Raw genomic sequence first — 54,114 nt, forward strand, 5'->3', positions numbered from 1 at the left:
GTGAATGCGACTAGACTGAAGACAGGTTTTTATTTCACCACCAGCTAAGAAGGTACTGATGACATCGGGTTCGCTGGAGCGCTATGAAACTGAATTGACCAACCCAAACTTGGTCATTTTGGAAATGGTAGCCGACTCGAAAGAGGACGCAGCCGCCCAATTGGCCGCGAAGCTCTTCGAGCACGGGCGCATCTCCGATCTTGACGGTTTCCTGCGCGACGTCAACGCCCGTGAACACCAGATGGCCACGGGACTGCCCGGCGGGATCGGCCTGCCGCACGCGCGCAGCGAGTTCGTCAACGAAATCTCCATCGCCGTGGGCATCACCAAGTTTGACCACAGCCTCGATTTTGGGGCGGTTGACGGGCCCGCCACGGTGATCTTGCTCATTGCCACGCCCGCCAGCTCCTTTTCGGCGCACCTGGAAGTGCTGGCCACACTGGCCCGGTCTTTGTTCAAGGAAAACTTCCGTGAATCCCTGCGGCGGGCCCACGACCCCGAGGTTATTGCCGAACTCATCAACTCCTCGTTGGTGTTCTTCGACCACTAGTACCCAGCTGCTCCCAGGTGATTCCCAGCGGGCGCATTCGTTGTTCTACACGGTGACGAAGTAACGTTGAAGGGTGTTGAAAACTGCCGTTAAGCCCAAATGGATAGCCGCGCTGGTTTTTGCGCTGGCTGTTTCCGCCGTCTTGGTCCTGCTGAGCCAGTGGCAATTCTCCCGCTCGCTGGAAAAAGATGTGGCCCCTCCCACGGTGACCGAGAAAGTCCAGCCACTGCTGAACATCATGGCGCCGGGCCAGACTATGACCGGAAATATTGAGGGTCAGCTGGTGAGCGCCAGCGGCCGCTTTGACAACGCAAAGCAAGTTCTAGTCCCCGAGCGCGTGCAGGACGGCAACGTTGGCTACTGGGTTGTCACGGCCTTTGTGGTGGACGGGGCACCCACGCTGACCGGTGTGGCGGCAACCAAGGAAGTTGTCATTCCTGTGGCCCGCGGCTGGGTTTCAACCCCAGAGAACCCGCCCAGCGCACCCAGCGGAACCATCCAGCTTGAAGGCAGGCTGCTGAACTCCGAAGGACCGGTGCTGGCGCCGGATCTCCCCGCCGGCCAAATCAGTGCACTCTCCAGCGCCGAGCTGACAAACATCTGGGACGTGACCACCTACGCCGCATTTGTCGTTTCCCACCAAGAAATGGCCAACGGTGCAGACGTTGGCGCTTCGGCACAGTCCTCGGAGCTGCTGCCAATTACTGTCACGGCAACGGACCAAAATGACAAGGTCAACTGGCTGAATATTTTCTACGCCATTGAATGGGTAGTGTTCGCCGGCTTTGCCTTGTTCCTGTGGTGGCGTTTGGTGGCCGATGACTACCGCCGCGACCAAGACGCCCTCTTCGATCTGGAATACCCGGACGATGAAACCCCCGATGAAGATACGACCAAAGAGGTAACAAAGTGACCGAGCCCAAATCGAGCGGCGCACCGGCGGCATCCACCAGTGCCGAAACCCCGAAACGACGTTTTGGCGGCACCCCAGCCCAGATCATGACGGCCCTGAAGTTCTACAAGGTGCTGGCCTACGCAACGGGCATCATGCTACTGCTGCTGGTGCTCGAACTAGTGCTGCGTTACGCCTTCAGCAGCGTACTGGTTGCCGGGGGCGCCAACTCGGTCACGGGGGAGTCCCACGGCTTCGGCCTGGTGAACATTGACGGTGGCGCCATGGCGGTCACCGGCGGCGTGAATCTGTCCACCATGGTGCTGATCATTCACGGTTGGATGTACGTTGTGTACTTGATTGCCGACTTCCGTTTGTGGACCCTCATGCGCTGGCCGTTTGGCAAACTGGTCCTCATTGCCCTGGGCGGCGTGGTGCCGTTCCTGTCCTTCATTGTTGAAACCAAGGTTCACAAGGAAGTGCTGGCAGAGGTTGCCGCCAACCCGAAGGCCGGAAAGCGCTACTAAAGCCACCCGCCGTCGAACACCACGACACACGCACTCGCAGCAATGGTCAATTTTTTCGGAACGCTCTCGCAGTTCACTGCGAGAGCGTTCCGGATTTAAGCACCAAAGCTGTGAGAGCGTTGGGAAATGTGAGGTGCTCATCACTCAAACTGCGGGTGCGCAGCGAGCTGGCTGCGCCGTGGGTTAAGATTGAGGGGTGACTAATCCCGCTACGGCCCAGACTTCCCAGAAGCCCGTCCTGGTTGTGGACTACGGTGCCCAGTATGCCCAGTTGATTGCGCGCCGCGTGCGTGAGGCCAATGTGTACTCGGAAATCGTGCCGCATACCTATACAACTGCGCAGTTGCTGGCTAAAAACCCAGCTGCCATTATTCTCTCCGGTGGACCCTCAAGTGTCTACGCAGAGGGCGCACCCAGCGTTGGTGCTGACCTGTTCGAGGCCGGCATCCCGGTCCTGGGTATTTGCTACGGCTTCCAAGCCATGGCTGCTGCCTTGGGCGGCACCGTCGCCGAAACCGGTTTGCGCGAATACGGTGCAACAGACGTTTCACTTGTTGGCGAAAGCCGCTCCATCCTCAGCTCAACCGGTGACGTGCAAAGCACCTGGATGAGCCACGGTGACAGCGTTCAGCAGGCACCCGAGGGCTTCGACGTCCTCGCGTCCTCAGCTGGCGCACCCGTTGCCGCCTTTGCCAATGAGGAAAAGTGCCTCTTCGGTGTCCAGTGGCACCCCGAGGTCAAGCACTCCGAGTTCGGCCAGACCGTGTTGGAGAACTTCCTGTTCAACGGCGCCAAACTGGAAAAGAACTGGACTGCCAACAGCATCCTGGACGAGCAGGTTGACCGCATCCGCGAGCAGATTGGCAGCGCAAAGGTCATTTGCGGCCTTTCCGGTGGCGTTGACTCTGCCGTAGCCGCTGCCCTGGTGCAGCGCGCTGTGGGCGACCAGCTCACCTGCGTGTTCGTCAACCACGGCCTGCTCCGTCAGGGTGAAGCCGAGCAGGTGGAGCTCGACTTTGTGGCCTCCACCGGCGCCAAGCTGTACGTTGCCAACGAGCAGGACCGCTTCCTGAACGCCCTTGCCGGTGTTTCCGATCCGGAGACCAAGCGCAAGATCATTGGCCGCGAATTCATCCGCGCCTTCGAGGAAGCCGAACGCGCCATCATGGCCGAGGCCGCCTCCGAGGGTGAAGAGATCAAGTTCCTGGTTCAGGGCACCCTGTACCCCGACGTTGTTGAATCCGGTGGTGGTGAAGGCGCAGCCAACATCAAGAGCCACCACAACGTTGGCGGTCTGCCCGAGGACCTGCGCTTTGAGCTCGTTGAGCCGTTGCGTGCCTTGTTCAAGGACGAGGTCCGTGCCGTGGGTGCCGAATTGGGCCTGCCGGCCGAAATCGTTGGCCGCCAGCCGTTCCCCGGCCCCGGCCTGGGAATCCGCATTGTTGGTGAAATCACCGGCGAACGACTGGAACTGCTGCGCAAGGCTGACGCCATTGCCCGCGCCGAGCTCACAGCAGCCGGCCTGGACAATGAAGTGTGGCAGATGCCGGTCGTGCTGCTCGCCGATGTGCGCAGCGTGGGCGTCATGGGTGACGGCCGTACCTACGGCCACCCCATTGTGCTCCGTCCGGTGTCCTCCGAGGACGCCATGACGGCCGACTGGTCACGCCTGCCGTACGATCTGCTGGCCAAGATCTCCAACCGGATCACCAATGAGGTGGAAGGTGTAAACCGCGTAGTTCTGGACGTCACGTCCAAGCCGCCGGGAACCATAGAGTGGGAGTAAATCCCGCATGACCACTGGGGAGTACCGAAAAAGCCGCTTTTCTGGCTTTATTTGGTGCTCCCCAGTGTGCCGAACAGGCATTAAAAGGCTAGGGGCGATAGCCTAAATTGCATGTCAGTATGGTCAAGACCGTTCCGCTCAAGTGCAGAGAAGAAGGCACCCGTGTCCGAAGTTGCAAGCCTCAATGCGAGTTCACGTGAACTCCAATCCTGGCTTGCTGGATTGGATTCCTATTCCGGAGCCGACACTGCCCTTGCCTTCGTAAAAACCGAGCATGGCAGCATCAGCCTCACGCACGCCCACCCCTCGGGCCTGGCGCAGCTCCTGGCTGGCCGCAAGACCCGGCTCTCCACACTGATTCGTGAACCCGAACACTACGCAGCCGCCAAGCGCGCCGCCGCCGCCTTGCGGGCCAAAATCTTTGAGCTGAGCACCGACCGCGGGATCGACGTCGGATACCTCGCCGCCGGGATGGCCCGGTGGTCCGCTCTGGGGGACCACAACGAGCCCGTCAACGCACCCGTGCTGCTGGCCGCCGTGGCACTGACAGTGCGTCCGGGCCAGGACGACTACGAACTCCAGCTGATGGAGCAGGCTCAGATCAATCCCGCGCTGGTCAAGCACTTGGGCGAACACACCAACATTCAGCTGGATTCCGCGGCGTTGGGCCGGCTCGCCTACAGCACTGCACGCTTTGATCCCACCCCCGTGCTGGACCGCGTCCGGAACATGCTGGCACCCATTTCAGGATCAACCGTGGAGCACGAACTGGTGGTCTCCAGTTTCGGTTTCCTCAATGGCAACCTAAGCGACCCCGCCCTGATGGCGGGCAGTGAACTGCTGGAGCTGTTGCAGCGCCACAGCGAGGACGACGTTCTCCCGGTAGAACTGGAGCCGGACTTTTCCCGGTTCACACCCTTGGATGACCGCCACCCGGACGATGAAATCCTGGTGCGCGACGCCGATCCGCAACAGCAATACGTGCTGGATATGATCCGTGCCGGCGATTCAGTACTGGTCTCCACCCCTCCAGGTACCGGGCAAACCCAAACCGCTATCAACGCCATTGCCCAGCTGGTCCATGACGGCAAGAGCGTTTTGGTGGTGGGGGAACGCCGCGGCACCCTGAATGAGTTGGCCCAGATCCTCACCGAGCATGACCTGGACTCCCTGATGCTCCAGCTCAGTGCCCAAAGCGGGCCACAACAAATCAAGTCCCAGCTGATTCGCGCCATCACCCGCAACGAAAAAGCTGTTGAACCCAGACTGACCAATCTTCACGAAACCTTGGTTGACCACCGGCACCAGCTGGTGGACCATGTGGCGAGCCTGCACAATGTCCGCGAACGGTGGGGCTGCTCTCCGTACCAGGCCATGCAGTCGCTGGCTGAGCTGACCTCCATCCACCCGGCACCGGCCACCACTGTGCGGCTCAAGCGCAGCGTCCTGGACAGCATCCGCGACCGCAAGGAGCTGACGGGGCGGTTGCGCCGTGCCGCCGCCTTGGGTGCGTTTAGCCAAGTCGCCGTGAGCAGTGCCTGGCATGGTGCCCGCATGGTCACCCGCAAGGAAACCGAAGTGGCCTACTCACTGGCCGAGCAGCTCTATGAGCAGGTGCCGCTCTTTGCCGCCAAGATGCGTGAAGTAGCTGACTTTGGGCAGATCGCCCAGGGTGCCACATTTACCGAGTGGGGCCTTCAGCTGAACATGCTGGTGGCCATCCGCGAGAGCCTGGACAAGTTCAACGCCGACATTTTTGACTGGTCCACGGAAGACATGATCGCGGCCACCGCCACGGCTGCCTGGCGGCGTGAGCGCGGCATCGAAATGCCCGCCCTGCAGCGTGCACGCTTCCGCCGCAATGCCAAGGACCTGGTGCGCCCTGGCGTTCACATTGCCGATCTGCATGAGTCGTTGGTGCTGGTGAATGAGCAGAGCGCCCTGTGGGCTGAAGCCGCCACCAGCAAGCGCCACCCCACGGTGCCCTCCGGCCTGGCAGAGCTGAACCGGAGCTACGCCGCCCTGCGTGAGAAACTGCTGACCCTGGGCGCCGTTTTGGAGCGCACAGTGGATGGCGGGGACCTGCTGAACTTCAACGCCGGCGAGCTGGTTGGGCGTTTGGAGGCTCTCGTGGCGTCGAAGGAAACGCTGGAGACGCTGCCCGAGCGCACCCTTCTGCTGGACGGTCTGCGTGAGCAGGGACTGGGCGAATTGCTGGCTGACCTGGCCCACCGCGAGGTTCCGGCCGAGCAGACAGGCTCAGAGCTTGAGCTGGCGTGGTGGCAGTCCGCCCTTGAGGCAATGATCAGCGGGGATGAGTACCTTGCCATGTCCGACGGCGCCAACCTGCGCCGCTTGGAGGCCGAGTTCCGCTTGGCCGACCAAACCCATGTTGCCTCCGGTCCGGGTCGCATCCGCTGGCGTTTGGCTCAGCAGTGGACTGAAATCCTGGCTGGCCGTAACCGCCAGGGCGAAATGCTCCGCAATGTTTTGAAGGATGGCCGGGTTTCGCTGGCCGCGCTGAGCGCCCAAGCCCCGGACTTGTTGCGTAACTTGGCTCCCGTGTTTGTGCTGAGCCCCTTGGTGGTGCCCACGGCCATCCCGGCGGACTACCGCTTTGACGCCGTGATCATCCTGGATGCCGAGTCAACCTCTTTGCAATCGGCCCTGCCAGCGTTGGCCCGTGCCGGGCAGGTGGTTGCCTTTGGGGATGAGCAAACAGCATGCCCCAAGAGTTTCACCGTGGCCGTCAGCGCGCCCTCGCAGCGCGGCAGCGAGCAGCACCCCCTGGAAAGCGTCTTTGGCGCACTCTCGCGTGTGCTGCCGCGCCACCGACTGACGGTTTCCTACCGTGCCGTGGATGAGGAGCTGGTCCGCCAGCTCAGTAACGGGTTCTACGACGCCCAGCTGGAACGCCTGCCCGACGGCCGCGCCGTAACCGGCCTTGAACGCTCACTCACCGTGGACTACCTCCCTGACGGCAAGGGTCTGCCAGGTGCTGGCGACGGTGGCGTTGAGTCGGTGGTGGCCGAGGTCAACCGCGTTGTTGACCTGGTGTTTGAACACGCCCGAGTGCGTCCGCGCGAGTCACTGGCAGTCATTACCGCCAGTGACCGCCATGCGGTGCGTGTTGCACAGGCCATCCGGATTCACATGGCCAACCATCCCTTGCTGGGAGAGTTCTTTGCCTCCGGGCCCGAGTCATTCCGCGTGGTCACCGTGGACAGGGCCGCCGGCCTTGTCAGGGACAGGGTCATTTTCTCCCTAGGCTATGGCCGGACACCCCATGGCCGCGCCCTTCACGGTTTTGGCCCGCTGTCCGAACCAGACGGCCGCGCCAAGTTTGCCTTGGCCATGACACGCGCCCGGAACCACATCCACATCCTCACCTGCTTCCGTCCGGAGGATCTGGACGAGCAGCGCCTGAGCTACGGGGCAGTGGACTTCTTTGAGCTGCTGGACCGTGAACTGGCCGGGAATTCGTTGTTGGGCACACCGGCATCGCGCGCCCAGGACAGCGAACGCATCACCGGTGAGGACCCTCTTGTGGCCGATCTTGCCGACAGGCTCCGTGCCCGGGGTGCCCGCGTATGGCACCACTACGACGGCGCCCTGGACATGGCAGCAGCCCCGGACCCCATCCAATTGCTGGGCCGAGCCGAGCATGAGATCCCCGTCCCTGTGGCAGTTGAATCCGACGGCACAGCCAAGTACCAGAGCATGAGTGTGCGCGAGCGGAGCCGCCTGCGGCCCGAGATGCTGGAACGGCTGGGCTGGCGTTACGTTCCGCTGTGGACCATTGAAGTCTTCACGGATCCCTCGAGCTGCGCCGACCAAATTGGCCGTTTTCTGGGACTGTCGTCCACCGCCGGCGACGCCGATCTGGCCTCACTAATGGGAACGTCCTTGGATACGTCCATGACGGCCGTGATTGATTCGCCGCGTTCGCGGCGGCGCAGCGGCACAGCCGCCGGGACAATCACCGACGTGGCAGGCGTGCCCCGGGAATCCCCGAGCACGGACGTGGCGCCGGAGTTGGAAGAAGAGTTAGTGAGTGCTGAAAGTGAGCAGGCAGTGAACGAGCAAGCCGAAAACATGAGCGACACCGGGTCAGCTGCTGAAACCGCTGCCGAGCCATCGGCCGAGCCAGGGGTTGAACCAACCCCGGAGGACGCCGACAAGCTGGTGGCACCGTCAGCGGATTCGTCCGTCCTGCCCAAGGTGGCTCCGCACGACGCCGACCACACCTGGGGCGACGCAACCACAGCCAAGGGCCATGATGACTGGCTGCGCGAGAACAAACCCCCGCACTGGGGCTAAAGACTAGAGGATCACCATGGCTACTCCGCCAAAAATTCCAGGACTGGGCGCATTTGTGGACAAGAACCCCGGCGCGCCCATGCCGGAAACTTCAGGGCTCGTTAAAGCTGCAGCAAGACTCCTGGGTCTCTGTGCCGCAGTGCAGATAGTTGCGAGCATTTTTGGCCTGATCTATGCATCCTCTCCTGAACGGCTGGCCGCCATCCAAGCGCAGATCGATGCCATGAGCGGGGACGTGCCCAGTCTGGAACTGCTGCGCAACATGGGCTTGCTGACGGTGATCATGGCTGGTGTGGTGACTGTGGGGGCGTACCTCTTCATCGCCTTCTTCCTCCTGCAGGGCCGGTCCTGGGCGCGGTCAACGGCTGCAGTCCTGGTGGCGCTGACGTTGATCCAGTTGCTTGGCATCAGCTTCCCGGGAGGCCTGGCAACCGTGGCACAACTTGTCTTGGGCGGCGTTGCCGTGGGTCTTTGCTACCTGCCCGCCAGCACCAGGTACTTTGCCGCAGCGAAGGCTGCGCGGGGCCAGTAGCCCCGAATCTGGGGGAGCGTCAGTTCAGCAGGATCAAGAACACCTTTCCCCTGTTGATGGCGCCCGCCAACGGCACCGCCTGATCAGCGGAGGCGGCAACAACCACAACCCCCTCATTCTCCTGCGCGGGAAACAGGCCGCCACTGGTGGGGGTCAGCCCTGGTGTCCACAGAACCGGGACACTGCTGGCCAGCACTTCATTGGTGACCGGCCCGTCGAGGCCTGCGCTGCTACTCAAAACCACTGTCACCAGCTGCCCCTGGTGCAGTAGCGACAGGGTGGTGGGGTCGCTCAACCGCACAGGCACCGCCTGACTGCCCGGTGGTGAACCCACCAGCAGTTCGTTGCCCAGCAATGAGGCGTCGGTGAGGACTTCGCCGCGGCGCACGGGGCCCGAAATTTGCCTGCCCGCCCACGACGCAGGAGCGCTACCTGCTGGTTGCACGGCTGGAACTGGCAGCAAGGCGCCGTCGGGCACCATGGCCGGGCTGACGGGGGCTGGGCCAAGATCGGAGGGGCTGAGAATGTGCCCTGCAGGAAGGTCTCTGGCGGCAAGCAGCACGGTAATTGTGGGAGGGCTGGCAGGGGTTAGCTGCTCAACGGCAAGGGCAGCGGCCGTACACAACAGCAGAGCCGCCACCAGTCGACGGCGGCGCATCACTAGGCGAAACGACTTCCCCCATGCTGTTTGCGGAGACGCCCGGCCCGACCAGTGGCGGGACCGCCACGCAGGTCCCGGGTACGTGGGCGGAGGGGAGGGCGCACGATTTGCTTTCATGCACCCACGCTAGGCGTGTGCCACCACCTGCAAAAGAAGCTCCCGCCCCATTGTGGACAACACATGGCGCAGCTGACCCTGTGGAGGAATCAGAGGAAGGAAAGGGCGCCCAGTGCGGGCCCCAACCTAGGTGCGTTTAGGCGGCACCAACGGTGGCGGCCTTGGCCGGCGCCGCGCTGCCGGACGACGTGCTGGAGGACGCACTGCCGGAGCTTGCGCTGCTGCCGGCGGAATTGCTTGCCGCGGCCGGCTCTGAGCTGGTGCTGGCCGTCGCTGCCACCGAGCTGGAGGTTGAGCGGGAATCGGTGCGGTAGAAACCGGAACCCTTGAAAACCACGCCAACAGAGTTGAACTTCTTGCGGAGGTTTCCGCGGCATTCCGGGCACACAGTCAAGGAGTCATCGCTGAATGACTGCTGAATGTCAAAGGCGTGGCCGCAATCTTTGCAGGCGTAGGCATACGTGGGCACTAAATTTCCTCCTGGATACATGCGTTGGGACCTGGTTACCACCAGTCGCGTGGCTGGCAGTCCATGGTCCCACGCGCCAATTCTACCATCGCAAGCTAAAACGCCTCAGGGCTCCTGCGCATTCCCGCCGGCCAGGGACGGGCTGCAGCGCTGGTGGCCCGCCGGAGTGAGCGCATGCGTGACGCGGGCATCGAGGGAATCGTGGGGGAGTAAACCCGGCGATACCAGTTCGTGTGCATAGACCACGGCGGCCACGGGCAGCGGGGCAATGGAGGACAAGAACCTGTCGTAGTAGCCGCCACCCTGGCCCAAGCGCACGCCAGCCGTATCCACGGCCAGGGCGGGGATCAGAATCGCCGCCACCGAACCCAGCGCGGCAAAGGAGAACCGTGGCCCCACCGGTTCCGCCACCGGTGCCAGGACGCTTGTGGCCATCTGGATGCCCGGGTGCCAGCGGGTCCAGCTCAGCTGGAATTCGGGCTCGCACACGGGAACGTAAACCGTGTGCCCGGCCGCCACGCACGCTTCCAGGAGTGGACCCGTTGCTGGTTCACGGCCCATGGAGACGTAAGCGCATACGGGCATACCGACGCTGGGGGTGTCCGAGGAGTTCAAGGAGTCCAGCCAGTCAAGCGCCACACTGGCCAGTTCAGCTCCGGCCGCTGGTGCCATGGCCTTGCGCTGGTCGCGGATCCGGGCCCGCCACGCAGCTTTGCTCATTGTCATCTCTGTCCGCTCGACGGTTGGGAATAGTAGCCTAATCAACACTATCCATGAATTCGCCTCGACTTCCGCTAACCTTGGGGCATGACTTCTGCACAGCGCGTACGTAAAGCGGTAATCCCCGCAGCCGGTTTGGGCACTCGATTCCTGCCAGCAACCAAGGCCATGCCCAAAGAAATGCTGCCTGTTGTTGACAAACCAGCTATCCAATATGTTGTCCAGGAAGCCGTCAGCGCCGGACTAACAGACGTTTTGATGATCACAGGCCGCAACAAGCGAGCCTTGGAAGACCACTTTGACCGGGTGCCCGTCACCGAACAGCTGCTTCAGGACAAGGGCGACGTCGACCGTCTCGCCGCCGTGCAGCACGCCACAGATCTGGGCGAGATCCACTATGTGCGCCAGGGCGACCCCAAGGGTTTGGGACACGCAGTGTTGCGCGCCAAGACCCACGTGGGCAATGAGCCGTTTGCTGTGTTGCTCGGCGATGACCTGATCGACGAACGCGATGAACTGCTCACAGCCATGATTGAGGTGCAGGAACGCACCGGCGGTTCGGTAGTGGCCCTGATCGAGGTTCCGCAGAACAAGATCTCCTCCTACGGTTGCGCCGACATGAGCGTCATTGAGGGCGAAGACTACGTCCGGGTCAACCATTTGGTGGAGAAGCCTGCCATTGAAGATGCGCCGTCCAACCTGGCCGTTATTGGCCGCTACGTGCTCCACCCGGCAGTGTTCGAAGTTCTTGAAAACACGCCCCCGGGCCGTGGCGACGAAATCCAGCTCACGGATGCCCTGCAGACGCTGGCCACCATGGACGGTGAAGGTGGCGGCGTGTACGGCGTGGTGTTCCGCGGCCGTCGCTATGACACGGGCGACAAGCTGAGCTACCTCAAGGCAGTGGTGACACTGGCTTGCGAGAATGAGGAGCTGGGCTTGGACCTGCGCGAATGGCTGGGCGAGTTCACAGCTGACCTCAAGGTCTAATTTCATGTGGGGGCAGGCCATCTGGCCGGTGACCTTGGAATGCGGCGATTTGGTCCTGCGCCCCATCAAGCTTCGTGACAAGGCCGAGTGGAGCAGGGTGCGCTCACGCAATGCTGCCTGGCTTCAGCCGTGGGAGGCCAGCAACCCTGCCAATCAGGGCCAGCTGCCCACCTTTGGTGGGATGGTGCGGGTTTTGAACCAGCAGGCGCGTGAGGCGGCAGCCCTTCCGTTCATCATCACAGAACGTGTCCCGGGAAAGCCCAAGCCGGCCATCGTGGGGCAACTGACAGTGTCCTCCATCATGTGGGGATCAGCCATGACTGCCACCTTGGGGTATTGGGTGGACCAGGACCGTGCCGGTCGGGGCATTGTTCCCACGGCCGTAGCCATGGCCACGGACCATTGCTTTCGGCAGCTGGGCCTGCACCGTATGGAGATTAACATCCGCCCGGAGAACGTGGCAAGTTTGCGCGTGGTGGAGAAGTTGGGTTTTAGGGATGAGGGCCTGCGCCCGCGATACCTGCACATCAATGGCCAGTGGGCTGATCACAGGAGTTTTGCTCTCACCGAAGAGGAAGTTCCCGAGGGGATCCTGAGCAGGTGGCTGGCCAGTCGGTAGCGGTCAGCACTGGTGGGACGTTGGTTGTATAAAGAGTCAGTTTTATTCCCTTAGCTTGCGACACACCGCCAGTAATGCCGGTGGCGGCATGTTTGACCTCTAGGGTTGAAATGTGGCCGGACACGTGTTGCGAGCCCACCCAATCCAGCAGTTGCAGGAGACGTCAATGGAAAGCATTACTTCCGACGCCCACACCCACGTGGAGCCGGGACCTTCAACGGCCGTGCCCTCGGCAACTGACAAACCTTTGAAAATCCGCTGGGGCAGAACGCTCGTTGCCTGTGTGGGCCTCGTTGCTTTACTGGTAGCGGGTATTTCCGGCGCGCTGAGCATGCTGTCCCTGACCACTTCCGGGACGAGCTGGGCATCCCTTGCGGTGTTTGGCCTGGTGATTGCAGGGCTGCGCACGCTTGCTGTGCGGGACCAAAGCATTCGCCGCGCTGCCCGGCAGGCGGCGAACGATGCCGCCCAGACCACTTCAACGCAGGCATCAATGCCCGCACCGGAACTGCGCGAGACGGCACTTTTTGACGGTTCCGAAGGAGCTCCGCCAGCTCCGATGCAGAAACCGCTCACGGCTGAGGAACTGCGCACCGCCGCGTTGCGGGTGGCTGCCAAGGGCACGGCCGATGCCAAGCTGGCACACACCCAAACCCTCGCCGAGGGTGAGCTGGAAACTGAAACTTGGGAGCCAGTAGAGGTTCCTGTTCCTGGCTACGTGACTGCCGCCCGTGCGGCGTCGAAGGCGCAGCCTCTGGCCATTCCCGTTGCGCCCAAATCTGCCGGCACCTCCATCAAGGCTGACCAGGCCGGCGTGGGAGTGACTGGGGACCATGAGGGGATCGTGGCCGTTCCCGACGTTCCCGGTCATGTTGCTCCGATTGTTGTTGTGCCGGCTGCAATTGCTCCGTCCGAGCGTGGCAGCTATGCGTTGAACAACTTGGATGACGTCCTCCAACGCCGCCGGGCCTAACCCTTCTAGCCCCCCGAACGTACAGAAGATGCCGATGTTTTCCACAAACATCGGCATCTTCTGTACGCTCGGGAGCGGTTTTTGCCCGTCCGGGCGTATTGTGTGATCCATGGTTTTGATTGCTGTTGCAGGCGGGACGGGACTGGCTGGCCGGGCCGTTGTTGAAGAGGTCGTTGCCCGAGGGCAGCAGGTGCGCTCATTGAGCAGGCGACCACCTTCTGCCGAGGCGCGGGTGGCGGGAGCTGAGTACGTCCACGGCGACTTCCGCACGGGTCAGGGAGTTGCGGCGGGGCTGGTCGGTGCTGATGCGCTGATTGAGACCTTGGATGCCCGGCAGGGTGCCGGGTTGCGGGCGCTGCCGGTCACCTCGGTGGCAGCCCTGAAGGCGGCCGCCGACGCCGGTGTCCGGCGATGCGTTCTGCTCACCATAGTGCGGGCAGGGGAGTGCTCCATGGGCTACTACCAGGCGCAGGCAGCGCGGGCCCTGAGCTACGAGCATTCCGGCCTGCCGACAAGCGTTGTGTACGCCACCCAGTTTCATAATCTCGTGGCGGGCATTTTTTCTGCAGGCGCCAAGGTTGGCGTCATCCCCGCCTTCCACGGTGTCTCGTTCCAGCCAATCGCGACGGCGGACGTGGCCCGTGTGCTTGTTGGCGAGGCGCTGGTTGAGGGTCCCGGCCATCGGGCAGTTCCTGCTGGCGGGCCGGCGGTTCTGACCATGAGGGAGCTGGCGCAGGAATGGAGGTTTGTCACCGGCAGCAAGGCACGCGTGACAACAATGCCGCTGCCGGGTTCCTTTGGCACGTTCCTGCGGCTCGGCAAGAACCTGGTGCCGGAGCATGCTGTGGGACAGATCAGTTTTGGGCAGTGGCTGCGGGCGAATGGCCAGGGCAGCTGACGGCATCTTTTGCTTCCGCCGCGTCCAGACCTTGGAATCTGTTGGACTGCGGGACTAGTCTTTGACAATGGCAGCGCACGCACTGTCTGGGGCTATGGCGCAGTTGGTAGCGCGCTTCGTTCGCATCGAAGAGGCCAGGGGTTCGAATCCCCTTAGCTCCACCATGGACGTTTTAGTCGAACCATTGACCAAGAAAAGACGACCAAATTGAATATCATCTGACGCCTCCGCATTGCGGGGGCGTCTTTTGATTGGCACCAAGGACTTTGCGCCGCCCAGATCGGTCCGTGCGGCCGCCCAGGTGGTTTCTGCGGCGTAGATCCCGGAGAACGGTTCGGCCAGATCAGTGGTCACGTCGCCGATTTCATCAACGTAGATTTTCTCGAAAAAGGACTGATTCATCAGGCGGCGGACAGCGTCGGTGGCTGAACAATAGAGCCCGGCTGGATCTTCGATGAGCTGGAGCGCTTTCTTCAAGACTGCTCCACCAACAGTCAGTTCGGCAGAAATATTCGCCAGCGAGTCTTGAGCCTTGCTCTTCTGGGTGTGGATCTCGTGAAGCTTCATACGGATCTTGTGCTGCGGCAGCGTGCCATCAGCGGCGAGATCTATCAGGCGTTCTTCTTTCACCTCAAGCTCTTTGAGCTGTCTGGTGACTTTTGCGTGAACGTCACGGACACTGCCCTGTTCGTCGGCGAGTGCCTGATCGATTCGATTGTGGATATCTGCCAGATAGTTGGCGGGTAGATTGAGCGATCCGTAGTGGAGCTCAATGGCCTCTTCAATGCGGTAGACCGGTAGATACGGAAGGTCACAAGTACCCTCTTTTCGCTGCCGACAGACATAGTACTGGTACGTTCCGCCGCGCCCGATGGCTTCGGTAAAAATCATGCGGCTCGTCTGGCCGCGATCATGGCACCGTCGGCAAAACAGCATTCCTTTGGCGAAATGGTGATGGACCCGGTCGCGCTGTCCACGGCGGCTTCGGAGATCCATGACTTCCTGCACTCGTTCAAAGAGCTCTTGGCCGATGATCGGCTCGTGCCGTCCGGGGAAGATGTCGCCCTTGTATGTGACGTAGCCGCAGCAATACGGGTCTTTGAGCATCTGGTGGAGCTTGCTTTGCGCGATTGGCTTTTCTGGCGCCCGGGCTGAGGCCCGAGAAGTCAGTCCCATGTCGCCCATCACGGCTTCGAGCCGCTCAAGAGTATAGTCACCAGTTGCATAGAGTTCCCATGTCTTGAGAATGAGGGGCGCGCGCTTCAGATCAAGTTCTACGGTGTTGATCTGTCGTCCGTCGATGTCCTTTCGAACGTTGAGGTATCCCAGTTTGGCTCGGCCGATTGTTCCGCCGTTGATGGCCTTATTGCGCATCTTGATGCGGATGTCTTCGCCGCTGAGCTGGTTTTGCACCTGATTCATGATGTCGGTGACGGCTTCCATAGCTTCGGCGTAGGTGCCTTCGCCGAAGTCTTCCCGTGCAGATAGAAGCCGGACGCCAAGCTTGTCGAGATGTCGCTTGGTAATGGCCGCGTCAACGAAGTTGCGGAAGGCTCGGGATCGGGCATAGACGACGACGTAGTCGACGTCGCGGTTGTCTTGAAGATAGCTCAGCATGGACTGGAAGACGGGGCGCTTTTCGATCGTTTGGGCGGACACGCCGGGTTCGACAAACTCATGGACAATCTCCGCACCAAGCGCCCCAGCTTTCTGCTCGCAGATGTCGCGCTGGGTGGCGATGGAGTTGCCGTCTTTGTCGATGTCGATGGCGGTCTCGGTCTGTTTTTTGCTGGAGACGCGCAGGTAAAGAACGGCCTTTCGCGGGCGCATGGCCTCGATGTCGTCGATGGTCATGATCAAACTCCTTGTATCGGGGTGAGGTTGTTCATGCGGTACTGCCATGAACGCGAAAATGGAGTGCTGGCTGGTTGGCAGCGTGGCGCTGGTTCGGTGATGCCGGTCTGGCGCAGTCGGACAAGAATGGCGACTTCGGATACCTGGAAATGGTTGGCCAGGTCGGATGGACGTTGCATGCCGCTGTAGTAGGCCCGTTTGAGGAGCAGCTTTGGGACGAGTAGGCATCCGGCGAAGTAGTCGGCGGCTTGTTCGGCCTGGTCGGCGGCGCTGAGGTCTTTGGTGCCCAGGTAGAGCTGGTCGGCTCGGTTGTGGTCGATGATGTGCTTGTATTCGTGCGCCAAGGTGAAGCGTTGGCGGCGGTAGTTTTCGTGTTTGTTCAGTTGGATGATCCAGACATTGCCGTTCCAGAAACTTGCTCCGGAGACGGGCGCTTCGACGAGTTCAATTTCGATCTTGGGTAGTTCGGCGATGAACTCGACTGGGACAGCTCCGGCGTCAATATTGTGTAGCTGGAGTAATTTGATGGCTTGGTGTTCGGCGACTTGTTTTGCCTCAGCCAGGGAGTGGACCTCGCGGTTGGGGATGAGAGATCGGAGGGTCGACAGGACACTTCGATCAAATGGAGTTGGGTTGATGGTGTTAGTCATGGCTTTCTCCTTTCTCTGAGAAATAGGTGGGTTATTCGTCCTCGCCGGGTGCGGGACCGGTTGGGATGTTGATGCCGTGCCGGGCGGCGACGCCTCGGAAGTGCTCCTCGATTTCGCGGACGGCATCCTCGGGCATGTCCTTGAACTTCGTGCGCAGATAGGGCTGCAGGGTGGGAAGGTCTGAGCTGCGGAGGACGCGGGATTCGGCTAGGAGATTGGTCAGCGGGATCTGGAGTACATCGGCGATGGAGCGGAGGTTGTCCATGCGGGGACTGCCGATTTGGCCAAGTTCCAGGCGGGTGATCGTGCCTTTGGCAACGTCTGCTCGCCGGGCAACTTCGCTGGCGGATAGGCCAAGTTCTTGTCGCCGTTCCCGGATGGCGTCCGCCAATTGTTGTATGTCGTGGTCTTGCATTTCGTTGATCTCCAATTTCTGTTCGTAGTATGAACCGATCGTTCATTTCGTTCAACGATTTAAGCGAATTCCACAACAGAAATTTCGTCAAGGCAGGAAGTCCTGCCTTATTCTTCGGACATTGTCAGAATCGGCTGTTGAATACGTAGATACCCGAGTCAGACTCGATGCTGTAAATCTCGCCGTCGAGGCGCATGTCTTCAGCCATGGCCTCGGCGTCGATCGTGACGTAGGGCTGGAGCGACTCCGGTAAGAGTTTTTCGACCTCGTCACGCCAGCCGAGGTCGTCGATGATCTGTTCGGCGTAGGCGGCCAGAGTGTCGTATTCGCCCAGATAGGCTACTTCGAAGTGGTGCCAGTCTTCGGGATCGAGGCCGGAGTAGTCGACCCAGGCGGCGAAGGCCTCGCCGTACTTTTCGATTCCTTCAGCCAGTGTGGCAACGTCTTCGATGCGTTCGTATTCACTGAGTCGTTTGTTGCCGAAGCCTTCGTAGTCGTGGATGGCCCATTCCTCTGGGGCTGGTTCTTTGGATTGGGCCAAGATGGCGGTGATCTTTTCATGAATAGCTTCGGCTCCGATGGTGGCGTCGATCCAGTCACCGAGCAGCCGGCCGTTATTGTAGTCGGCCAGTGAGGCGACGTAGATTGCCGGTGTGGTGCGTTGCTTCTCGTGTTCCGGATCTGTCCCGGGTAGGTGTTCGTGGTTCATGTGTTTCCTCCTTTCGCTTGGGGTTGTGTGTTTGCGGCAGGAGCAGCGGAGGGAGTCCGATCGAACTCCACTCACGCTGACCCCTGCCGGGATGGCTCGAACTAGCGTCCACGCGCCGTGCGGGGCTTCACCTCTGCCTGGTCGTTGCCGAACAAGCTGGTGATGGCCTCGCGGCGGGCTGCCGCCTCCCGCTCGATGTCGGCCATGGCAGATTCGGCTTGGGAGACCAGATCGGTGTTGTTCTTGACGAGCGCAATGTGCGCCGCCAAGGCCTGCCTAATCTCCTCGGTGATGGTGCTGCCGCGCAGCTGGGCGATGAGCACCAGCTGGGTGTGGATGTCCGGTTCGAGCCGGACGGCCAGCGTTTTCACGCTGCCCTGGGTGTGACGGTCGATGCCGTCACCCGGTGGTGTCGTCATGACAACTCCTCGGTGCTTGCGGTCGGCGAGGTTTCGGGGTGAAACCTGACTCACCTGGCCGCATGACACCGACGAGCTGTCGACGGTTCAGGCTAGGGGTGATGCCCGGGCCGTTTCGATTCGGGTGATGGCTTCGTGGGCGAAGTCGCTGTTGAGCTCGATGCCGATCCACTGCCGTTGCAAGCGTTCGGCAACGACGGCTGTCGTGCCCGAGCCCATAAATGGGTCAAGGACAACACCGGGCTCCATCCCGTTTTGGTGCCCGCAGCTTGGGGCGAGGGCAAGCCGGGTAGCTGCCTCTCCCAGTCGTCGCAGTGCACGGATATACGGCTTACGACAGATGGTGCAGCGTCCTTCGGGCGTCCCCGCTTGGATGCAGCGGCTAGCCAAGGACTCCGGGAAGCTGGCGTGGTGGCTGCCCTTCCCGGCTGCCGTGGCGAGCGTCCAGAGGTCACCTGGATTCTTGCCGAGCGGGTGCCCAACAACGCCCCGGGCCTTCATAGCCGCCAAGCCGGTGGTGGAGTCAGCATTGGGGCCACGCCATGGCTCGGTGGAGGGTCGGCGCGAGCGCTTGCTGGGTGGTGATCCTGGTTTGGAGAGATGGGGAATGCGAATACTGTCGAGGTCGAAAAAGTAGCATGGCTGTTTGGCGAAAAGGTAGATCACCTCGTGGGTAGCTGTCAGCCGGTCACGGACGCTGGTTGGCATCGGGTTTGGTTTGGCCCAGATGATCTTGTTGCGCAGAATCCAGCCGTCTTCTTGCAACAGCCGGGCGAGCCGTTCCGGTGCCAGTGCCAGGCTTTTGGGTGGGGCGCCCTGGCGGGCATGCGTGGTGTAGGTGTCGCCCAGATTGAGCCAAAACGTCCCGGTGGGCACGAGGACGCGGCGGATTTCGCGGCAGACTTCTCCGAGATTGGCCGCCCATGTATCGACCGATGTTTCCAGCCCGAGCTGGCCGGGTGCGTCGTAGTCGCGCAGCCGGAAATATGGTGGGCTGGTCAAGCACATGTCGACGGTTTCGGCCGGCAGGGTGCGCAGTGTTTCCAAGGCGTCACCGATGTGGAGATTGCTGGTCAGGCTAGTCATGGCGTACCCCCTGTACTACGGCTTCGGCGGCGTCCGCGAGTGCGTATATCCGGTAAAGGCCAGGGCTGGGGCGGCTATTCCGTTCGAGGGCGTCTTGGAGTGACTTTCGACGCCGAACGGCAGTGGTTTCACGGTAGGCGTCCATGGCCCAAATGACATTCGGAAAGCCGCCGAACTGGTGTTGTTCGATCCCCGTACTGCGGTAGTCCTCGTAGGCCGTGCATTTCCCCAGCAGGGTGGGCAGGCTTTCATGCCCCAGGTCGACTTCGATGAAGAACGCACATACTTCCTCGTCATCGGCGGAGGCTGCCAGTTCGACGTAAAGATCGGGCCGCAGCACTTGGGCGACGCTGTAGTTGTCTGCGTACGTGCGGGTGGCTGCATGTTCGGGATCGATTCTGACCACCTCAGCCCCGTGGGCCATGGCTGCCTCGCGGATACCTGCAGCCATGTCACCGATCGCCAAGGTGTGGTCGAGGAAGCGGGCCGATGGCTCATCGAACCGCTTACGAGCCCGGACCGACGCCGTTCCGCGCTGGAGGCGGTCACCCGCCGTGTCCGCGTAGTAGACCAGCCCCTCGGAACCTGCTCGGATGCCGCCGATACGCCGGTCCAAGACGCCCAAGATCCGGAGGGAGCGCAGCCGAGACAGGACCAGGCGGCAAGTTCGTGAAGCCGAGCTCTCCGATCCATGGTCCGTGAAGTGCAGCGCCTGGATGTGCTTGGCGGTTAGGAAGCGGTAGCGATCGACGGATGCCAGGATGTCTTGGTCGCGTCGGCTGAGGTGTGACTGGATCTCCCGGAGTCGTCGGCTACTGATGCGCGGCCCCGCGTGGACTCCGGTGCTGGAAGAACCACCGGTATTCGGCGCCCCTGTTGTCCCCTTTTCGCCGCTGGCCTGCATGGATGCGTGTGGTCGGCTCGACGCGGTCGGGTAGCCGGTCGGAAGGATCGTTTTGTCGCTCATGGTGTGCTCCTGCGACGGCGTCCGCCCGAGTCACCCTGCTCCTGCGCGGGTGTAAGGATGTCTAGGAATCCTTGTTCAATGGCGTCGATGGGCTGGCCGTATTGTTCACGGCTGCGAGTCCGAATGTCAGCCACGTTGGCCGTTGTCTTCGGTGTCGTGAGTGTCTTGCCCGATGCCCAGTCGGTGACGGTGCCCTGGTGGACGAGCTGGGCATAGACGTGGCGAGCCGGCAGCGAGGTGAAGTCCTCAGGGTCAAGCCCCGGGGCCATCACGGACGCAGCACGGGCATCCTTGGCGGCCAGCTGGAAGAAGATGCGGGAACGGCAGTTCGCTTCGAAGGCTGAGCGCATCGCCACCGGCAACTGATCAAGGTATTGGTGGGCGACGTGGAAGGCGGCACCAAGGCTTCGCGCGGTGGCCAGGGCGTCTCCGATATCCGTGGGTAGGCGGAGGTAGTCCTGCACTTCGTCGAGGTAGACCGTTACCGTGTGACGGTTTTTGGGGTCGACTGTTGCGCGTTCCTGGATGGCTTGCCAGAGTTCAGCGACAACCAGGGCACCGAGAAGTTCGGCGGCTTCCGGACCGAGTTTGCCTTTTTGCAATGGCACCAGCAGAATCTTGCCTTCGGTCAGGACCTGCCGAATGTTGAAGCGCGGGTTGCGCTGGGCCAAGACGTGGCGCAGGTGGGGATCCAATAGCGGGCGCAGCTTGTTCATTAGTGGTGACGTCACCTGGGCGCTGGCCTCCGGCGATAGCTGGTCGAACCAGTGCCAGAATGGTCCTGCCGAAAATGGGTCGCTGCGGGCAATGCGTTGGGTGATCGAGCGGCGGAAACCGGCATTGGTCAGCAGCACCGGCAACATGGCCAAGCTGGCGTCACCGCGACTGGTCAGTGCCAGCAGACTGTGCCGGAGGATATCCGAGGAGCGTGGCCCCAATCCGTCTGCCCCGTAGAGCGCTTTGAAGGTGCCGAAGATTTGGTCGGCCACAAGTGCCGGGGAGCGTCCGTGCAGATCCAGTGGATTAATGCCGACCGGTGCGCTGTTGAGCGGATCGAGCAAGACGATGTCATCGCGGCGAGATGATGGTATGACGGCCAGGACATCGCGGATCAGGTCCTTGGGCTCGATGACGACCAGTCCCCGTCCGGCCAGCATGTCATCGTGGATCAGGTTCAGCAGCAGCGAGCTCTTGCCGACGCCGGTTGGCCCGAGCAGCCAGAGGTGTCGCCGGCTGTCATCAGCAGTGATCCCAAGGGTCGTGTCGGTGGCGCCTGGCGCTGTGGCCTGGGCAATGACCCGATGTTTGTCCCCACTGGTGAATGAGGGACGAATCTGGCGCGGATGGATGGGTGGCAGCCCAGGGTACGGGATATCGACAGCGCCCACCGGCCAGCCGCTGAGCAGGCCAACTTCAGCAACCGACAACTGCTGCGCCGGGGTGAAGAATGCCCACTCCGAGGCGGGAGCATTCAGTTTCTGTGCCCTGTCCCCGTGCTCGCGCAGCCGCAACCCAGGAGACAGCAGCGTTCCGAAGGAGCTGACAACACGCTTGATGAGTGCCGACCGGCGGGATTCGTTGGTGGCGTACACGCCGATCCGGATGACGGCGGCAAATCCGTGGTCGGACTGCTTGAACTGGATTTGCCTCACAACCTGTGGGCGGCGCTCCGGCTGAATGCCGGTCAAGACAAGCGATGCGATTCCCTGGCCTGCACGTGGCAGGTGTTCAGGCACCAACTGGGGTGCCAGTCGTGGACCGAGCACGATCTGCACGACCAGCAACTCTTTGCCGTGAAGACCACTCAGACTAGCCAAAATGGACCGGGTGCTCCCCTCGCTGTCGTGTGACTCCAGCGGGCGGATTGGCTGGTTGATAGTGATGCGGCGGGCAACGGCAGCTGCACCTCTACCAGTAGTGTCGGCGGCGACAATCGTGCCAGGTACCATTTGTTCGATGTCTCGGCGGACGGCGCTTTCATGGCGTCGCTGGGAGGCGACGAGGTAGCGGATACCGTCTTTTGTGGCGCGGGCTTCCAAAATGATCTGCGGCGCGTGGAGCTGGGTGGCCCATTGGCGCAGCAGGTTTGCTGTCCGTGTAGCGTCCAGTGGGTACGGCCAATAGATTTCCTGCCAGACCAGCTGGCGAAGGTGGGTTTCTTGGCTAGTCATGGCGCTCTCCTCGGGGACGTCGATTCGTCTCGTGTTGCGCCTGGGCTTCCCGTTCGGCTTCGGCCTGGGCCATGGCGATGACGGCGCGGCTGAGCTTGCGCAGGTCCGGTTTGTCGCGTTGGACGCCGTAGACCGTGATGTGGCGCTCCTGGCGTGGATTGGCGGCACGGCTGCGGCGTGGTTTCTTATGTGTAGGCATAGTGGTTTCCCTCCTTTCAGTCGGTGTTGTGGTTGGCGATGCAGACGATCGTTCAACGTATTGAACGTGGTCTGTGAAGTAGTATGCGTTCAATTCGTTGAACGTTCAACCACTTTGGCGTAAACCACAACACCGACTGGAACAAGCCAAACTACGGATGTAGCGGCGATGGATTCTTGGCCTAGTAGCGTCGGGCGAGCCACATGCGGATCGCCACGATGGCGGTCCACAGCAGCGCGATGACACCGGTAACGATGACCAGGACGGGCCAGATTGACTCGATGATCTTGGCGGCGCAGTAGATGGCAATAGATGCCAGCAGTACGGCCAGGCAGGCACCTACCAGGCGGTCGAACATGGACATGGTCCCTTTCTGCTTGTCGGTCATCGCTGACGCTCGATTTCCAAGAAGATGCCGCAGGCCAGTCCGTGGCTGACGCAGTCTAGGGCGAACTGCAGCTGGTCAGCGACGTAGCGCTTGGTGAGGGCGTAATGCATGACTTGGCCGATGGCGTCCGCCTGGTACAGCTTCCATTCCAGGGTGTCCGGGCCGTAGCCGGCCCGCTCGATCCGGCACATCAGGCGGCGGGCCAGCTCGAACTCATCCGTGGAGGAGAATGACAGCCCCATCTCCACGTGTGCCATGTCGTGCATGAACCGGTAGGCGTAGTTGCCTTCCGGGTTGGCAAAGATGACGCGGCTGGAGTTTTCGTTGCTGACGGGCAGGGGCGTCTTGGATCGCATGGCGACTTCGTAGGCCGCTTGGAGCGAGGCATAGCTGTTAGGAGCATCGGCGGTCGCATGCCAGTCGAAGCCGACACGGGAGGCGATGTGGGAAGCCTCCAACTTGACGTGCGTATTCAGGTTTTCTTGGGCAATGGCCAGCTGGGTGCTGGTGATGTTTTTAGGCATGACAATTAAGCCCTTTCAGGATCGTGTTTTTGGAGGATGTAGGCGACGGCCTACGGAAGGGGTGCGATTAGCGCCGGGCGATGAACAGGCGCCACACGGCGGTGATAAATTTCAGGTACAGCCGCAGGGTGGTGGTGGCCACCCCTGCGAGGACTCTTGCGCTAGACAACACGTCCAGTCGATAAGCGACAACGACTGCCGCAATGAGGATCAGCCAGACGATGAGCGTTGTCATGAGGTGCCGGAGTCGTTGAGAATCCAGTCTGTAATCTCATCGGTGGCAGCACCGACCCCAACCAAGGCAACCCGCAGCAAATGATCGGCCGCGACCGGGTCCACGATCCTGAGCATCTCGGCGTAGGTCCGGACGCGTTCGTGGAGATCCGTGAACAGCTGCGCCGTGTATGCAATGGCATTGAGTACGATGCGGCTTTCGTCGTCTTTGTCAGTGTTGGTATCCATGACCTAACCCCGGAACTGGCGGACTTCCCAGGCGGCATTCTCCGCGAAGGAATCGGCGATGAAGTTCAGGCGGGCGGCGGTTTGGGGGTCCCCGTCGGACAGGAACGTTGCCTCGCGGCTCAGCATCGCGGTCAGGTGCATGCCGGTGGCTGCCACCATACCCGCTGCCTGAACACGGGTGGCTGTCACCAGTCCCCGGGTGATCTCCGCGTTCTGCTGACGGGATAGAGCCCGTCCTTCGGTGCGCGAAAAACTCTCCGGAATATTGGCAAGCGGGCCCTTTGGAGTCGGTAGAAGGCTTGACATGTTCATGGTCCTTACTTCTTTGAAGTCCATCCCGGTAACTCCGGGGTACTTCGACAGTAGAAGCGTCCGAGGGCGTGACTTGAAAGTTGGAAAAAAGTTGGAAAATGCCAATGCCCGCGCATCGCCAAGAACGGTGCGGCATAGTGGGATGCATGAGACCGGATCATGATGACGCCGAGTCACTGGCCTACGAGCTATCTCGACTCCGTAAGAACGAGGGCTTTGTTCAGCGGCGCTTGTTTAAGGCTGCCATCGTTGACGAGATGCTGCGTGGCGCCTACGAGGACACCTTTGAGCGCTTGAAAAGCCGATTCTTGTCCGCGATCTATTCGCTTAACGAACACGAAGCGACTCTCCTGCTGGACGTCTTTGCTTTAAGCCCAGAAACCGAGGGCGTCGCCCGGCTGGAGCACCGTCGACTGATCCATGGCGACAAGATCGGACGTGGCGTCGAGACTGTTGCTTCAAGGGAAGAACCGGCGCTTCGACACCTGCATTCCAGACTCGTTACCGGGACATATGCCCAGTCACCATTGGTCCTACACGTACCGGAGATGCACGGTGGCATCATCTACGAGGCCACCAGCACCTTGATCATTGTGGAGAACCGGAAATGGAAAGAGACCCGCGAGTACTACCGCTTCGCTAATATGACCGACGACCTGGACTATGTCACGGTCACTCGCTCTCACGAAGGCTGGGTCGAACCTCAGCCAGGAGGCGACTTCAAGGTCAACACCCGCACCGTTGATGGCGCCGGCTACAATGACCATTTCTGGCATCTCAACCAAGCGCGCACCAAAACCGAACCTATGGTCCGTGGCGAGATCTATGATCTCAAATTCACCGTGCACCCAGACCATGGACCCAACGAGCAAGACGCCCTCAAGCTTGCCAGCCGCGCATTCCATGACAGGACGCTCCTCGCTTCCGTCCAGGTGGGCTTCATCGGGCATAAACCCAGGAGCCTCTGGAAGTTCGAAAGCGTCAGTCCCTTCGCACGTCCAACGAAAGCCAACGAGTACAACGCTCAGGGACTCGACGATCGCGGGATCGCCACTCTCCGCCTCCGTGACGTACACGGCGGACTATTTAGCGGGATAGTTTGGGAGTGGTGAAGGTTAGCACTCATAAGGCAGCGCAAAGCCCTCGATACCAAGGTATGGTCGAGACCGCAGCAAGAGATCGTCTACAGATTGGCTCCTGAAATACCAGTTGTCCCACATGCGAAGTAGTCCGCGCTGACATCCAAAAGCATCGGGGTGACAGCGCTGGCCCTCACGATTCGAGGCTCACACGCCTCCGAAACTCCACAATCTCACTTGTTGATGAAACAAACCTGAGCAATTCTCCCAGAAAGTTGGCTGACGCCTCTTGTCGGTGCGGATCGAAATGGTCAAGGATGTCAGTAGTCCGGCGTATCCTGTCAGTATCAACGACGATCAGCCGTCCGCCGCTACATGCGGATCGGGTTCGCCTATCCGAGAGGAGCTAGAGTGCGTACACCTACAGAGGCTCGGATGGCTCGATGCCACGCCCAGTCATGCGATTGAGCGTGCTGCAACTAGGTAACTCCAACAAGAGATGGTCTCGGGAGCCTCCGCTACCCTTTGACCACGGCGTAAACTGGTGAGGATGTGAAGAGAGTTCGTCATTGGCACACTACAAGGGCGTTGTGAATTACACAATATCCATGGTTCCCGACAAGTTTCATACTAAAAAGATATCTAAGTATGAAACGCGGAGGATACAGATGGAGAAGCCACGAAAAGAGGAACAAATGAACAGCAAGAGCAGTTACGTTGGCTCAAACGAGATTGCCATTAGTGCAATCGAAGGTGCCGCCGAAGTTGCGCGGGGCATGGAGAGCAAAGAAGATGAACTCATGACGGTGATCGGAAAGACCGGCGTAGTTTGGTCTGTCATTGGCATTGACCACAGCGTCAAGTTCCCCCCGGTCGATGAAGTAGACCCGCTGGTCGACGCCTTGCCGAAATCACACGACACGCCATTCACTCAGACCTCTTGGTGAAAAATGACCAATGAAAAGCTGGGTCGCTCTTTTGAGAGCGTGGGCCGAGATGGGGTCAGCCGATCATGGCCCAACAGGCAGGACTATGCCGAATTTCATACGAATACGGGAGACCTTGAGGGGCCTGAGTATTTTCCTGACGCTTATCGCTTGCACCCGGCAACCTTCTTAGATTGGGTCAAGAGAGGGCAAACCGGGTGCCGCTTTGCTTCTCGCTTGGCTCGAGACGATATCGCCGCACGGTGGGAGTCCGTGCTTATCTCCAAGAATATTCCAAGTGAAGACCTCGCGACGCATGTCTGCGAGGTGATTCTCAGTCTGGATAAACGGACCGAGCTTGTTCAGCTCATTTTTCCCCACATCGAAGAAATTGACCAGCTAATCGGCTTGATAAATGACCTATGCGCCCCGAACTTGAATTGGTTCTGGGAGGCTCAAGATTCATACGACGATGGCTGGGTCGATGTTGGCTTGCGCTGGATACTCCCCGATGGTGAGCATGTCGCTTGGGCTCTTGGCTTTGGTCCGTTTGAGTTCCTACCAGTCACTAGGCGCGCACCAATTGCGAGTATTGTTTTGCGAACTTCGCCTTTAAAAAGAACTTCTGAGACGCGTGACGGTCATGACCTAATTCCGGTTCATGCTGCGGACATGGATGACCTCCTGGATGGAGATGATGACCTGCGCAAGCTTCTCACGAGTGCGACCAAGGAATCAAAGCTTAAATATGTAGCCGAAGAACACGCTCAATCCGCACGAGCAAGGGTTACCTTTAAGCTTCCACGAGAGAATCTATGCGATCCGCACTAGGAGCTGCTATAGACGGCCGCCCCACAGGTGACTTCCGAGCGGATACGTCCGATTTGCATCTTTCGGGCTGAGTTCACCGGTGTATTTAACTATTCCAGGTCGAACACCTAGTATCTCGGCAAACTGAACCCAACGTGGTAGCGCCCTTGCATATACCTTGCCTGCGCCGATCGCAAAGAGAAGTTCAGTAGAAAGCACTCGCTCACCTTCGGGCACGAGGCGGAGGGCATGGGTAACGCGACCACGAAAATCGTCTTCCCAAACATCAAACATGTCAGGGTATATAGTCACTGCACTGCCCACAGTCACGATTGATTCGTCATCGACAACTAATCCCAGATATCTCTTGAGGTTCCGAAACCTTGTCATTGGGACATCAGCGATTTGGGCACCGTGTTTGCAAGGCTCACACTTAAATGTAATGCGGATCCTGGCCCTCCCGATTTCAACGAGCGCGCCAGAACGCAACATCGCCGAAGAGCCGCCGCTAATCACTAAATTCACTCGCGATTGCTCTGAATTAATTTCTTGAGCCTTCAGCTCATCTTCATGCACAATGCAAATTTGCCTCGGATCCCGTGCGTTGACATTTTGCAGGCTTCTTTTTCTTGCAATGCCGGCGAGATCGAGCTCATTTTCCGCTCTAACCATCGGCACTGATCGACCTGGACGATATAGTGCGCCCGTTAGTTTCATACTGGTCATCATCGCACTACAACTCGTCCAGGTCGACCGCACGTCGCTCAGACGACGCCATCATCCTGAACCGTCCCCGGATGCTCCTATAGTTGTCAATTCGATTGCGGAGTGGCTTCTTCATCGAGCCATTGCCGGTAGTTTGTGGCCTTTACGTGGGTGATCATGCCCCGATTATGACAGAACTGTTGATTTGTGCAACGACGGCTGCCCCTCAATGTCCGTCCGGTTCCAGGCCGACCGCTCAAAATATCAGAAATGTCTGTGGTCCACGTACATCCACGTCAACGACGGGGTTGGTAAGCAGCTTCTTGATGCGCCCTACTCCGCGCGGAGTGCTGTGATGGCGAGGTCATGTAACATGGGGCCAATTACGAGAGCCGCACTTAGACGGCGGAGGCGCGTGGATCAAAAACAAAAAAAGTCAGTATAGGTTTGATTTGGAGCACAAAATACTGGCACATGCTGTAGTCTTACTCTGTGACTGAGCAAAATGAGATCATCGGGCATCTCCAAGAAACAGGCATTCTCGACGCCACACGCTGGGCGTACACGTCTGCCGTGAGCCGCACCCTCGGTGACTACTCGGAGGACGCCGGCCACAACGCCACATGGTTGGGCACCACTCGGCATACCCTTTTCTGTGACCGGCTTGACCGAGTTTTTGCTTCCGGCCGGTATCAGCTTCGCGCTGACAGCGACCCGTCTAGTGGGCTTGACCTGGTGTATGCCGAACTCACCGAACGCGACAAGCTCACCATGCCCACGCTATCTCCCGGGCTCGTGCAGCGGTCGTTCCTTAAGGGCAGCCCTGGCTGGAGGTTTGGCGATCGTCGTTTCCTTCTAGCGTCTTGCGCCTATGGAAAGATCTCTCGTCTGCCCTGGTCTGAAAAGAGCGAGACCAAACAGCAGGTTGCTAAACAGCAGAACCCCGATCCTCATCCGTCGCTTTTTGATGACTTTGAGCTGGACGGTGTCGAATGGCTTGTCCCTGCCCTGGAAGAGGTCCTCGACCTTGAGACATTTGTAGTAGGCCACACGCTGGATGCAGTCGGGCAGCGTTCTCAGCTGGTATTCGGGCGACCACGCATCAATGCTGGTGGAGGCGATGCCTGGCATTGGTACGAAAATCTTGACCACACCCCGCCAACATCCGGGGGTCATCGTCTGGATCAGCCTCAGTCGCCTGCGCCTGATCTCATCATTCCCGATGCTCCCGTACGTCTGCGTCGCCCCGCGGCGGAGCAGCGTCCTCAGGCGCGCCGCGAATCGTGAATAATAGTGTTTCCGCAGCGGACGCTGCGGCCCTGTTTGACGGTGGCCGACTGACACTTGCTCGTCAGTTAGCGGGTATCCGGAAGAGCGAATTGGCTCACAGAATCAGCAAAAGCGCCACAGCTTTGGCAGGGTGGGAGACTGGGGCTAAGCGCCCTGCGAGTTCCACCGTTGCCGAACTCGCGCTATCCCTAGGCGTCGATCCAGGATTCTTTGCCGTCCGCCAAGACGATGTGGCGATGCTTAGTGGCACGCCGCATTTTCGGTCACTTCGCTCCACGACCCAAATAACGCGAGATCAAGCAACGGCATATGGACAACTTGCTGTTGACGTATCACTGTCGTTGGAACATCACGTGGAGCTTCCGCACGCTGATATTCCGTCGTATCCAGTAGCTCCGGAGGATATTGAAGACGCTTCGCCAGAAGAAGCTGCTCGATTTGTTCGCCAGCAGTGGCAGCTTGATCCAGGGCCAGTCGGGCACCTTGTCCGGCTAGTGGAGAATCGCGGTGTTCTCGTCGTCTTCAGCCCGCCCGGGACAGCATCCGTGGACGCTTATTCCTTTGATAGCTACGCGCGACCTGTCGTGGTTCTTAACCCGACCAAGCGAGACTATTATCGGCAGCGGTTTGACGTCGCTCATGAGCTCGGCCACCTCGTCATGCACGGAGACGCTGAACCGGGCGGACGGATCATTGAAGAACAGGCCAACCGATTTGCGGCCGAGTTCCTGATGCCTGAATCGGACATTCGAGATTCTCTGCCAAAGACCATGGGTAGAACCGTCTGGACAACCCTCGGGAAACTCAAAGAACAGTACGGCGTGAGCATGCAGGCCCTCCTGTTTCGGTCTCGGCGTCTGGGGCAACTCGGTGACGTTTCATATCGGAATGCGATGACAACTGTGTCAGCCCGCGGATGGCGACGCCACGAGCCCGGTGTCATAAACACTGTCGAGCAGCCGTCGTTGCTCGCCAAAGCTGTCGAGATTTTGGACGAAGTTGGCATTACGGAGCGAATCTTGGTCAGCCAGTGCCGTGTACCTGCTGAGCTGTACCGCCAAGTAGTGTCTCGAGCGCCACTCGAATCGCATCTGGAGACTACGCCAATTTTAGATGAACGACAGAGCCGTTCGACAACAGTCGTGTCTTTGATGGATCGATTCAAAATGACCGAGTCATAGGAATCTCTGGCTGCTTTCACCTTGCTATATTGACAAGGTTGAGAAAGGGACTTTGATAGTCATTGTCGGCGCTGCTCTTCGCCCACCACCAAATGGTCGTTAATTCATTTTAGAAACAGCGAAGCTCACAGACCTCGCCTATTGGACAACTTTAGGTCCGATACCGGTGTTCAAGTCAAAGCGCGATAGTCCTCCCAAATTTGTTCTGCGGTCTTGACTGTCAGCAGGCCAGTTATCTTGGCCACAGCGTGCTGGGAGTATCGCTGATGACGTGTAGCCCCAATTTTGAAAGCTTTAAAGCACTCAGGGTCCTCTTTAAGTTTTAGAACAGAGATGGCTGCTGTCGTCTTGTTTGTCGTGAGGCCAACTTTGACGGAAAGTTCTCGGTGCCCGAGGTTGTAGAAGCCAAGCTCGTCCACTCGCTTGACGGCTACGACACCGGCGTTGGGGGTTCCCTCTGGAACTAAAGACACAGGGACGCCTTCCTTCTTGGTGATTCTAAGGTTGATTTGCATTCCGGAACCTTCGGCAGCAAAGTTGACGGATGCAATGCCTGGAAAAGTCTGCTCAAAAGTTTGGCCACTACGAATATCATTGCCCACCTTCCTCAGCTCGCCGGAACTTGGCTGCGTGAACTCACCACGAATAGCTCCATCAACTATCGCCAGGCTCCTAATTTTCGCTTCCGCTTCGGCATGTCGACGAGTTCCCGGGGCAAGAAGCTTTCGGATTTGTTCCATCTCATCCGTGAACATCAGCATTGGCTCCTGCAAGGAGACGGTTGAAATTGGCAGGACTCTTTCGGGCAAAGAGTCTGAAAGTTGTTCGCTGAAGACGTCCAGTAGTAGGTCCCTGAATAGCGTGACGCCGCTTTGAGCATGGAAATATAGCTGACCTTCAGATAGTTCCACGATGTGGTGTTGTGCAGCATCCCGAAGGCCATTTATGGCCTGGAGAACTAGAGCTTGTTCATCAATGAGGAACCGAACGTCTGGGTTTGAAAGAGCACGTCGGATACACGCGTCAAAGCCGATCGTATTCTTTTCGCGGGGTTCGCGAATTCTGCCGCCACGGTGCAGAATCGCGGCCTTCAACAGCATCTCAAAGGAGTGATCAAGGAGTATGAGGACTGCCTCGGATCTGCCAAGGTCCCAAGGTCGATTGAAATGCTCGATACTCAGGAGTAGTGAGTTGGTTGCTTTCTCTTTGAGAAGCTTTACTTCTTTCCTCATGATTCCCCCACGATGTTTCTTTGCACGTAGATAATTAGAACTGGAAAATGGTGAAAAATACAGCGTCGCAGTTACCAAATCTGTTCTTCGGCTAACTCTTCTGCTTTCGAACGAAGTCGTGTTCGATCCAACAGATCAGTGGCTCTCTCGTTTCCGGCAATTGAGCCCTCAACTGCTTGCTCACCTAAGAGGACGTATGCCCAGCGTCGATGGCTGCGCTGTGAAGGCTCAAGTTCATTTATCTGTTCACACCAGGCGACTGCAGCCGCATGCTTCCTCTGTACGTTGATGTCAGAAAGCGCAGATTCAGCCTTCGTCTCTACAACGTAGATCATTTCTTCGGTCCGAAATAGGAAGTCCGGCGAGTACCGGGCCGGCATTCCGTCGGCCTTCAAGTATGGGCGCTGTACGAAAGTGTGCTTGTACTCACTGATCTTGCACAAGGCCTCAACTTTAGTGTCGTTATTGGCCCACTCCAGGAACTTACGTTCCAAACCACCGCTGTGTGTGGGGATCGGAAGTTTCGGGTAGATGCACTTGGCGACTTCAATGCACGATGACGTCCTGACGCTGAGGGCCGGAACTTCCGAGAGGTGTCGGAAGTTTACTTCGGCAACTGATACGACTTCCTGAGTCAGCGAACGTACCAGGGCGGCAGAGATATTGCCCGCCAGCTCATTCGTGATCATGTCTGTCAATAGAACCCGCCAGTTCTCATCCTCTAGAGGATCGACAACCTGGCCAAAGAACCGATTGCGGATATAAGCATCGATCCAACCGAGAAGTTGCGGCCTAAACGTCTGCAGCATGGGGAAAGCCGCCAGCGAACTGTATTTCTTAGCGCTTGGAGTCATCTCAGATTTGCTGCCACCCAATGCTTCGGTAATACGTACAGTCAAGCGGGCCAGGAAGTCGTTGTATCCGGTAGCAGTCATGACACCACCGTCGACCCTGTAATCACCAAACTGGGTTTTCGTCTGCGCATCGACCGAGACGAAGCGATCGCCCTTACCGACAAATTTCTTAGCGTCTGTGAAAGGAACGCGGCATCGTGGCAGCTGGTACGGGTCAAGTATCGGAGTCTTGAGCTCCTCCTCTCTATCCCGGACCATCATTGGAACATGGAAATCAAACTGCTCGTAGCCGTCGCGAAGCTCAACAACTTCAAGGTCACCGGTTGCGGGCGACGGCGTATCTGTGTCGTCACCGACTTCGCCGGCTAGCCCCTCAGCCATTAACTGATCGTAGAAGTCAGAGAACCTGGGATGTTCGACGATGAATAGGACGTCAAAATAGTTCTGGGGTTCCAGTTTGTTAGCTATCCGCCTGCGGGTTTCCCGCTTCATCTCATCGATCTGCTCGTCGCCTCTCCACATAAGGCGAAGCCCACGACCTATCAGCTGTTCCAGAAGAATTGGCGCTTGGCTAGAACGTAGCGGAACGATAACAGCGATGTTATTCACATCAAAACCCTCACGGAGCATGAGGACGCTGACGATAACTTTTGGAGTCTTGTGGCGGTCGACGTCGAACAGACGTTCTCGGGTGACGTCCCACTCAGCCTTTGACATTTCGCCCTTGCGGTTAGAATCAACCGTTAAGACTTCTTCCTGAGCCAATCCCTCCGAGTAAAGAAACTCTTCGACGAAACCAGTTACAGACGTGTCTTCACAGACGACCATGAGCTTAGGGTGCTTGCTAGGGTCTACGTGACCAAAGCTCATCTCAAGCATCGATAGCTTGGTGAGACCAGCCCGGAGCATAGTGCGCTGGCCCGATGACAGACCTGTTACCTTGCCTCTTGCGTCACGCTCGGCATTGAAATCGAGCGGCAGATTAGCGATCTCTTTGCGTTTATCAAGGGCTAGTGACTTCACTAGCCCTGATCGCATCGCCTGCTTTAGATCGAAGTCGACGACAATATGCGGGAAATATTTGATCCCCTTCTTTGCTCCTGTGCCCACTTCGTTGTAGGGCGTGGCCGAGAAGTCAACTTGCACGAACCGATAGCCCTTAGTAGATGCGATCTCGGTCAGGCTCTTCTGCCACTCGACCTCGTCAACTTGCTGGCCTTTCTTGATCGAGTGAATGTGATGCGCTTCGTCATTGAAGACCATGAGCGACGGGAGATCTTTGAGCCATTCGAGGGGCCCACCACGCATGTATTTGCGGTCGAGCACATCCAGACTGTTACCAGTACTAGTTCCAGGACTGATCGGAAAGTAGCTCTCGACAGCTGCCTTGGCATCAATGTCAGTTCCAGGAGCATCAGTTTCGGGAACGAAATCAGGATCCTCTACACCGGCAAGCAAGTGCCAGTTAGTCACGGCTATCATGCCGCTGCCAGTAACCTTCTTACCGATATCTGCCTTGGTAAATACAGACGATTGGACGAACCCGAAGATCTGGTCGCGGTAGTTGTCGGGTATGAATATTTCTTGGTTCTTGAAGATGTCTGAAGTTTCAAAGTCACGTTCACCATCCCGCTCTTTCCCCAGGAACGAGCCAAGAAGCCGATCGTAGACGATGAGTCCAGGCGCTACGAGCAGAAAGTTAGACGTGAACCGTTGATCGTCCGGATACTCGCGTGTGTTCAGATACTGCCAAATAAGAAGGGCATTCAAAACCCAGGTTTTACCAGTACCGGTGGCCATTTTGGCTGCGTATTTAGGGTGATTGTTCTGTTTGCGCGTTACTTCGCCGAGGGTATCGCCGCCAAGCAACGCGTCAGTAGCAATCTGACGATACAGATTCTCGAGGTTCGGCGCCTTCAGAACCTCATGAGCGTAAATGATGTGCAGGATTGCCGCACGCTGACCATCGTGAAAGTTCACGGGCCGCAGTTGAACAAAGTCGTCTTGGAACCAAAATTTCAAGAGCTCAGCGGTCACGGGAGTGACTTCGTCCATTAAGGCTGTCGGCAGGCCTTCGACGATGTCCGGGATTTGCTCTCCGATGATTCGCCCAAGTGCGCTGGCGAGAGGAAATGAATCAACCACGGTGCTCATGAGTTGACCTCAACATTTTCAACGATAATCTCCGACTCATACCCAAAGACATCAACTGCCCTGATACATACTGTCCGTGGTGTCGGCTTAAAGGGCACCTCGACATCGGCCTTGGTTACGACTCGCAGTTCATCGCCATCGTTCAAAGTGTTGCCCCGGTAATCTTGCCATACCGACCGAAAGACCTGGCCGTCATAGTCGGGGTCAACTGCCCAATATTCGAGAAGTGCTAAAGGCTCGTTGTTCATGACGTTGAGCAGCTGATCGCGGTTCTTGCTGTCGAGATTAATGGCGTCTGGCGAGAGAAGTACGTAGTTCTCTAGGTTGACGGTGACGATTTCAGAATCGCCTTTGCGTGTCCGAGCCGCGACTGACGCCTGCAAGTACTGCAATGTCGAGAACTTGATTTCCTCAGCCAACTTTTCTAGCGAGCCCTTCGCCTTCAAACGTGTTAGGAGCTCGGGCGGAACAACCAAAACCTCAAGTCGGTCGTCATTCAGCGCGGCCAGATCGTGACCGATGGAGTCCGAAAAATTCCAACCAAGGACCACGACTCTGTCGAAACCACCCATAGTAGAAAGCCGAGCGGCCTGAGCTCGCTTAAGTGTCGCGCCGGTAATGAGCGCATTGGGGCTCGTCGCTATGACTAAGGTCTGTTCGTTAGTGATACGACCTAATGCGCCTCCTTGGCTTACTTCCGGAGGCAGAGGAACTGCACCGAAAAGCCGCAGGACCACTTGAGCCAGCTCACCTATTTTGAACTTACGTCCCAAAACGGACCTAGCTTGCTCTATTTGGTAGTCGCCGATCGACTGGAATAGAAACGGCTTTGCGTCCTGGTCAATTAGGCGCTTGCGCGTAATCATATTGGACGGTTTTCCCATGTCCGCGGCAATCCATGACCGACCCATCCGCTCAGCAACAGCTGCCGTTGTGCCCGATCCAACGAAAAAGTCAGCAACCATATCACCTGGGTTGGTTGACGACTCGATGATCCGCTCTAGAAGCGTTTCGGGCTTCTGAGTTGCATAGTCCAACTTCTGCTTCTTGTCCGCAGGCATGATGTAGGGAAGACGCCAAACGTCATCAAGAGTTCGATGTGTGTCTTCGTAGTAGACGAGAGCCCCATTTTCGTCCCGTGCTTGTTTGAGACTCTTTGTTGCAGAATCCCAGACTCTTTTTTGCTGCTTCTTGGGGACGTCTCTGGCTTCCTTTACAGTGTTAAAAACCGGAGTTTGTTCCTTCTTATACACAAAAATAACATCGTGGTTTGAAGCAAACCGTCCAATATTGCCCTGCATCTTGTTGTAGTAATGCCAGACAATCTCATTTCGAAAATTCTCTTTCCCGAAGATCTCGTCTAAAATAATTTTGACATAGTGCCCGACGTGCCAGTCCAAATGGACAAACAAGGAGCCCTTCTCAGAGAGAAGCTCCCGCATGAGTACGAGTCGCGGCGTGATCATCGCCAGGTAGGAGGCCGTCCCTTCGGACCATGTGTCGGAGTACGCAAACTGTTCGATAACAGTCGGCTTCTGTTCGATCGTCACGCCGGGTAGGGTGATCTTGGACCGGTAGTCGGCCTTCGAGTCAAATGGTGGGTCTATGTAGATGAGGTCTATCTTGCCTCGCACCGACGGATACTCATCGTCGCCAGCCAGCAATGCGGACATAGCAAGCAAGTTGTCACCGTAGATGAGACGGTTCGGAGCAGCCTGGTCAACATTTTCTGGCTTAAACTGTCGAAAGAGATCTTCCGCGTTGGTGTCCCTGTTTGGAATCACGAGCTCGCGGGTTTGAAGCGAAACGCGATTCCTGCCTTCAAGGCTGTCCAATATCTGGGCGGCCTTGCGCTTGCCCTCCGTGACGATTCCAGGCAGTTGTTCCAGCAACGACTTGCTCAAGTGTTCCCCGACTTCTCATTTATAGGCCAATACTGGCTTCGACTCTACCCGTGTGCAAACGGTCCCGAGGTATCGCATCCCAGTCGATGGCCATTTCGTGTCGAGTCCACGTTCCTGCTGAGAACATGGTGCCGTCGGCTGCAAAGGATTTCGGTGGATACGGTTCGAAGACCTGCCCTACAAGTTAGCGTGCATCCAGTCAGTAACATTCTTGCTGGCCCCAAAAGTCGCCCAGCCTTGTCCACCAACGGGTACGACAACGACATTGTCGTTGGAATCAGTATGCAGCTTGATTCCGTCCCGTAGCGCGGCCGCCGTCAGAGACGTCTTCACAAAAAAGCTGCTCTTGAGCGGCTTGGCCCAAGAGTCGTGGGATTTCAAGTAGGTAATGAGCTTCTCATAGTCCTGGCCAGTTGCGTTGAGGTCGTAGTTGACCCAGTAGATTGTCATGTCTGATCCTTGTCTTAGTAGGGTTATTGCAAGCTATCGTCAGCCGCCGACATTGAGAGTCAGTGAACCCGGACGCGGACGGTCCCAGGGATTCCGTAGCGTAATTCCCTGCTTGAGGAGGAGCTTGCGGACCGTGTCAGCTGAGACGTCGTGGGCCTTGCCGATAGCGGCCAGGGAAGCGCCGGCTGCGTAGTGCATAGCAATGTCGTCCGCCTGAGAGTCGCGGAGACCTTGACGCCGAATCGGAATGTCGGATTCTCGAAGCATGATGACGATGCTTGTTTTGGAGATACCGTAAACATCAGCCAGTCGGCGAGATGACCAGCCTTGCTGGTAGCGGGCGGCGATGGTGGCTTGGTCTATGGCGGTCAGCCGATGGACAATTTTGGCAGATGACTTTTGGTTGGAATTTCGCGACTTCCGCGCTGCAACTGATTTGGTAGTGGATACCAGGATCTTATCGAAGCGGGATTCGTAGTGGTGGCCCCTGCTGGCATACCCTTGCAGAACCTCCACTTCAATACCCCTCTGACTAGGGCAAACGCCCGGTCGGAGGGGTTTTCTTTGCCCATTTTTGGCCTAGCGACACGCTTGGAAGTCAGTGACGGGCATTAATTTGATCCCCTGCAGAGCGCCAGAATTGTTGCGCAGTCCATCCGAGCGCCCGTGCCGCCGCGCCTATATTCCGCAACGGATAGCACTATGTGTAGTGGATTGTAGACAACAACAAGGGGTGTCTTGTGCGTTGCGAAGAACTCAGGGTGGGCGCGTATACGGTTGCGAACGCCCGGAAACCTGGCCTGCCGTCACTGGCCCTGGATCGACTGCGCGAGGCGGGGAAGATTGAACAGATCGGACCGGGGTTGTACCGGGACATCGACTCACCGGCCGTGGATTTGGAAGTATTGGAAATTGCCTACAAGGCGCCGCAGGCCACCATTTGTCTCTCGAGCGCTTTGGCGCGGCACGAGCTCATCGACATGATTGCGGGCAAGATCGACGTTACCCTCCCCTGCGGGAGTACCGGCCCAATTACGCTCGCACCGGTCAACTGGCACTATTTCCAGGCTGCACCTTTCGATGTGGAGTGCACAACCATCGAGATCCCGGGTGAGTAGATTCCTATCGGCATCTATTCTGCGGAGCGATCGATTGTTGATGTCTTTAGGCTGCGGGGGACCGAATGCTATGAAATCGACGTTGAAGCGTTGAAGCGTTGAAGAACTGGCTGACCAGGAGCGGGTCACGCACGGTGCTGTTGGTGGCAATTGCCAAAGAATTGCCGCGTGCCACCGGACCGATCAGAAATGCACTGGAGATACTTTCATGAGCGCTGAAAGGATCTTCCAACAACTCATCGGGCGTGGCCGGGAACGGAAGCGCACTGGAGGTGAAATGGTCACGGTCTATGGCCGGGAGCGTGTGTTGAGCCGACTTGCGCCAACCCAGTATGTCAACGACTTTTCCCCCAAGGCGGTGTTCTGCTGGCCCGGAATTTCTGCTCGCCGCCGGACACTGTTGCGGTCGCTACGATCCGGCCCGTTGCCAGCTCGGCGCTCACGGAGGACACCGTGCTCCGGCGTACTGGGCGGATCCCCTCGTCGGTAACGACGCCCGTCAGGGATCGGGAGATTTCGGGTTCCTCCGCCGAAGCCAGGCGGGAGAGGACCAGCCTGGTCACCTGCGACCCGAGGCGGGCTAAGCGTTAGGCCGGTTTAAGTGCCGTGTGTCCGCCACTGACAACCAGCAGTGATGCGAGTGCTTCTTCTAGTTCCCTCACCGTGGTGGAGGTCAGATTGCCTCCATCCGAAACGCCCTGGCTCGGCGGCGCACAGGGTGCGGACGCTGTAGTGAGTCGATAGCGGCCGCTCGGGCCAATTCCCGGGACCCGTCCGCTCGGGTGATCTCCAGGGCCGAATCGTCCTGATTGTCGGCGAATGCGGCGTTGCACTAGCGCAGTTTCCAGCCGTAGTCCGAGATGAGGTCCACGTACTTCGCCGAGCCCATCGTCTCGGCCCAGTGAATGCTTGCCATCGACGATCCCGGGCATATCGCGAGGCTCGGCGGTTGTGGAGATCGCCGGGCGCCGGCTCGCATCCAAGGCGAGATGGAAGGCCACGGCCGCGGCCAGCAGCGCCTTGGAAGGAACACAACCTGTGTTCACGGACGTCCCGCAACTTCCCCGTGAGTGGGTTCTGCCCCCAAATCTGCGCCTTTCATCATGGGGAAGGTCAAGAGGTTGACCCGTCATGATTGACAGGAACCACGACCAAAGGCCGATCAAAAATGCCGACTGGCCCGAAAATAGACGTGACTGTAGTGCTGGTGAAATAGTCCATTTGAATTAGGTTAGCCACTCCTAATAGTGTCTAGGTCGATGACACTCCAGCCAGAACTCTGCGCCGTCTCCTTCGCCGCCGAATTGGTGCGCTTCGGAGACCGCGCCGCGATACACGTCGATGGCCGCACGGTGAGCTACCGGGATCTCGCCGATCGGGTTGGCAGTGTGGCCCGTTCATTGGGGACTGTGCGCCGGCTCGTTGCACTCGAGGCGGAGAACACCTTGTCCGCGGTGGTGGTCTACCTGGCCGCTCTGGCCGCCGGGCATCCGCTGCTCATTCTGCCCCCGGGCAAGGGTGAGGCCGCCGAGGCGCTGATAGCAGCCTACGACCCTGACGTTGTCGTCAGGTCCGCGGGGAACGGCAGTGGGTTTGAGATACGCCGCGAGGGGACCCGCCATAGGCTACATCCCGAGCTTGCCCTGCTCCTGAGTACCTCGGGATCCACCGGTTCGCCAAAACTTGTGCGACTCTCCGCCAAAGGGCTGCAGGCCAACGCGGAGGCAATCGCCGAGTACCTGAACTTGCGTCCTGAGGACACCGCTGCCACGACATTGCCGCTGTCGTATTGCTACGGGTTGTCCGTGGTCAACAGCCATCTCGCGGCCGGGGCCTCGATCGCACTGACCGACACCTCCGTGGTGGACCCGTGCTTCTGGGAGCTGCTCCGGGCACAGAAGGTGACGTCGTTTGCCGCCGTGCCATACACTTTTGACTTGCTTGATCGCGTCGGCTTCGCCGAGATGGACCTGCCAAACCTACGCTACATCACCCAGGCTGGCGGCCGGCTCGACCCGGCAAGGGTGCGGGCGTACACCCATCTGGGCCAGCGACGCGGCTGGGATCTCTTCGTCATGTATGGACAGACCGAGGCGACCGCGCGGATGGCCTATCTGCCTCCAGACCTTGCCTCCGCGAATCCCGGGTCCATCGGCGTGCCGATCCCTGGCGGCAGCTTCCGGCTGGAACCGGTCCCCGGTCTGGATGAAGCGGAACTGGTCTACTCGGGGCCCAATGTGATGCTCGGCTATGCCGAAGCCCCAGCGGACCTAGAACTCGGTCGCGTCGTGGGTGAATTGCACACCGGGGATCTTGCCCGGCGTACCTCCGAGGGACTGTACGAGATAGTGGGCCGGCGAAGCCGTTTCGTGAAGGTCGTCGGCCTGCGCGTGGACCTTGGCCAGGTGGAACGGCTGCTGTCCGAACTGGGCGTCCCGACTGCCGCCGCCGCCGGCACCGACGAAGGGATCGTAGCCGCCGTTGAGGGCGATGTTGACCTGCCCCTGCTGGGCAAGGCGCTGGAGCAGGATCTCGGGTTACCCCGCGGTTCGGTGAAGCTTGTGCACGTGGGGCAGGTTCCTCGACTGGACAACGGAAAACCGGATTACCCTGCGGTGCTGGCGCTGGGAGCCGAGCCGGCATCGACCTCCGTCGACGCCGGCAACCATGCCGCGTTGGCTGCCGGCGGAGTGGAGGACACTGTCAGGATGGCCTTCGCCCAGGCGCTCGAGCGCGAGGACATCGGCGAGGACGACACCTTCGTGTCTCTGGGCGGTGATTCGTTGTCCTACGTTGCCGCCTCGGTTCGCCTGGAACGGATCCTGGGAAAGTTACCCGGCGGATGGCACCTGATGCCGGTCGGTGAATTGACGTCCCGGGCCCGGGATACCGAGGGAACCCGTTCGGGCTCCGTGGCGCGCTGGCCTGTACAGGTGCTGCGCCGACTGGCGCCCCCGCTGGAAACCGGCATAGTGCTGCGCGCGGTGGCAATCATCTTCATCGTGTCCACCCACGTCGGCCTCTTTTCGTGGTCGGGCACCGCGCACGTGCTGATGGGGCTCGCGGGCTACAATTTTGCGCGCTTCCAGCTTGCGGGCACGCGCCGGGCCCGGCTGAGCAGGCACTTGCGCACGGTGGTGCGTATCATCGCCCCGAGCCTCGTCGTCATCTGGATCGCGTTCGCAGTGAGCGACACCTACGGATGGCCGAATGTATTCCTGCTCAACGCGATCCTGGGGCCGCCGGGCTGGACCAGCTATTCGCGTTTCTGGTTCGTGGAGGTGCTGGTCTACATCCTGTTGGGCCTTGCCGCGCTTCTGGCGATTCCAGCCGCTGACCGGGCCTGCCGCCGGTGGCCGTGGTCGTTCCCGCTCGCCATCGCGGGCCTGGATTTATTGGTGCGCTTCGGGATCGTGAACCTGCCGTTTCCGGGTCAGGGGCCGGTTCTCTGGATTTTCGCCCTGGGCTGGGCAGCCGCGGTATCCCGGGGGTGGTGGCACCGTGCCGCGGTGTCGGCGGTGGCCCTGGTGGCGGTTCCTGGTCTGTTCGATAGCGCCGCCCGCAACGCCACGCTGCTGGTGGGCCTGCTGGCGCTGATCTGGATTCCTGCCCTCCCGGTACCTCGGATCCTCCATCGGATCACCGCGGTATTGGCCGGGGCCTCCCTGTTCATCTACGTGTCGCACTGGCTGGTCTATCCGCTGCTCGACCAGACCTCCAAGGGGCTGGCTGTTGCCGCCTCGTTGGTGGTCGGCATTGCCTACGGCGCCGTGGCCACCAAGGCTATGAACATCGCAGAGCGCCGGATCCGCAGCTCCGCTCGGGGCGTGCCCGGTCCGTGACCTAGCACCCAGCTGTACCTGAATCGCCACCTGTCCCGTTATCTTCTGGATAGCCCACTAAAAGAGGACTATGAGGACTATTGGCCGACCAGCCTCGACATGGTGCCTTGTCACTGTCTATTCAATGATTGCAAGGGGTATTGTCACAGAGGCAGTGCAAACGGCGCTGGGCGGAGCGTCCGCAACCACCAACGCGGGCCAGCCAGGGCGTGCGGGCAGCTACGTAACCACCACAGCCAAGCGGTCAGGGCCGGTGGGATCCTAGGTGGACAGCGCCTACGCCTAGGGTGGCCCGGCTCAGTTCCCTTTTGAGCTCGTGAGGTAGTAAAAGGCGTAAACGGCCCCATAGCCGATGGCAGCCAGAATTATCCCGATGAAAAAGGCGGTCCCGGCCGGGCTGAAACCCGGTGCTGTGACATACGCACACCACGGATCTGACTGGCGGGTACCAAAGAACCCGCACTCTTGCCGGGCATATCCCAGTGAAGCACCAATCACGGCGCCGCCCACAGTGCCCGTGATAACGCCAAACACGGCCGCCGCCGGCGCATGAGACTTCTCCTGCCGTTCCTGCTCGGCAAGTCTCCGCATGGCTTCTTCCTGCTGTGCCCGCTGGGAGCTTTCAGAATCGTCCATGCCGCCAGTATGCGCTTGGCGGGGGATCCGCGCAATGATTCGGCGAGACCCTTGCGAAGCGTCCGTGAGAGCTTGCCTCAGGCGTCAGGGCTGGTTGTTCCGCGCTGTCCTTCGTTGAATGCAACCAGCCGCGCCTGCATCTCCCAGTAGGAAGTGGCGGTCGGTGTGGGTGTGCCGTCACGCAGGGCGTTGGCAACGTTCACCGCCGCATCCACGGACGCCCGGTAGGGGAGGGAACCGGAGCTCACACGCCGGACACCCAGCTCTCCCAGCTCGGCAACAGTCAGGGACGGATGCGCCAGCAAGTTTACCGGCAGCCCGGCACCTGCCGTGATGGCGCTGATGTGGTCCGCTTCCACGACGCCAGGGACAAAGATCCCGTCCGCCCCTGCATCTGCGTAAGCCTGGGCGCGGCGCAGAACGGCGTCCACCGTGGCATTCTCGCCAAACCAGAAGTTGTCCACTCTGGCATTGACGAACACCTCCGGGCAGCGTCGCTTGACGGCCGTCACCTTGGCAGCAAACGCTGCAGGGTCCACCAGCTGCCCCTGGAAGCTGTCCTCGAGGTTGACCCCGGCCACTCCTAGGGCAGCGAGCTGGGCCACAAAGCTGGCAACCGCCAAGGGATCATCCGAGTACCCGTCCTCGCCGTCCACCGTGATGTGGACGGGAAGACGGCACAGCTGGGCCGCCAAGGCGAGGGTTGCCGTCTTGCCGGACCGTCCGGCGTCGGGCAGGCCAGCACTGCCTGCAATACCAAAACTGGTGGTTCCCACGGCGGCATACCCTGCCGAAGCAAACGTCAGGGCAGAGCCAACGTCCCAAGCATTCGGCAGTAAAAGCGGAGCATCGCCGAGGTGGAGTTCCTTAAAAGTGGCCATGTTCATTCCTATCCCGAGCCAAGCGCCAATGTGGATTCCCTCAAGACTACAAGTCCGGAAGGAGGGCACACGGCAGCAAAGCGGCCGCAGTTGCAGCCACGAAGAACCATTGTTTCTGCTGCCCAGCGGGTATATCGTTGAGTATCGTTCACAAATCGCTGAGGAGAGCATCATGCACAATTCATTCCCTGTAGGCGGGTTTTTTGGCAACAACATGGACGGCATGTGGCAGGCCGTTGAAGAGCTGCGATCACGATTCGAGAAGCCGTCGGGCACGCGCGTTGGCCGCGGCGAAGTTCGCTCGGCGGTGCTGGCACTGCTCGCCGAACAGCCCATGCACGGCTACCAGATCATCCATGAAATCGAGGAGCGCAGCGGCGGCAGCTGGAAGCCCAGCGCAGGCTCCGTGTACCCAACACTGCAGCTGCTGGCAGACGAGGGACTCATCAGCGCGGAGGAAGCCAACGGGCGCAAGGTCTACTCCCTGACCGACGCCGGCCGCGAAGCCGTAGCGGACGCCGATGCCACAACGCCCTGGGACTCGAGCGGTCCTGCGCAGGGCATGGGCTTCGCCGCACTGCCCAAGGCTGGGATGGAACTGGCGCAAGCCGCAGCGCAGGTGGGCCGGACCGGCACGTCCAAGCAGGTGCAGGAGGCCGTCGCTGTGCTCGATGAGGCACGGCGCAAACTGTATTCGATCCTCGCCCAAGACTGACGCAGGTGGCATCAATCCATCGGGGCAGGGCAGATCCTGTGCCCGGTGCAGGGAACACCCGTGCCAGGTACCGCCGCATCCTGCGCTTCGCCGCCTGGCATCTGGCCGTGACCTGGTGGCACGAGCTGGTCCTGCCCCGTCTGGGGTTGGCCAGCCTTGCCAACAGCACCCGGCCCAGGCGGATGCGGCGTTTCGCCCAGCGCTTCCACGCGCTCGCGGTGGATCTCGGGGGCTTGATGATCAAAGTTGGCCAGTTCATGTCATCCCGGCTCGATGTCCTCCCGCCGGAAATCACCTCCGAGTTGGAAGGGTTGCAGGACGAGGTGCCACCCGTCCCGTTCCCCGCCATCTTGGCCCTGGCCGAGGCCGAACTGGGCGGGCCGCTAGAAAACGTGTTTGCCTGGGTCGAGGAAACGCCCATCGCCGCAGCATCCCTGGGGCAGGTGCACCGTGCGCAACTTCTACCCTCCACCGCCGCGGACACCGGCCTGAACCACGTGGTAGTGAAGGTGCAGCGGCCCGGCATCGAGGCGATTGTTGGCGTTGACCTGGCCGCGCTGCGCAAGGTGGGCGGCTGGCTCAGCCGCATTCGCATCGTGTCCAACCGCGCGAACGTCCCTGCCCTGGTGGAGGAGTTTGCCCAGACCAGCCTCGAGGAGATTGACTACCTGCAGGAGGCGGCGAACTCCGAACGTTTTGCCGCTGAATTCGCACGGGGCAGTCAGGTGGTGGTGCCCCACGTTGTCTGGGAGCGGACCACCCGCCGCGTGCTGACCCTGGAAGACGTCACGGCCATCAAGATTACGGACGCTCAGGCGCTCCAGGCGGCGGGAATTGACCCGGCTCAGGTGGCACCCGTGTTCGCCACGATCATGTTTGACCAGCTGTTCACCAACGGCTTCTTCCACGCCGACCCGCATCCCGGCAACATCTTCGTCACTCCCTCGCCCGGGGAAGGTGCCGGGCACCCGTGGAAGCTGACGTTCGTGGACTTCGGCATGATGGGCGAGGTTCCGGCCAAGACCCGCAGCGGACTCCGGAAGCTGTTGATAGCCGCCGCCTCGCGTGACGGCAAGGGTTTGGTGGCTGCGATCAGCGACGTGGGGGTGTTGCTGCCGTCCACCGAAACTGCCGCGCTGGAGCGTGCCATGACACAGCTCTTTGCCCGGTTTGGCGGCATGGGATTTGCTGAACTTCGCGAGGTTGACCCGCGGGAATTCCGTGACTTTGCCGTGGAGTTTGGTGATGTGGTGCGCTCGCTGCCTTTCCAGCTGCCAGAAAACTTCCTGCTCATCGTCCGCGCCATGGCGTTGACCTCGGGAGTGTGCAGCTCCCTGGACCCCCAGTTCAACCTGTGGGACTCGGTGGAACCCTATGCGGCGCAGCTGCTGCGGGACGAACGCGGCAACCTTGCAAAGGATGTGGCTCAACAGGCGCTCGACGTCGTGGGGCTCACCGTGCGCCTGCCCAAACGCCTGGATGGGCTCATCAGCACCATTGAAGACGGGCAGCTTCAAGTGGCCAGCCCGCGCCTGGAACGGCAGGTGGCCCGGCTTCAGCGAACGGCGCAGCGGGCGGTGTCGGCCTTGATGTTCGGCGCCCTCCTCATCGCTGGTTCAGTGGTCCGGTCGGATGACGAGGTGCTCGGCAATTCACTGATGCTGCTTTCGGTGCTTGCATTGCTGCACGGGTTGTGGGTGGGCCGCCGCCGTCTGTGAAGGACGACGGCGGCCCACGCGGTGCACTGCTAGCGTGCGGACTCGCTGTTCTGGAGTTCCTGGGCCATGACCCGCTCGGAATCCAGGTCTTCCTTGAACTTCGCGTAGCGGGCCCGGTGGCTGGGGGTCTTGCCAACGAGGTACCAGACAATAGCCAGCACAATGAACCAGATGGGGGTCACCAGCAGGGCAATGAGTGTATCCACCTGAGTGGTCAGGGCCCACAGGACAAAGGCGAAGAAGGCGAAGACAACATAGACCATGGGAATGCCGCCGGGCATCTTGAACTTTGAGGAGTTGTGCAATTCGGGACGGCGCCGGCGGAAGGCGAGGTAGCTGGCCAGAATGATGGACCAGACAAAGACGAAGCAGACTGCTGCCACGGTTGTGACCATTTCAAAGGCTTTGCTGACGTCCTCGCCAACGTACAGCAGCACGATGCTGGAGAGGAGCAAAACGCAGGAGAGGAACAGCGCATTGTTGGGGACCTTGCGCTTGGACAACTTCGAGAACCGGAAGGGGGCGTCGCCCTCCTGCGCCAGGCCATAGACCATGCGGGACGTGGAGTAGATGCCGGAGTTGGCTGAGGACATTGCGGACGTGAGGACCACCAGATTGACGATGGTGGCAGCCGCGCCGAGTCCCGCCATGGAGAACATGGCGATAAACGGGCTTTGACCTGCGGCGAACTGCGTCCAGGGAATGACCGACATCAGGATGACCAGTGCGCCTACATAGAAAAGCAGGACGCGGATGGGAATGGAGTTGATGGCCTTGGGCAGATTCTTTTCCGGATCCTTGGCCTCGGCTGCGGTGGTTCCCACGAGCTCGATGCCCACGAAGGCAAAGACGGCGATCTGGAATCCTGCCACAAAGCCCATGAATTCATTGGGGAACAGTCCGCCGTGGCTCCACAGGTTCGTGAAGCTGGCCGTTCCGGTGTCAGATTGGAAACGGCTGAAGATCATGAACAAACCCACACCGATCAAGGCAACAATCGCAATGATCTTGATCAGGGCAAACCAAAATTCCGTTTCGCCAAAAGCCTTCACTGTGGTCAGGTTCAGGACCAGCAAAATTCCAATGGTGACTACCCCGGGGATCCACAGTTCGATCCCCGGCAAGAGCACCTCCGAGTAAGCGGCAATGGCAATGACATCGGCAATTCCGGTGATGACCCAGCAGAACCAGTAGGTCCACCCGGTGAAGAAGCCGGCCCAGGGGCCGAGCAGGTCGGCGGCGAAGTCGCTGAAGGACTTGTAGTGCAGGTTGCTGAGCAGGAGTTCGCCCATGGCCCGCATGACGAAGAACAGCATGAAGCCGATGATCATGTACACAAAGATCACGGACGGGCCAGCTGCAGAGATGGTCTTGCCGGAGCCCATGAACAGGCCTGTGCCGATGGCCCCGCCAATGGCGATGAGCTGGATGTGGCGGTTGCTGAGCTGCCGTTCCAGCTGCGGGGCAGCGGGGGTGGGTTGGTGAATCGTCAAAAGGAACTCCATCGTTCAGGCGGCATGGGGTGCCACGAAGATTTGGATTCCTCCCCACTCTGTCTGGGACCTGAGAGTTTCCGCGTTTCCTTGAAGTCAAGGATGCGCTTGCACCTTCGGTGAGCCCGGTTGCCCGGACTGCTTTCCAGAGTTGCCTATCCACGGCGGTACATGGGCCTGAGAGATTCCCGGGGAGGGTTTGCTCCTTCGGCGCCTGCACACGGTCTGCGCTTTGCGCAGTTGCACCGGCAGGACTCTCCCGCCGCGGATCATGGGCACTTCACATTTTGGGTGACGCGAGTCACACACTAGCCCCCCTTTGCGTCTTGACGCAAGGTGGCGGCCCTACTGTCTCATTGCGGAGCTGTGCGCGGGGGTGTTGTTGCCCACACTGGCAATCCCCTGCTTTGCCTGAAGCTGGATTCTCGTGTAATCTGTGAGCCGAGTCACCCACAACTAAAAATGCCTTTTGAACCGTGGCGGGAGAGTTCTCCCAGCAATGTGGCGGCGCCGTAGGAGCAAATCCTCCCCAGGAATCTCTCAGGCCCATGTACCGCCGCGGCGAGGCAACTCTGGAAAGTAGCAAGGCGTCAGTCCTGCTCACCGACGGTGCAAGCGCCCTCCTTGAACGCCAAGGAAACGCGGAATCTCTCAGGTCCAAGACAGAGCGGGGAGGAACCCAGCCCTTGCCGCACCCCTTTTACCGGGACGGCCGTTCTTTGGAGTTCCTCATGACCATCACATCCAATCCCACAGTGTTCGCCGACAGGCACATTGGCGCCCGCCGCCAGAGCGACGTTGACACCATGCTCAAGGCCATCGGCTACGACAGCGTGGACTCCTTGGTGGACACGGCAGTCCCGGATTCCATCCGTCAGGGCACAGCCCTGGAACTCCAAAGCGCTCTCAGCGAAGTTGAAGTCCTCGCCGAACTCAGGGCCTTGGCCGCGAAAAACAAGACGGCCATCCAGATGATCGGCCAGGGCTACTACGACACCGTTACGCCTCCAGTCATCCGCCGCAACATCCTCGAAGCTCCGGCCTGGTACACCGCCTACACCCCGTACCAGCCCGAAATTTCCCAGGGCCGCCTCGAGGCGCTGCTGAACTTCCAGACCATGGTCAGCGACCTGACCGGCCTGCCCGTGGCCAACGCCTCCCTCTTGGATGAAGCCACCGCCGTGGCCGAGGCCGTGCTGCTCATGCGCCGCGCCAACAAGTCCAAGGCTGCTGCCGACGGCAAGACAGTCCTGGATGCTGACCTGCTGCCGCAGACCATCGCCATCGTCAAGGGCCGTGCCGAGGCGCTGGGCTTCGACGTGGTCGTTGCGGACCTTTCCCTGGGCCTGCCCGACGGCGCCATCAACGGCGTGGTCCTGCAGCAGCCGGGCGTCTCCGGCCGCGTCTTCAACCACGCCCCCGTCATTGCAGAAGCGAAGGAACGCGGCGCCCTAGTCACAGTGGCTGCCGACCTGCTGGCCCTGACTTTGATCACGCCTCCCGGTGAGCAGGGCGCTGACATCGCTGTGGGAACCGCCCAGCGCTTTGGTGTTCCGTTGTTCTTCGGCGGACCGCACGCAGCCTACATGGCTGTGCGAAACGGCATGGAACGCTCCTTGCCGGGCCGCATTGTGGGTGTCTCCACCGACAACACCGGCCTGCCGGCTTACCGCCTGGCCCTGCAAACCCGTGAGCAGCACATCCGCCGCGAAAAGGCTACGTCCAACATCTGCACCGCGCAGGCACTGCTGGCCATTGTGGCCTCCATGTACGCCGTCTACCACGGCCCCGAAGGCCTGAAGGCAATCGCCGAAACCGTCCACGGCCGCGCCCGTACCTTGGCAGCGGCACTGCAGGCATCCGGCGTCGAACTTCTCCACACCTCCTTCTTCGACACCCTCACGGTGCGCGTTCCCGGCCGTGCCGGTGCCATCCTGGCCCTCGCCGAGCAGGGCGGCATCAACCTGCGCCCCATCGACGGCGACCACGTAGGCATCTCCGTCGATGAAACCACCACGGCGGACATTGTGGCCCGCGTGGCCGCCATCCTTGGCGCCGCACCGGCAGGCGACGGCACGGACAACCAGGGCGCCGCAGCCCTGGCCATTGTTGCTGACACGCAGCGCACCTCCGACTTCCTGACCCACCCCGTGTTCAACACGCACCGTTCCGAAACGCAGATGCTGCGCTACATCCGCCGCCTCAGCGACCGCGACCTGGCCCTGGACCGCACCATGATCCCGCTGGGTTCATGCACCATGAAGCTCAACGCCACCGCCGAGATGGAAGCCATCTCCTGGCCCGAGTTTGCCTCGATCCACCCGTTCGCACCCGATTCCCAGACAGAAGGCTGGCGTGAACTGATCGGCGGCCTGGAAGCCGACCTGTGCGAGATCACCGGTTACGACCAGGTCTCCATCCAGCCCAACGCCGGCTCACAGGGCGAGCTGGCCGGCCTGCTGGCCATCCGCGGCTACCACCTGTCCCGCGGCGATGAGCAGCGCACCGTCTGCCTCATTCCGCAGTCCGCCCACGGGACCAACGCAGCCTCGGCCGTTTTGGCCGGCATGAAGGTTGTTGTGGTTGCCACGGCAGTCGACGGCACCATTGACCACGCTGACCTGAGCGCCAAGATTGAGACGCACAAGGACCAGCTCTCCTGCATCATGATCACCTACCCCTCCACACATGGCGTGTACGACGCCGATGTGCGCGAAGTCTGCGACGCCATCCACGCCGCCGGGGGACAGGTTTACGTTGACGGCGCCAACCTCAACGCCCTGGTTGGCCTGGCCCAGCCCGGCAAGTTTGGCGGCGACGTCAGCCACCTGAACCTGCACAAGACCTTCTGCATCCCGCACGGCGGTGGCGGTCCCGGCGTGGGCCCCGTTGCCGCCAAGGCCCACCTGGCGCCCTTCATGCCCGGCGACGCCAACTCCTCAGCAGCTTCAATGGCAGGTGTCCCGATTTCCGCTTCACGCTTCGGCTCGGCTGGCGTGCTCCCCATCTCCTGGGCCTACGTGAAGCTCATGGGTGGTGCGGGCCTGACCGAAGCAACCAAATCGGCGCTGCTGGCGGCCAACTACATTGCCTCACAGCTCAACGAGCACTTCCCGGTTCTCTACACGGGAGCCGGCGACCTGGTGGCCCACGAGTGCATCCTTGACCTGCGTGAGCTGACAGCTAAGACTGGTGTCACGGCAGAGGACGTGGCCAAGCGCCTCATCGACTACGGCTTCCACGCACCCACCCTGTCCTTCCCCGTGGCGGGCACCCTCATGGTGGAGCCCACTGAGTCGGAGGACCTAACGGAAATCAACCGCTTCATCACGGCCATGGTTTCAATCCGGGCCGAAATCGACCAGGTCGCCGAGGGTGCTTTTACCCTGGCCGACAGCCCGCTGCGCAACGCGCCCCACACGGCTGCCGCCGTCGTGGATTCCAACTGGGAGCGAGGCTACCCGCGTGAGCAGGCAGTGTTCCCGGTGGCGAACCTGCGCCAGGACAAGTACTTCCCGCCCGTTGGCCGCATTGACGGGGCAGCGGGGGACCGCAACCTGGTCTGCTCGTGCCCTCCCCTCGAGTCGTTCGAGGACAGCGCAGACGAATTCGCAGCAGACTTTTCAAACTAACCCGCAAAGGAATTCCCATGACTGAGAACCACACAGCCCTTTACGGCGAGCACGAAAAAGCCGGCGCCTCCTTCACCGACTTCGGCGGCTGGCAGATGCCGCTGAAGTACTCCTCCGAGCTGGCCGAACACCACGCAGTCCGCAACGCCGCAGGCCTCTTCGACCTTTCCCACATGGGCGAGGTTTGGGTGAGCGGCCCCGACGCCGCAGCCTTCCTGGACTACGCTCTGGCCGGCAAGCTCTCCGCCGTGGCCGTGGGCAAGGCCAAGTACTCGCTGATTTGCAACGCCGACGGCGGCATCATCGATGACCTGATCTCCTACCGCCGCAGCGATGAGAAGTTCCTTGTGGTGCCCAATGCCGGCAACGCCGCCACCGTGGCTGCACTGTTGGCCGAGCGTGCCACCGGATTCGACGTGGTGGTCAATGACGTCTCCAGCGAAACCTCGCTCATCGCCGTGCAGGGACCCAATGCAGAGGCAATCCTGCTGACGCTGGTTCCGGCAGAGCAGCACGCCCTGGTCACCGAGCTCAAGTACTACGCTGCCGTGGACGTCCCGTTCAACGTCAATGGCACTGTCCAGGAACTGCTGCTGGCCCGCACCGGCTACACCGGCGAAGACGGCTTTGAAATCTACATCCCCAACGCCGACGCCGCAGCCCTGTGGCAGGCACTGCTGGCCAACGGCACCGAGCACGGCCTCATCCCGGCCGGGCTCGCCGCCCGCGACTCCCTGCGCCTGGAAGCCGGCATGCCGCTGTACGGCAACGAACTCTCCCTGGACGGCCACGCCTACTCCGCAGGACTCGGCCCCGTAGTGTCGCTGGCCAAGGAAAGCGACTTCGTCGGCAAGGCAGCCCTCGCCGCCATCAAGGAAGCTGGCGAAGGATCCACCACTGGCCGCAAACTGGTTGGCCTCAAGGGACTTGGTCGCCGCTCCGCCCGCGGCCACTACCCGGTTCTGAAGGACGGCGCCACCATCGGCGAAGTCACCTCCGGCCAGCCCAGCCCCACCTTGGGCTACCCGGTCGCCATGGCCTACGTGGACGTGGCCCACGCCGAGATCGGCACCGTGCTCGACGTCGACCTTCGCGGCAAGGCCGAGGCCTTCGAAGTGGTTGCCCTGCCGTTCTACAAGCGCCAAAAGTAACACCGGCACCGGCGCTCTCGCGAGATGGGGGCTGGTGCCCGCACCGCGCCACACACGACTTCGTCGGTGTGGCCGCGGCGTCGCCCACCACACCGCCAGCCCCCACCTCGCTGCGCGCCGGACGAACTCGCGACGCACCGTCAGTACATTTTTTCACCAGACGAATTGAAAGGTTTATCCCATGAGCAAAGTCGCTCCTGAACTGAAGTACTCCGCCGAGCACGAGTGGATCGCCGCCGATGGCGCAGGCCCCTCCACGATTGGTGTCTCCGCCGTCGCCGCCGACGCGCTGGGCGACATTGTGTACGTGGACCTGCCCGAGGTGGGCTCCACCGTCACCGCCGGCGAGGCGTGTGGCGAGATTGAATCAACCAAGTCCGTCTCCGATCTGTACGCCCCCGTCACGGGCGAGGTTACAGAGGTGAACACGGCCGCCGTCGACGATCCGGCCCTGATCAACTCCGACCCCTATGGCGCTGGCTGGCTGTTCAAGGTGGCCGTCGATTCCGAGGGCCCGCTGCTGTCCGCAGCCGAGTACGCAGCTGCCAACGGTGGCGAACTGTGAGCCGCGCCGACGCAGCAACAGTGGACTACACTCAGGTGGTCGCGGCAAGCCTGGATGCTCCCTTGTCCGCACTGGATCCGGAAATCGCCGTGCAGATCGACGCCGAGCTGTCCCGCCAGCGGACCGGCCTGGAAATGATCGCCTCGGAAAACCACACCGCGGCCGCCGTCATGGCAGCCCAGGGTTCCGTGCTGACCAACAAGTACGCCGAGGGTTACCCGGGACGCCGCTACTACGGTGGCTGCGAGCACGTTGACGTCATTGAGCAACTGGCAATCGACCGCGTCAAGGACCTCTTCGGCGCCGGCTTCGCCAATGTCCAGCCGCACTCCGGCGCCCAGGCCAACGCCTCCGTCATGCACGCCCTCATCAAGCCGGGCGACACCATTATGGGCCTGAACCTGGCCCACGGCGGGCACCTCACGCACGGCATGCGCATCAACTTCTCCGGCCGCCTGTACAACGTGGTCCCGTACCAGGTTCGCGAAGACACCCACCAGGTAGACATGGCCGAGGTTGAGCGCCTGGCGCTCGAGCACAAGCCGGCCCTCATTGTTGCTGGCTGGTCGGCGTACGCCCGCCAGCTGGACTTCGCCGAATTCCGCCGCATCGCGGATCTGGTGGGTGCCTACCTCATGGTGGACATGGCCCACTTTGCCGGCCTGGTGGCCGCAGGGCTGCACCCCTCACCGGTGCCGTACGCCCATGTCACCACGTCCACCACACACAAGACCCTTGCTGGCCCCCGTGGCGGCATCATCTTGAGCAACGACGCCGACATCGCCAAGAAGATCAACTCTGCTGTGTTCCCGGGCCAGCAGGGCGGGCCGCTTGAGCACGTCATCGCCGGCAAGGCCGTGGCCTTCAAGATCGCAGGCTCGGAAGAGTTCAAGGAACGCCAGGAGCGCGTGCTGCTTGGCGCCCGCCTTTTGGCCGACCGCCTGATCCAGCCGGATGTTGCGGCCAAGGGGATCTCCGTGATTTCCGGCGGCACCGACGTCCATCTGGTGCTGGTTGACCTGCGCAACTGCGAGCTCAACGGCCAAGAAGCCGAAGATCGTCTCGCGGCCATTGACATCACCGTCAATCGCAACGCCGTGCCGTTTGATCCGCGCCCGCCCATGGTCACTTCCGGCCTGCGCATCGGCACCCCGGCCCTGGCCACCCGCGGTTTCGGCGAGGCTGCCTTCGCCGAAGTGGCGGACATCATTGCCGAGGCACTTTTGGCCGACGCTGACGCGGATTTGTCCGGTCTGCGCACCCGCGTTGCGGCCCTTGCCACAGCCCACCCGCTCTACCCGTCAGTGGCAAATCTGTCCTAGGCGGTACAGTTGCTCCCTGCGGTGGCCGCTTTTGGCCGTCACCGCAGGGAAACGGCCGGGCACCCCGTCAAGGTGGGTCCGGCCCTCCGCCAGGTTTCACTGGCGGAAAGAATTTAGTCTTTAGTGAGGTACTCACATGTCCGTTGGTGTTTTTGATTTGTTTTCTGTGGGCATTGGGCCTTCGAGTTCGCATACTGTGGGGCCCATGCGTGCGGCTGCGGCGTTTGTTCAGGAACTGATCCAGGG

Annotated in this window: 51 protein-coding genes, 1 tRNA gene, 2 pseudogenes and 2 riboswitches; of the genes and pseudogenes, 28 read left to right on the forward strand and 26 right to left on the reverse strand. The window is 60.3% G+C overall.

The window, feature by feature from the left end; all coding sequences use genetic code 11:
- Positions 1-58: 58 nt before the first annotated feature.
- From ACX80Q_RS01060 to ACX80Q_RS01085, 6 genes are all read left to right on the forward strand, one after another.
- On the forward strand, positions 59-550 hold the full coding sequence (locus ACX80Q_RS01060; RefSeq protein ID WP_459328660.1) for a PTS sugar transporter subunit IIA: 492 nt from the start codon (positions 59-61) through the stop codon (positions 548-550).
- Positions 551-623: 73 nt separating this feature from the next.
- A complete protein-coding gene (locus ACX80Q_RS01065; protein WP_459328661.1) occupies positions 624-1,463 on the forward strand; it encodes an SURF1 family protein in 840 nt (279 codons plus the stop codon).
- Positions 1,460-1,969 carry a DUF3817 domain-containing protein gene (locus tag ACX80Q_RS01070; RefSeq protein WP_459328662.1) on the forward strand — a complete coding sequence of 170 codons (510 nt, stop codon included), beginning with the start codon at positions 1,460-1,462 and terminating at the stop codon, positions 1,967-1,969. Before ACX80Q_RS01065 ends, ACX80Q_RS01070 begins: the two co-directional genes overlap by 4 nt.
- Positions 1,970-2,165: 196 nt before the next feature.
- Positions 2,166-3,755: a glutamine-hydrolyzing GMP synthase gene (guaA, locus tag ACX80Q_RS01075; protein WP_459328663.1), complete on the forward strand. Its 1,590-nt coding sequence runs from the start codon at positions 2,166-2,168 to the stop codon at positions 3,753-3,755.
- A gap of 111 nt (positions 3,756-3,866) precedes the next feature.
- Positions 3,867-8,075 carry a DUF4011 domain-containing protein gene (locus ACX80Q_RS01080; protein ID WP_459328664.1) on the forward strand — a complete coding sequence of 1,403 codons (4,209 nt, stop codon included), beginning with the start codon at positions 3,867-3,869 and terminating at the stop codon, positions 8,073-8,075.
- Between the two features lie 16 nt (positions 8,076-8,091).
- The gene (locus ACX80Q_RS01085; protein WP_459328665.1) at positions 8,092-8,607 is read left to right on the forward strand and encodes a hypothetical protein; all 516 of its coding nucleotides are present in this window, start codon (positions 8,092-8,094) and stop codon (positions 8,605-8,607) included.
- A gap of 19 nt (positions 8,608-8,626) precedes the next feature.
- On the opposite strand, the gene ACX80Q_RS01090 is transcribed toward ACX80Q_RS01085, so the two are convergent.
- Positions 8,627-9,385: an SAF domain-containing protein gene (locus tag ACX80Q_RS01090; protein WP_459328666.1), complete on the reverse strand. Its 759-nt coding sequence runs from the start codon at positions 9,383-9,385 to the stop codon at positions 8,627-8,629.
- Positions 9,386-9,537: 152 nt separating this feature from the next.
- Between ACX80Q_RS01090 and ACX80Q_RS01095 the strand changes: the two genes are divergently transcribed.
- Positions 9,538-9,699, forward strand: coding sequence for a hypothetical protein (locus ACX80Q_RS01095; RefSeq protein WP_459328717.1), 162 nt, complete (start codon positions 9,538-9,540; stop codon positions 9,697-9,699).
- Between the two features lie 14 nt (positions 9,700-9,713).
- Here the strand turns inward: ACX80Q_RS01095 and ACX80Q_RS01100 are convergent.
- Positions 9,714-9,875 (reverse strand): annotated as a pseudogene (locus ACX80Q_RS01100) (FmdB family zinc ribbon protein); the annotation flags it as partial.
- 84 nt (positions 9,876-9,959) lie between these two features.
- Entirely contained in the window at positions 9,960-10,574 is a 615-nt protein-coding gene (locus ACX80Q_RS01105) for a 5-formyltetrahydrofolate cyclo-ligase (RefSeq protein WP_459328667.1), read from the reverse strand.
- A gap of 87 nt (positions 10,575-10,661) precedes the next feature.
- Here ACX80Q_RS01105 and galU point away from each other — a divergent pair, with 87 nt between their 5' ends.
- The 7 genes from galU (at position 10,662) to ACX80Q_RS01140 (ending at position 15,209) form a co-directional block, all read left to right on the forward strand.
- Positions 10,662-11,564 carry a UTP--glucose-1-phosphate uridylyltransferase GalU gene (gene galU, locus ACX80Q_RS01110; protein ID WP_459328668.1) on the forward strand — a complete coding sequence of 301 codons (903 nt, stop codon included), beginning with the start codon at positions 10,662-10,664 and terminating at the stop codon, positions 11,562-11,564.
- Positions 11,565-11,568: 4 nt separating this feature from the next.
- The gene (locus ACX80Q_RS01115; RefSeq protein WP_459328669.1) at positions 11,569-12,183 is read left to right on the forward strand and encodes a GNAT family N-acetyltransferase; all 615 of its coding nucleotides are present in this window, start codon (positions 11,569-11,571) and stop codon (positions 12,181-12,183) included.
- Between the two features lie 166 nt (positions 12,184-12,349).
- Positions 12,350-13,156 carry a hypothetical protein gene (locus ACX80Q_RS01120; RefSeq protein ID WP_459328670.1) on the forward strand — a complete coding sequence of 269 codons (807 nt, stop codon included), beginning with the start codon at positions 12,350-12,352 and terminating at the stop codon, positions 13,154-13,156.
- 109 nt (positions 13,157-13,265) lie between these two features.
- Complete coding sequence (locus tag ACX80Q_RS01125; protein WP_459328671.1) at positions 13,266-14,054, forward strand: SDR family oxidoreductase; 789 nt, start codon at positions 13,266-13,268, stop codon at positions 14,052-14,054.
- Between the two features lie 88 nt (positions 14,055-14,142).
- Positions 14,143-14,218: transfer RNA gene (locus tag ACX80Q_RS01130), tRNA-Ala, on the forward strand.
- A gap of 361 nt (positions 14,219-14,579) precedes the next feature.
- A complete protein-coding gene (locus tag ACX80Q_RS01135; RefSeq protein ID WP_459328672.1) occupies positions 14,580-14,801 on the forward strand; it encodes a hypothetical protein in 222 nt (73 codons plus the stop codon).
- A gap of 165 nt (positions 14,802-14,966) precedes the next feature.
- Positions 14,967-15,209: a hypothetical protein gene (locus ACX80Q_RS01140; RefSeq protein ID WP_459328673.1), complete on the forward strand. Its 243-nt coding sequence runs from the start codon at positions 14,967-14,969 to the stop codon at positions 15,207-15,209.
- On the opposite strand, the pseudogene ACX80Q_RS01145 reads toward ACX80Q_RS01140, so the two are convergent.
- The 14 genes and pseudogenes from ACX80Q_RS01145 to ACX80Q_RS01210 all read right to left on the reverse strand — a co-directional run.
- Positions 15,102-15,956: pseudogene (locus ACX80Q_RS01145) on the reverse strand (recombinase family protein); the annotation flags it as partial. The gene ACX80Q_RS01140 and the pseudogene ACX80Q_RS01145 overlap by 108 nt on opposite strands.
- Complete coding sequence (locus tag ACX80Q_RS01150) at positions 15,911-16,558, reverse strand: ImmA/IrrE family metallo-endopeptidase (protein WP_459328674.1); 648 nt, start codon at positions 16,556-16,558, stop codon at positions 15,911-15,913. The pseudogene ACX80Q_RS01145 and the gene ACX80Q_RS01150, both read right to left, overlap by 46 nt.
- A 31-nt stretch (positions 16,559-16,589) precedes the next feature.
- Positions 16,590-16,988: a helix-turn-helix domain-containing protein gene (locus tag ACX80Q_RS01155; protein WP_459328675.1), complete on the reverse strand. Its 399-nt coding sequence runs from the start codon at positions 16,986-16,988 to the stop codon at positions 16,590-16,592.
- Between the two features lie 109 nt (positions 16,989-17,097).
- Positions 17,098-17,682: an antirestriction protein ArdA gene (locus ACX80Q_RS01160; protein WP_459328676.1), complete on the reverse strand. Its 585-nt coding sequence runs from the start codon at positions 17,680-17,682 to the stop codon at positions 17,098-17,100.
- 101 nt (positions 17,683-17,783) lie between these two features.
- Complete coding sequence (locus ACX80Q_RS01165) at positions 17,784-18,101, reverse strand: hypothetical protein (protein WP_459328677.1); 318 nt, start codon at positions 18,099-18,101, stop codon at positions 17,784-17,786.
- Positions 18,102-18,188: 87 nt separating this feature from the next.
- The gene (locus tag ACX80Q_RS01170; protein ID WP_459328678.1) at positions 18,189-19,187 is read right to left on the reverse strand and encodes a DNA-methyltransferase; all 999 of its coding nucleotides are present in this window, start codon (positions 19,185-19,187) and stop codon (positions 18,189-18,191) included.
- Positions 19,180-20,154 (reverse strand): replication-relaxation family protein, encoded by a 975-nt coding sequence (locus tag ACX80Q_RS01175; RefSeq protein WP_459328679.1) that lies wholly within the window; start codon positions 20,152-20,154, stop codon positions 19,180-19,182. The genes ACX80Q_RS01170 and ACX80Q_RS01175 overlap by 8 nt, the downstream gene beginning before the upstream one ends.
- A complete protein-coding gene (locus tag ACX80Q_RS01180; RefSeq protein WP_459328680.1) occupies positions 20,151-22,325 on the reverse strand; it encodes a type IV secretory system conjugative DNA transfer family protein in 2,175 nt (724 codons plus the stop codon). The genes ACX80Q_RS01175 and ACX80Q_RS01180 overlap by 4 nt, the downstream gene beginning before the upstream one ends.
- Positions 22,318-22,524, reverse strand: coding sequence for a hypothetical protein (locus tag ACX80Q_RS01185; protein ID WP_459328681.1), 207 nt, complete (start codon positions 22,522-22,524; stop codon positions 22,318-22,320). Before ACX80Q_RS01185 ends, ACX80Q_RS01180 begins: the two co-directional genes overlap by 8 nt.
- Positions 22,525-22,705: 181 nt before the next feature.
- The gene (locus ACX80Q_RS01190) at positions 22,706-22,888 is read right to left on the reverse strand and encodes a hypothetical protein (protein WP_459328682.1); all 183 of its coding nucleotides are present in this window, start codon (positions 22,886-22,888) and stop codon (positions 22,706-22,708) included.
- Positions 22,889-22,908: 20 nt separating this feature from the next.
- Positions 22,909-23,436: a hypothetical protein gene (locus tag ACX80Q_RS01195; RefSeq protein ID WP_459328683.1), complete on the reverse strand. Its 528-nt coding sequence runs from the start codon at positions 23,434-23,436 to the stop codon at positions 22,909-22,911.
- 67 nt (positions 23,437-23,503) lie between these two features.
- On the reverse strand, positions 23,504-23,671 hold the full coding sequence (locus ACX80Q_RS01200; protein ID WP_459328684.1) for a hypothetical protein: 168 nt from the start codon (positions 23,669-23,671) through the stop codon (positions 23,504-23,506).
- Complete coding sequence (locus ACX80Q_RS01205; RefSeq protein ID WP_459328685.1) at positions 23,668-23,898, reverse strand: hypothetical protein; 231 nt, start codon at positions 23,896-23,898, stop codon at positions 23,668-23,670. Before ACX80Q_RS01205 ends, ACX80Q_RS01200 begins: the two co-directional genes overlap by 4 nt.
- 3 nt (positions 23,899-23,901) lie before the next feature.
- Entirely contained in the window at positions 23,902-24,204 is a 303-nt protein-coding gene (locus ACX80Q_RS01210) for a hypothetical protein (RefSeq protein WP_459328686.1), read from the reverse strand.
- 152 nt (positions 24,205-24,356) lie between these two features.
- Here ACX80Q_RS01210 and ACX80Q_RS01215 point away from each other — a divergent pair, with 152 nt between their 5' ends.
- From ACX80Q_RS01215 to ACX80Q_RS01225, 3 genes are all read left to right on the forward strand, one after another.
- A complete protein-coding gene (locus tag ACX80Q_RS01215; RefSeq protein ID WP_459328687.1) occupies positions 24,357-25,322 on the forward strand; it encodes a hypothetical protein in 966 nt (321 codons plus the stop codon).
- A gap of 575 nt (positions 25,323-25,897) precedes the next feature.
- Positions 25,898-26,236: a hypothetical protein gene (locus ACX80Q_RS01220; RefSeq protein WP_459328688.1), complete on the forward strand. Its 339-nt coding sequence runs from the start codon at positions 25,898-25,900 to the stop codon at positions 26,234-26,236.
- A 3-nt stretch (positions 26,237-26,239) separates the two neighbouring features.
- Positions 26,240-27,046 carry a hypothetical protein gene (locus tag ACX80Q_RS01225; RefSeq protein ID WP_459328689.1) on the forward strand — a complete coding sequence of 269 codons (807 nt, stop codon included), beginning with the start codon at positions 26,240-26,242 and terminating at the stop codon, positions 27,044-27,046.
- A 6-nt stretch (positions 27,047-27,052) separates the two neighbouring features.
- Here ACX80Q_RS01225 and ACX80Q_RS01230 read toward each other — a convergent pair whose 3' ends face one another.
- Entirely contained in the window at positions 27,053-27,751 is a 699-nt protein-coding gene (locus ACX80Q_RS01230) for an MOSC domain-containing protein (protein WP_459328690.1), read from the reverse strand.
- A gap of 471 nt (positions 27,752-28,222) precedes the next feature.
- Between ACX80Q_RS01230 and ACX80Q_RS01235 the strand changes: the two genes are divergently transcribed.
- Positions 28,223-29,017, forward strand: coding sequence for a hypothetical protein (locus ACX80Q_RS01235; RefSeq protein WP_459328691.1), 795 nt, complete (start codon positions 28,223-28,225; stop codon positions 29,015-29,017).
- Positions 29,014-30,201 (forward strand): helix-turn-helix domain-containing protein, encoded by a 1,188-nt coding sequence (locus tag ACX80Q_RS01240; protein WP_459328692.1) that lies wholly within the window; start codon positions 29,014-29,016, stop codon positions 30,199-30,201. The genes ACX80Q_RS01235 and ACX80Q_RS01240 overlap by 4 nt, the downstream gene beginning before the upstream one ends.
- A gap of 170 nt (positions 30,202-30,371) precedes the next feature.
- On the opposite strand, the gene ACX80Q_RS01245 is transcribed toward ACX80Q_RS01240, so the two are convergent.
- From ACX80Q_RS01245 to ACX80Q_RS01265, 5 genes are all read right to left on the reverse strand, one after another.
- Positions 30,372-31,433: a DUF3644 domain-containing protein gene (locus tag ACX80Q_RS01245; RefSeq protein ID WP_459328693.1), complete on the reverse strand. Its 1,062-nt coding sequence runs from the start codon at positions 31,431-31,433 to the stop codon at positions 30,372-30,374.
- A gap of 71 nt (positions 31,434-31,504) precedes the next feature.
- Complete coding sequence (locus ACX80Q_RS01250) at positions 31,505-34,441, reverse strand: DEAD/DEAH box helicase family protein (RefSeq protein WP_459328694.1); 2,937 nt, start codon at positions 34,439-34,441, stop codon at positions 31,505-31,507.
- Positions 34,438-36,345: a site-specific DNA-methyltransferase gene (locus ACX80Q_RS01255; RefSeq protein WP_459328695.1), complete on the reverse strand. Its 1,908-nt coding sequence runs from the start codon at positions 36,343-36,345 to the stop codon at positions 34,438-34,440. Before ACX80Q_RS01255 ends, ACX80Q_RS01250 begins: the two co-directional genes overlap by 4 nt.
- A gap of 177 nt (positions 36,346-36,522) precedes the next feature.
- Positions 36,523-36,795 (reverse strand): hypothetical protein, encoded by a 273-nt coding sequence (locus tag ACX80Q_RS01260; protein WP_459328696.1) that lies wholly within the window; start codon positions 36,793-36,795, stop codon positions 36,523-36,525.
- Positions 36,796-36,834: 39 nt separating this feature from the next.
- Positions 36,835-37,311: a hypothetical protein gene (locus ACX80Q_RS01265; protein ID WP_459328697.1), complete on the reverse strand. Its 477-nt coding sequence runs from the start codon at positions 37,309-37,311 to the stop codon at positions 36,835-36,837.
- A 224-nt stretch (positions 37,312-37,535) separates the two neighbouring features.
- On the opposite strand from ACX80Q_RS01265, the gene ACX80Q_RS01270 reads away from it, so the two are divergent.
- Together ACX80Q_RS01270 and ACX80Q_RS01275 are read left to right on the forward strand one after the other, a co-directional pair.
- On the forward strand, positions 37,536-37,913 hold the full coding sequence (locus tag ACX80Q_RS01270; protein WP_459328698.1) for a type IV toxin-antitoxin system AbiEi family antitoxin domain-containing protein: 378 nt from the start codon (positions 37,536-37,538) through the stop codon (positions 37,911-37,913).
- Positions 37,914-39,172: 1,259 nt separating this feature from the next.
- Positions 39,173-41,755: an AMP-binding protein gene (locus ACX80Q_RS01275; protein WP_459328699.1), complete on the forward strand. Its 2,583-nt coding sequence runs from the start codon at positions 39,173-39,175 to the stop codon at positions 41,753-41,755.
- Positions 41,756-42,052: 297 nt separating this feature from the next.
- Here ACX80Q_RS01275 and ACX80Q_RS01280 read toward each other — a convergent pair whose 3' ends face one another.
- Positions 42,053-42,391: a hypothetical protein gene (locus ACX80Q_RS01280; protein WP_459328700.1), complete on the reverse strand. Its 339-nt coding sequence runs from the start codon at positions 42,389-42,391 to the stop codon at positions 42,053-42,055.
- Between the two features lie 77 nt (positions 42,392-42,468).
- Positions 42,469-43,272 (reverse strand): isocitrate lyase/PEP mutase family protein, encoded by an 804-nt coding sequence (locus ACX80Q_RS01285; RefSeq protein ID WP_459328701.1) that lies wholly within the window; start codon positions 43,270-43,272, stop codon positions 42,469-42,471.
- A gap of 172 nt (positions 43,273-43,444) precedes the next feature.
- Between ACX80Q_RS01285 and ACX80Q_RS01290 the strand changes: the two genes are divergently transcribed.
- Both ACX80Q_RS01290 and ACX80Q_RS01295 read left to right on the forward strand, forming a co-directional pair.
- Positions 43,445-43,987: a PadR family transcriptional regulator gene (locus tag ACX80Q_RS01290; RefSeq protein ID WP_459328702.1), complete on the forward strand. Its 543-nt coding sequence runs from the start codon at positions 43,445-43,447 to the stop codon at positions 43,985-43,987.
- Between the two features lie 5 nt (positions 43,988-43,992).
- Positions 43,993-45,705: an ABC1 kinase family protein gene (locus ACX80Q_RS01295; protein ID WP_459328703.1), complete on the forward strand. Its 1,713-nt coding sequence runs from the start codon at positions 43,993-43,995 to the stop codon at positions 45,703-45,705.
- 29 nt (positions 45,706-45,734) lie between these two features.
- Here ACX80Q_RS01295 and ACX80Q_RS01300 read toward each other — a convergent pair whose 3' ends face one another.
- Positions 45,735-47,210 (reverse strand): amino acid permease, encoded by a 1,476-nt coding sequence (locus ACX80Q_RS01300; RefSeq protein WP_459328704.1) that lies wholly within the window; start codon positions 47,208-47,210, stop codon positions 45,735-45,737.
- Positions 47,211-47,353: 143 nt separating this feature from the next.
- Positions 47,354-47,470: riboswitch (glycine riboswitch) on the reverse strand.
- A 198-nt stretch (positions 47,471-47,668) separates the two neighbouring features.
- Positions 47,669-47,764, forward strand: a riboswitch (glycine riboswitch).
- A gap of 165 nt (positions 47,765-47,929) precedes the next feature.
- Here ACX80Q_RS01300 and gcvP point away from each other — a divergent pair.
- The 5 genes from gcvP to ACX80Q_RS01325 form a co-directional block, all read left to right on the forward strand.
- Positions 47,930-50,830 (forward strand): aminomethyl-transferring glycine dehydrogenase, encoded by a 2,901-nt coding sequence (gene gcvP / locus ACX80Q_RS01305; protein ID WP_459328705.1) that lies wholly within the window; start codon positions 47,930-47,932, stop codon positions 50,828-50,830.
- A 17-nt stretch (positions 50,831-50,847) separates the two neighbouring features.
- Entirely contained in the window at positions 50,848-51,981 is a 1,134-nt protein-coding gene (gcvT, locus tag ACX80Q_RS01310) for a glycine cleavage system aminomethyltransferase GcvT (RefSeq protein ID WP_459328706.1), read from the forward strand.
- Between the two features lie 181 nt (positions 51,982-52,162).
- Entirely contained in the window at positions 52,163-52,546 is a 384-nt protein-coding gene (gcvH, locus tag ACX80Q_RS01315) for a glycine cleavage system protein GcvH (protein WP_459328707.1), read from the forward strand.
- The gene (gene glyA / locus ACX80Q_RS01320) at positions 52,543-53,868 is read left to right on the forward strand and encodes a serine hydroxymethyltransferase (RefSeq protein ID WP_459328708.1); all 1,326 of its coding nucleotides are present in this window, start codon (positions 52,543-52,545) and stop codon (positions 53,866-53,868) included. Before gcvH ends, glyA begins: the two co-directional genes overlap by 4 nt.
- A gap of 136 nt (positions 53,869-54,004) precedes the next feature.
- The coding region (locus tag ACX80Q_RS01325) for a serine dehydratase beta chain (RefSeq protein ID WP_459328716.1) at positions 54,005-54,114 on the forward strand (110 nt) is incomplete at its 3' end.

Source organism: Arthrobacter sp. HLT1-20 (assembly GCF_054510895.1).

Excerpts from the sequence above, each read along its gene's own strand:
- ACX80Q_RS01060 (WP_459328660.1), top strand. The coding sequence starts at position 59 with ATGACATCGGGTTCGCTGGAGCGCTATGAAACTGAATTGACCAACCCA.
- ACX80Q_RS01080 (WP_459328664.1), top strand. The coding sequence starts at position 3,867 with ATGTCAGTATGGTCAAGACCGTTCCGCTCAAGTGCAGAGAAGAAGGCA.
- ACX80Q_RS01085 (WP_459328665.1), top strand. The coding sequence starts at position 8,092 with ATGGCTACTCCGCCAAAAATTCCAGGACTGGGCGCATTTGTGGACAAG.
- ACX80Q_RS01090 (WP_459328666.1), bottom strand. The coding sequence starts at position 9,385 with ATGAAAGCAAATCGTGCGCCCTCCCCTCCGCCCACGTACCCGGGACCT.
- ACX80Q_RS01105 (WP_459328667.1), bottom strand. The coding sequence starts at position 10,574 with ATGAGCAAAGCTGCGTGGCGGGCCCGGATCCGCGACCAGCGCAAGGCC.
- galU (WP_459328668.1), top strand. The coding sequence starts at position 10,662 with ATGACTTCTGCACAGCGCGTACGTAAAGCGGTAATCCCCGCAGCCGGT.
- ACX80Q_RS01115 (WP_459328669.1), top strand. The coding sequence starts at position 11,569 with ATGTGGGGGCAGGCCATCTGGCCGGTGACCTTGGAATGCGGCGATTTG.
- ACX80Q_RS01120 (WP_459328670.1), top strand. The coding sequence starts at position 12,350 with ATGGAAAGCATTACTTCCGACGCCCACACCCACGTGGAGCCGGGACCT.
- ACX80Q_RS01125 (WP_459328671.1), top strand. The coding sequence starts at position 13,266 with ATGGTTTTGATTGCTGTTGCAGGCGGGACGGGACTGGCTGGCCGGGCC.
- ACX80Q_RS01140 (WP_459328673.1), top strand. The coding sequence starts at position 14,967 with ATGGCACCGTCGGCAAAACAGCATTCCTTTGGCGAAATGGTGATGGAC.
- ACX80Q_RS01150 (WP_459328674.1), bottom strand. The coding sequence starts at position 16,558 with ATGACTAACACCATCAACCCAACTCCATTTGATCGAAGTGTCCTGTCG.
- ACX80Q_RS01160 (WP_459328676.1), bottom strand. The coding sequence starts at position 17,682 with ATGAACCACGAACACCTACCCGGGACAGATCCGGAACACGAGAAGCAA.
- ACX80Q_RS01165 (WP_459328677.1), bottom strand. The coding sequence starts at position 18,101 with ATGACGACACCACCGGGTGACGGCATCGACCGTCACACCCAGGGCAGC.
- ACX80Q_RS01170 (WP_459328678.1), bottom strand. The coding sequence starts at position 19,187 with ATGACTAGCCTGACCAGCAATCTCCACATCGGTGACGCCTTGGAAACA.
- ACX80Q_RS01175 (WP_459328679.1), bottom strand. The coding sequence starts at position 20,154 with ATGAGCGACAAAACGATCCTTCCGACCGGCTACCCGACCGCGTCGAGC.
- ACX80Q_RS01180 (WP_459328680.1), bottom strand. The coding sequence starts at position 22,325 with ATGACTAGCCAAGAAACCCACCTTCGCCAGCTGGTCTGGCAGGAAATC.
- ACX80Q_RS01185 (WP_459328681.1), bottom strand. The coding sequence starts at position 22,524 with ATGCCTACACATAAGAAACCACGCCGCAGCCGTGCCGCCAATCCACGC.
- ACX80Q_RS01190 (WP_459328682.1), bottom strand. The coding sequence starts at position 22,888 with ATGTCCATGTTCGACCGCCTGGTAGGTGCCTGCCTGGCCGTACTGCTG.
- ACX80Q_RS01195 (WP_459328683.1), bottom strand. The coding sequence starts at position 23,436 with ATGCCTAAAAACATCACCAGCACCCAGCTGGCCATTGCCCAAGAAAAC.
- ACX80Q_RS01200 (WP_459328684.1), bottom strand. The coding sequence starts at position 23,671 with ATGACAACGCTCATCGTCTGGCTGATCCTCATTGCGGCAGTCGTTGTC.
- ACX80Q_RS01205 (WP_459328685.1), bottom strand. The coding sequence starts at position 23,898 with ATGGATACCAACACTGACAAAGACGACGAAAGCCGCATCGTACTCAAT.
- ACX80Q_RS01210 (WP_459328686.1), bottom strand. The coding sequence starts at position 24,204 with ATGTCAAGCCTTCTACCGACTCCAAAGGGCCCGCTTGCCAATATTCCG.
- ACX80Q_RS01215 (WP_459328687.1), top strand. The coding sequence starts at position 24,357 with ATGAGACCGGATCATGATGACGCCGAGTCACTGGCCTACGAGCTATCT.
- ACX80Q_RS01220 (WP_459328688.1), top strand. The coding sequence starts at position 25,898 with ATGGTTCCCGACAAGTTTCATACTAAAAAGATATCTAAGTATGAAACG.
- ACX80Q_RS01225 (WP_459328689.1), top strand. The coding sequence starts at position 26,240 with ATGACCAATGAAAAGCTGGGTCGCTCTTTTGAGAGCGTGGGCCGAGAT.
- ACX80Q_RS01230 (WP_459328690.1), bottom strand. The coding sequence starts at position 27,751 with ATGACCAGTATGAAACTAACGGGCGCACTATATCGTCCAGGTCGATCA.
- ACX80Q_RS01245 (WP_459328693.1), bottom strand. The coding sequence starts at position 31,433 with ATGAGGAAAGAAGTAAAGCTTCTCAAAGAGAAAGCAACCAACTCACTA.
- ACX80Q_RS01250 (WP_459328694.1), bottom strand. The coding sequence starts at position 34,441 with ATGAGCACCGTGGTTGATTCATTTCCTCTCGCCAGCGCACTTGGGCGA.
- ACX80Q_RS01260 (WP_459328696.1), bottom strand. The coding sequence starts at position 36,795 with ATGACAATCTACTGGGTCAACTACGACCTCAACGCAACTGGCCAGGAC.
- ACX80Q_RS01275 (WP_459328699.1), top strand. The coding sequence starts at position 39,173 with ATGACACTCCAGCCAGAACTCTGCGCCGTCTCCTTCGCCGCCGAATTG.
- ACX80Q_RS01280 (WP_459328700.1), bottom strand. The coding sequence starts at position 42,391 with ATGGACGATTCTGAAAGCTCCCAGCGGGCACAGCAGGAAGAAGCCATG.
- ACX80Q_RS01285 (WP_459328701.1), bottom strand. The coding sequence starts at position 43,272 with ATGGCCACTTTTAAGGAACTCCACCTCGGCGATGCTCCGCTTTTACTG.
- ACX80Q_RS01290 (WP_459328702.1), top strand. The coding sequence starts at position 43,445 with ATGCACAATTCATTCCCTGTAGGCGGGTTTTTTGGCAACAACATGGAC.
- ACX80Q_RS01300 (WP_459328704.1), bottom strand. The coding sequence starts at position 47,210 with ATGGAGTTCCTTTTGACGATTCACCAACCCACCCCCGCTGCCCCGCAG.
- gcvP (WP_459328705.1), top strand. The coding sequence starts at position 47,930 with ATGACCATCACATCCAATCCCACAGTGTTCGCCGACAGGCACATTGGC.
- gcvT (WP_459328706.1), top strand. The coding sequence starts at position 50,848 with ATGACTGAGAACCACACAGCCCTTTACGGCGAGCACGAAAAAGCCGGC.
- gcvH (WP_459328707.1), top strand. The coding sequence starts at position 52,163 with ATGAGCAAAGTCGCTCCTGAACTGAAGTACTCCGCCGAGCACGAGTGG.